Raw genomic sequence first — 47,027 nt, 5'->3', positions numbered from 1 at the left:
AGTCCAGGACTATCGCCGGCGCGCCGGACTTCTTCTCAACCTTCTCGACTTCTTCCCTTTGAATGCCAGCCTCGTCCGCGAACAGCTCCTTGATGATCATCACCCCCATGACGGTGCGGTCGTTCAAGGGGACCTTGTAGAGCACGCCTCCGGTTCGCACGGCGAACTGTGGTCTGCCCATGATTTGGCCCAGCGCGCCGATGAGTTGACTGCGCGCCTTCTCCATCTGCTTGCGGCCCGTCGCGCGCTTCCGGTTGAGCGTGCGGTCCAGCGCGTCCTTGTTGTTGGGGCTGTCCTTCGCTTGCACCACTAGGATGCGGCTGGGGCCAATTACCAGTGCGTCCGCGAGTTCCTCATCGTAATCCCCACGGAAGGGGTTTAGGTGGACGTTCGCGGGGCCGAAGACCCGCTGGAGCGCCTCAGCGATGCCGGGCTCCTGGAAAGAGCCTGGATTGTTGTTCTGGACTAGGCTGTGGAACGGAACGTTGGGCGTGCCAAGATAGTCAGCTGTTCGATCTAGGTCGATGATCGCTATGTCCGGCGGGAACAGGGGCTCAGTGAAGACGACGCGCAGCGCCTCCCGGTCGGCTTCGGCGTCTCGCAACCCAAACCAGTCGGCCGTGGTTGCCAGCATGGTCAAAAACGCCTTGGGATCGGGCTTCGACCGGCGGAAGCTGCGAATTTTCTCGGCTTGGCCGGCAGGGTCGTCCACACGGGCTGTGAAGCCGGCGAGCTCGATCTCCTGCTCATCGAAGAAGTGTGCCGTCAGCCTTCCGGACGTAATTAACTCCACGAGGCTATCGGAGAGTGGGTCGTCGAACAGGAGCGTTCGAATGCAAAGCGGCTCGTCCGCGTCGTCGAAAAAGGCAGTGAGCAGCCCCATGCCCACTGTGTCGCCGACCTGCATGGGAACGGGATAGAAGGCAAACCCGCCGCGACCGATGGCGGTGAGGATGATTTCCTTCGTCGCTTTGACGATTAGCAGGGGTGGCTCGTCCGGGTCGGGCCGGGCAACCCAGAGGCCGGGCGGTAGGTCGCGTATGGCTTCTCGGATTCCGGGGTGCTCTATCGTCAGCATCATCGGCATGGGGGTGCGAGCAATTCCGATTCTGTTGTCCTAGTCTCATCAGCGCTATACCATGGCAGTCGATAAGTCGCGGATAACCGCCGCGAGTTTCCGCCCTTACGTGATCGTTATCCGATGCCTATGGTTGCCCTGAGTGATTGGGGGTAGCATGGCATCGGGAAGGCGTAAGAAACAGGCGGTTCCCCCTCGTGAAGCAACGGCTGTAAACGTCACCCCGTTCTGGAAACGTCCATGGCCATGGCTTCTTGGCATGATCGCAGGGCTCGCCCTATTGCTGACCAATGTCACCTCAATCCTGTCGAACGCTCGTGCATTGCCCGGCGAAGTTCGCAAGACGTCGGATCAGTTTTCTGGCTGGTACGGCGACTACCAAGGCTGGAAAGGCCGCTGGACGAATGATCCGGAAGGTATGGTAGACGCAGCCGGACTTAGCCTATCATCGCAGCCTTTCAGGATCGACATCGATGATACTGTTTCCGGTGATATCGTTGGTACGCTTGAGACCAAGGGAATCTGCGACAAGCTCCCTCTCTTCGAAAATCTTCTAGTGGATGGGAGTATCTCAAGTTCGAAGTACGCCACGATTCACGTGTTTGACTTCATTGGCGGCTATCGCCGTGAGTTCGCGGTGTTGCGTCTCGAGCGAGAAGGTCAGGTGATGCGGGTTACGCCGCTGGCCGACCACGCTAGAGTGTTCGCGCGCGAGAGTCGTATCGCGCGCGATCCAGAAGGGATTGGGGGGCCGGACAATCGCGAGGCGATCTGCCCCGGAAAGCGCGCAAAGTTCATCGAACGCGCATTAGAGAAGGCGAGCAAGAGCTCGGCGCAGCCCTAACATGAACAGATGTCTAGTCTCGGGAGCTCAGAAGCGCGGCTGAATGTCTGAAAATGGGTCAGAGTGCAAATCAACGAAAACTGCGTTGAATCGCGGCAACCACCGCACGTCCTTCACTCAGTGTCGCTTCGATCATTGACTGAAGATGGTGCGTAGTTGCGCCGCGCGTGCCGACATAACCTGATCGAACCAATTCGACGAATGCTTCGCTGCGCAGATAATGACCATCGAGTTCGGCATGGTCGATGCGAAGGCCGCCCCGGCTTCCGCGCAGGCCGCCGTGGCCAAGCATATGGTCGAAATGTCCGAGGCTGATCACGATGCCCGCCGCACTCGCTGCCGAGTGGCGTTTCATCTTGTTCACAAAGAAGGCGCCGGGATGGAGGCGGTATGGCCCCTCCGGATCAAGATCGAGATCGAATTGCCGCATCCGGTCAAGCTCATCCTCGAATTGCGGAGGCGCTGCGGCATCGCACTGCATTGGGTCAACTGATCGAGCGGGTCGCTGCCGGAAGGGCAGGGGACGACGAGATCATCCGCCTGCGTGACCTGTTCGGCCCGATCTCCTTGCTGCCGACTGGCGAACGTGGCGCATGTCGGCTGTTCAAGGTCGGTAAGCCTGGCAGCACCTGATCGACGGGCCATCTACCGCCCCGGCATCGCTTTCCCGACTTGCCAGTGGTTACCTGTAACCGCGCCCTTCAAGTCAAACAACGAGCTGATTTTCCGTTAAACGCACGTCCATCGTAGAGCCAGAACGTCCCAGCGCATCTACAGCAGAATGGGGGTACTGGCACCAAATCCCGAACCAAAATACAATGGATACAATATCATAGCTATAGCCGGAAGATCCCTGTGGGTACTGTCCCCGCAACCATTCCAGATTTTCCAAAGCGTCCCGGTAGCCTGCGCTCCCGGGGCGCTTTCGCGTGCTTGTTGCCAATCAGTTATGTGGAATCAGCGTGTTTCGCGAGGTGCCGGCGCGTGCACCGGCAACCCGCCACGTCGATTTGCCTCCGGGGTATTGTGGGGGTGCGAAGGAAGCGGTACCGCCAATGGGGCTTGAGGAACTCGACGTAAAGTACGCGACCAGGCGGGATCGCGATTAGAAGCTCACCAATGGCGGCGGACTATATGTTCGTGTCCGTTCCAACGGCTCGAAGCTGTGGCGGATGAAGTTCCGGTTCGACGGAAAGGAGAAGATGCTGTCGTTTGGCAGCTATCCCAATCTCACCCTTCTTCTCCGCCGTCACCCTCGCTGCCACCGTTATCTGCTGGCAGTGATCAACTAAACATTGGTGTCCGCCTTGCCGGCGTGACCAGTGACGGACGGGGTAGGGCGACGGCCAGGTTGACGCCGAGGAGGACGCAGCAGATTGTCGTGTCAGCTTCCGTCCGGGCGGGTCGAGTCTCGGGTGACGCTGGCAGCGAGATGGAAAGTGGCAGGGTCGGGCGGTTGTGCGGGGTTGAACGGCGGTAGATTGGATCGCAGATGGTGCGCGAGCGGCAGCCGTGCGTCGGCAATGCCTTTCGCGACACTGCGCGCAAGCACCCAGGCGCCATAATTGTCGTGGTGGGTTGCGTCCCGCCCGCCGTCGTTAAAGGCGAGAGGCGCCCGCTCGGGACCGAGCGCCTCGTAGAAAGCGATGCTGGCGGCGTTGAGGTCGATGACAGGTACGCGTAGCTCGGCGCCGACCGCCTTGGCCGCGGCGACATAGTCGGCCAAGGTCGAGCGAATCCTCCGACCCGCCCAGTTGCGCCGGTCGGGCGAGGTAATCAGCACAGGCGTCACGCCGCGCCGCCGGAATTCGGCGATCCACGTCCGCAGGTAATCGCGATAGGTGCTGTCGGCTGCGGCATAGGTCTGTGGCCAGTTCGCTTTCTGGTCGTTGTGACCGAACTGGATCAGCGCCCAGTCGCCGGGCTTTGCCGTCTCCAGAACTTTGGCGAGTCGAAGCTCGGTAAGGAACGACTTCAGCGTCTCACCGGACTCGGCGTGATTGGCGATCGCAACGTCGGGACGAAAGAAGACCGGCAGCATCTGACCCCAACTCGCCGCCGGCTCCGCCTGCTGATCGGTGACCGTTGAATCACCCAGCAGAAAGATAGTCGGAACGGAGACGGGCTCTACCGTGATCGCAGCGACGCCCGGGTGCTCACCAAGAATTTCGAGTGTCAGCCGGTCGTCCCAGCTGAATGAACGCCGCTCGCGTGGCTTGAGCAGAACGGATGAACTGCCCGGCGCCTGCGCAGGCGGAGGCACGAGCGCGGCGTCGCGCACATTCACGATGAAGGTACACGTAATCCGACGGCCGGCGGGTACGCGAACCGCATCGAGCATAAGCCGGCGCGTCTCTGCCTTGATCGTCGTTTCCGTTGCGTGGTCCGATCGCCCGAGGGTGACAGTTACGCGGTAATTGCCCGGCGGGGCAGCAACCGAGAATAGTCGCGCCGATGAAGGCTCATAGCCGTAGCCGTCCGAATAGGTGCGGTTCGCTGCCACTGAGGTCGCGCCTGTTCCATCGAACGTAAAATGACGCTTTTGTGCCGGTAACGGTGCGGCTGCGGCCAGCGTAACAGCAAGCGCCGCAGTCAGTCGCATGTCGGCCCACCGGCAGGCGTCGCGCGGGTGAGCGCCGGAACATGTGGAGTGACATAGCGGGAGACGGGTAGCCTCATCCGCTTCAGGTCGACTGCGACCAGATCAGCAACGTGCCGCGCGCCCAGTTCGCTGAAATGCGTATCGTCGTGCACGCCCTGCGGGTAACCCGGCGCGCCGGCATCACCTTCGTAATGAAGGTAATATCGCTTGGCGGCTTCCTCACCCAGTGCCTGCACCATCGCCTCGGAGCGCTTGCCGAGGTCGATCAGCGGCGTGCGCGTTGCACGCGCTACCTGTCGCGCAGCATCTGCATAGGCGGGATAGGTAGGCTGCTCGACACCGTTCCGGAAGTCGCGACGCGCCACCGGGGTGAGGATCACCGCCCGTGCGCCAGCCTGTCGCGCTACGGCGAGGAAGCGGTGGAGGTTGGCGGTATATTGCGCCACCGTGGTATAGCGTTCGGGCTTGTCGATGCTCTGGTCGTTATGTCCGAATTGGATCAGCAGCGTGTCGCCACGACGCAAATCGGCGGCGATCCGGTCGAGCCGCCCCTCGCGAATAAAGCTATTGGTGCTGCGCCCGCCGATGGCGCGGTTCTCCACCGTGACGTTGGGCGCCAATGCACAGCGCAGCATCGTGCCCCAGCCGGATTGTGGATAGCGGTCTGCCCGGTAATCCTGCGCGGTGGAGTCGCTGGCGATGAAGATGCGCAACGGTGGCGGCGCGGCGGCCCCGACAGCGAGTGACAACAGCGCTAATCCGACAGCCCTTGCTTTCAACGGTGCTCTCCTTCTCGCCCTGATCCGACACGGAGCAACGGTCACAAATTCAACGATAATTCCATTATGTGCAATCAAATCTAAATATTGGGACTTGGCTTGGCAAGCGTAATGCGTCAATCCTGTGCCGAGGGCTGAACTATCGAGGCCGAGGATGATGGGGTTGATCGCTGCCGCCCTGATAGCACCGCCGCCCCCAGCGGAAAGCAAGTTGCTGCGCGATTGGCGGATCGAGGCGGAGGACCCAGATGCGCGCGTGACCGAGCAGGCCGGGGTTATCGACATCGACACGCGCAAGGGGCTAACCTTGTGGTCGATGACGCCGGTCGCCAGTCCCGTCACGATCCGGTTTGAGGCGATGGCGGTGGCGGAAGGCGGTGCCAATGACACGGCCAGCGACCTCAATGCCTTCTGGATGGCGACGGAGACAGGCAGGGGCGGTGGGCCGCTACGCCCGCGCCACGGTGCGTTCGGCGCCTACGACGATTTGCGCACATATTATGTGGGGATCGGTGGCAACCGGAACACGACGACGCGCTTCCGCCGCTATGTCGGCATACCCGGCAACCGACCGATCCTGCCCGAGCATGACAGGCGGGCGCCCGCCGACCTGCTTGTCGCCAATCGCTGGACGCGGATCGCGCTGATCGCGAACGGCCATACCGTAGCGGTGGAGCGCGACGGCGTGCGGCTGTTCACGCTGCACGATCCACAACCCTATTCGCGCGGCTATTGGGGGCTGCGTACGACCTGGAGCCACCTGCGCATCCGGCGGGTGCGCGTATCCGCTCGTTGAAGGAGAAATCCGTGGAATGGAATCGTCGCGATGCGTTGACGTTTGCGCTGCTGGGCAGCGGGGCCGCAATGGTGCCGGGCGCGCGCGTGGCGGCCGCTGCGGCACCATTCAGGCCAGCACCGATACGCTGGATCGACGGCTCGGCCCCTGCGCTACACGTCGGGCAAACATTTGGCGTCGCGTGGCCTCGCAGCGCAGTGAAGCTTGGCACGGCCCTTACGGTCACCGATCGCAACGGTGACGCCGTGCCGTCTCAGACATGGATCACCGCACATTGGCCGGATGGTTCGATCAAGTGGAGCGCGCATGCTGTTCCGGCCGACGTTGTGGCGGACAGCCTGATCGTGTCGCGTGGTCGGCCGACGGTACCGCGTGGTGCGGTGCGGGTGACGGAGGATGCCGATACGGTAACGATCACCGTCGGTGACCTGCGGTGGGAAATCGGGCGATCGGGGCCAGCGCTGGTGCGACAGGCGAGCATGGCAGGCCGTCAGGTGCTAGGTCCCGTCACATTGGCGGGTGCCGCGCGCACCGAGCCGCTTCACGGTGCCGACCAGCCATTTGAGGGTCGGATCGAGACAGTGACCGTGGAGCAGCGCGGGCCGGTGCGCGCGGTGGTAAAGATCGAGGGCAGGCATGTCTCCGGCGATCGCCGCTGGCTGCCGTTCGTGGTGCGCCTCTACGCCTATGCGGGCTCGACGGGGCTGCGCATGGTGCACAGCGTCGTGTTCGACGGGCGCGCGTCACAAGACTTCATCTCCGCGCTTGGCGTGCGGGCGCATGTGCCGATGCGCGCCGAGTTGTACGATCGGCACGTCCGCTTTGCGACCGATGCGCAGATGTTCGCGGAAGCGGTGCGTCCGCTGACCGGCCTACGTCGTGATCCCGGCACGGCGTTTCGGGCAGCGCAGGTTGCCGGACGCGCGGTGCCGCCGATCGAGGAAATGGCAAAGACGGTGCGCTCAACGCTGAACCGTATTCCGGCATGGGGCGACTTCCGGCTGGAGCAGCCAAGCGCCAACGGCTGGACGATCGCCAAGCGCACGGCGCCGGGCCAGGGCTGGATCGACGCCGATCAGGGGCATCGCGCTCCGGGGCTGGCCTATGTCGGATCACCGCAGGGGGGAGCGGCGATCGGCGTGCGGTACTTCTGGCAACGGCATCCCGCCGCGCTGCACGTCGATGGTGCGACTGGCGACGACGCGGTGTTGACTGCATGGCTCTGGTCGCCCGGCGCTGCGGCGATGGACCTGCGTCCCTATCACGACACGATGGGGATGGAGAGCTTCGATGCACAGAATGAAGGACTGTCGGTTAACTACGAGGATTACGAACCCGGATGGGATGACGCTTCCGGGATCGCGCGCACCAGCGAACTGATGCTATGGGCGTTCGCCGAAACGCCCGGCAGCGACATACTGCGTCGGCTCGCCACGACGCAGGCCGAGCCGCCACAGCTGATGGCGGAACCTGCGCACCTTCACGCCGCCGGAGTATTCGGCGATTGGGGACTGTGCGATCGGTCGACACCCAACCGCGCTGCGATCGAAGATCAACTCGCCAACCTCGTCGATTTCTATGCCGGAGAGGTCGACCGGCGCGCGTGGTACGGGTTCTGGAACCATGGCGACGTCATGCACAGCTACGACTCCGACCGGCATCGCTGGCGATACGATATCGGCGGCTTCGCATGGGATAACAGCGAACTCTCGCCCGACCTGTGGCTTTGGTACCAGGTGCTGCGGACCGGTGATGCCAGAACGTGGCGGCTGGCCGAGGCGATGACCCGGCATACCGGCGAGGTCGACGTGTACCACACCGGGCGCTTCAAGGGCCTGGGGACTCGTCACGGCGTGCAGCATTGGAGTGACAGCTCGAAACAACCGCGCGTCAGCAACGCCGCGTATCGACGTCCGTTCTACTATCTGACCGCGGATGAGCGCGTGGGCGATCTGCTGCGCGATCTGCTCACCTCCGACCAAACGCTGACTACGGTCGAGATTGGGCGCAAAGTCCCGGGCAAGGCGAAAACGCCCCTACCTGCGGGAACGATCGAGATGACCTTCGGCACCACCTGGTGCCCGCTGGCGGCGGCGTGGCTCACCGAATGGGAACGCAGCGGCGACACGCACTGGTGCGACCGGCTGATCGCAGGGCTGGATAGTATCGGGCGACTGCCCAAGGGATGGATGACCGGTAGCGCGCCGTTTGATCTGACATCCGGGCGGTTTGTCGACCAAGGGCGGGGCGTGTCGATCAGCCACCTGAACGCGGTGTTCGGAGCTGTAGAGGTGAGCTCGGAGTTGATCGGGTTGCTGGACGTACCCCGCTATCGCACGGCGTGGCTGACGTATTGCCGGTGGTATAACGCGTCGGAGGCTGACTATGTCGCGCGCTTTGGCGCGCCGTTCGGAGCGCGCAACCTGCGCGAGGGGCATTCGCGTCTGACCGCTTATGCTGCGTTCCACGAGAAGGATGACGCGCTTGCCACGCGCGCGGCGGTGGAATTCCTGTCGGGTGACGCCGGTCTGGGCACATGGCCGCGCGATCCGCGGCACGTGGTCGATGGAGTGCTGGAATGGCCCGGCGTGTCGACCAACGCCGCGGCACAATGGGGCTTGGCTGCCATCGAGAATCTGGCGCTGGTGCCTGGCGCATTGGATCGTGAAACCATTGTCGCCCCAAGTGCATCCAGACGGCCGCGCCTGCGCGATGCCGGCCGTGATTAAGCGGTGCGGCATTGTCGCCGCGGGGGAAGGGGCTCTTGGATGCGGGTTGCACGATCCCGTTATGCTGGAAGGTGCCTTGCGCCTGATGACGATGGGCATGCCACCGAGCTCACTGCAGTTGGGAAGGGCGATGCGGCGATGCGATGGTGACGCTTGGCTGCTTTCGACATCCCGGCGACAACCATCAGCTTCGGAAAATTGCGGCCGTTCAGGTGACGCGCCGTCAAGAGACAAGGCGACGTTCGTGTAATGGTGACGATAGCAGCCACGGCAACCGCGTGATTGCGCGGACTGTAGCAGTCTGCCTGAAATCGCCAAGCGGAATAGGGTCAATCCGCAAAACAGGCTTGTCGACGTACTCGACCTGATCGAGCGGAGCCACCTGATCGAACGACTGGACGAGCTGCCGATTGGGTCTGAAAGATTTCGGCGCAGATGGCCCGTAGCCGCCCTAATCTGCTTGCTGGCTCCTGGCGTCGGACGCATAATCTTTACTCAACGCAAAGGTACTGATTGTACTACGTCCGCTTCTTGCGCTGGCTTTGCTCGGTGTTGGAGCTTCTCGCCCTTCCGCCCCGCCCCAATATTGGCCAGTCCAGCGCTATGTTGAATGGCAGCCGGAATGGGAAAGCCAAATTATCAACGCGGCAGGGTTGTCTGCACGAATCGAAGTCGAACGATGTGGAAAAGATCGTCCGGCGTCAGAAGAATGTTTCGAAGGTGGTCGGTATCTGGTGGCGACAGTCCGGGCACCGGGGATGAAGCCGGTCACGATGCGGGGTGAGCCCGGCGTTACCGCTTTTGTTGGTATCGGGAAGCTTACTCCGGATGCGACGCAGCCTTCGCTGATCTTGATTTCAGAAAATGGGGGGAGTGCCGGCTGCGTTGAGATCGATTTGGCCGTGCCGCAGATGACCGGATATGAACGCGTGAGGCTCAGCGCCGGCGAAGATGACGATGGTACTCAGTGTCGGGTTGATCCGTCCCGTCTGGCATGGCCCCGGGATATGACCGGGCATGGTCGCCCTGAGTTCCAGTTGCTCGATACGAGATTCCAGTGCCGGTTTACCAGTTGCGCCGGTAGCTGGTATCCTCCTCGGATAGTTGCCCTCGACGGACGAAAGGGCGTCGACGTTTCCTCAGATCCGGCTCTTAGGCCCCTTTATCTCATAGACATGGTCAAAGCACGGCATGCCTGCAAAAATGCCAAGGAGGAGGCGCAGGGTGCGTGTGCAGGATATGCGGCGGATGCTGCTCGCGTGGGGCAACTGCCGCAAGCCTGGCGTGTCATTCACGCCCAAGTGCAGCGCGGGTGCCGAGTGCCATTCTCCGATGTCTGCCCAGACACCAATCGCATCCCGACGAGTTTTCCGGCAGAGCTAGCACCTCTGCTGCCGGCAGCCGGATAGTACCTTCATCGCTGCTGACAATGACTGGGAGCGAACCGCGACCCGGTGTCTGGCTACGTCGCCCGCTGTCGGGCTCCCACCCCAGCACCGTCATCGTGTCCCTGCCGCTACGATGGTGCGTGAAACTTGCGGCGCTGCTGTGGCGTGAACGTACCTACGAACCGGGCAATCCAACGGCCTGACGAGATCTGCCAATGCAATCCGCATCGCCTGGATCATGTCTTCAGGAGGTGGGCGACCGATGGTTTGAGGGTCCACCAGCGTTCTAGAGGCCCATGCTGTAGGCTTGGCCAGCGTGATCCAGCGCGCGACCGGTCAGGGCGGGGGAGGCGATCTGCTTTCGATAGACCCAAAGTTTTTGGGCCACTCTTCACCGCCCAAGCGGCCAGATCCGCTGTCATGCCCGACAGCGATCCGGCCGCTCATCAACGCAAATCTGTGCCTTACCTAGGCGATCATCACCGTCCGGGCCGGCCGAAGGCGATGCGGCCACCGGTCAGCAGTCGCCAGCCGCCGTAGGACAAGGCGGTCACGCGCGGCCTTCCGTCCGCAAAAGTCTCATATTTGCCGAACGAATTGCTCTGCGTCTGTTTGGTAAGGTTGCGTCCCTCGACATACACCTGCACCTGCTGCGTTATGTTGTAGCTCGCTTTGAAGTCCAGAAATTGCGTCTCGTCCTTGAACAACGGCGCGCCGGGATTGTAGCCCGGTCCGACCAGACGGACATTGGTGTAGTTGAGGCCTGGATAGTTGATATCGGTTGAATTTCCGCCGCACGGCGTGATGCAGTTGAATACCTCCGTACGACGCTGGTACGCGAGGCGCAGACTCAGTCGACCGTCGTCATACCATAGCGAGCTGTTGAGATAATAGCGCGACTGTCCTGGGGGCGCCATGACGTCGCCAGTCGATGGATCGAGGGTGCCAACCGACGCCTTGGACATGAGGAACGAGATATTGGCATCCATCCCAGTGTATCTCAGATACCATGGCAGGAAGGTGAAGGCGGTCTTGCCGGAGAATTCCCAGATGTTCCGTTTGTAGCCTGGAGCGTTGTCAAAGGTCGGATAGTTAAAGGTCAATTCGGAAAGCGTCTTTCCAGTGACCGGATCAACCGTTTCGCTGCCCGCGAACGGTTGACCCGTACGGGTAACGTTCATCGCCCCGCCCAGCTTTACGTCCAGCTTGCCGAAGGTGGCCGACAGTACCGTGTCGCGGTTCGGGTACCATTCCAGCGCGAGATTGTAGTTCCACGCCGTATAGGGGCGCAGGGCGGGATTGCCAACGCGACCCGGGCAGCTGAACGGATCTTCACCGTCTCCGGCAAGATCGAGCGTCACGCGCTCGTCGACGACGCAGGAGCCGGCAGCCAGCAGGTTGCCGGGAGCGGGCCTTGCCACCGTCTTGCCGGCATAAGCACGAAGGACCAGCGACCGATTGAATCCCCACAGATTGAAGTTGAACGTCGGAAGCCAATCCCACGAAGTCGCCTCGGCCGTCGTGTTCTGCTGAAAGGTTTGCGACACCGTTCCGCCAACGGCGTTCGGGTTGAGCGGATCGAAGGCGGCCGTGGTCTTGATCGTGGTCAAAGACAGCAGCCCCGAGCCCTTCACGCGCGCATAGATGCCGCGCAAGCCGATATTGCCGTCCGTCACGATACCGAACGGCAGGTCCTGCGAATAATCGAACATGCCGTACAGGTTGATGATTGTCTCGTCCGTACGCGTTACCGGCTGGTCGTACATCTTGCCGTCGCTGCCCATGCACTGTTTCAGACAGTCGAAATTCATGAATTGCGAGGCGCCCAGCCCGGAGAACAGCTCATCGGTACGGATGCCTGGCCATGCCGGCGGCAGGTTGCCGCGATTGGGAACGCCGTTGAAATAAACGGAATCAGGCTGTTCCAGCGTTTTGGCGAACAGGTCGCGCAACTGGTCCGGAGTGAGTGTGTCGACCCCTGACCGTATCGCCGCCGGGTTCCGGGAGGGAACGAAGCCATAATTGCAAGACAGTCCGCCGGCCGCAGCCGAACCTGCCGTCGGCTGGCAGGCGCGAAGCGTTCCCCTGACGTTGGCCGTCGGCACGATGACTGCGGGAACATAGCCCGGCTGGCCGTAGGTCCCGATTGCAGCAACCGGCGTGTAGCCACCGCCGCCCCAGAAGTTGATCTTGTTGTTGCGATACATCGCACCGTATTTGACGCGCGTGATGAACGCCATGAAATCTTCGGTGCGATAGGTCAGGTCGAGCTTGGCAATGCGCTCAGACGATTCGGACGTGGTCGGACTGAAGGACACGCCGAAGCTCGGTGTGGTCTGCGGCAGCTGGCCAACCGTATAGGCGGGCGACGCGACCGTGGTAGGAGATGCCGCAACTGCGGCCTGCCCAAGGCAGGTCGGCGCAGTGCCGGTGCCGATACAGGGTGGCGAGGACAGCTGCACGAAATTGTTGGGGTTGCTCTCGTCATATCCAGCTGGCAGCTGGATATCCCATAGGCCGTTGGGTTGCAGCGCGAGCGTTGCGTTGCCGTAGGAATAGGACCGCGACGTACGCTTGTCGACGCGGCTGCTGGTCGCCGTAGTCATGCCGGCCATGAAGTCGATATCGACCTGCTCACCTCGGAACTCGGTGCCGCCTTGAAAATAGTTCGTTTTTACATCGATCGTGTTCTCGATCTGGTCGACGTTGACCGAATTGTTGGTCAGCGTCATCTTGGTGACGTTATGTTGATCGTCAACGACGATGCTGCCGGGCACGACGTTGAGGACGTTGCCATAGGTCGCGTTGCCGCCGACCGCGTTCAGACCATATTGCGGATCGTACAGATAGTAGCCGGTCGGCGCGGTCGGCGAGACGGTGCGGTACCGCTGCGCCCCGGTGGTCGTGTCGACATAGGTTCCCAGTGCGTTCTGCGTCAGCAGCGACACCGGGTTATGGGTGCGGAACTGGTCGTGGACCTTGCGGTTGGCGATCGACGCTTTCCCGAAAACGATCAATCGGTCGTTGACCTTGAAATCGAGCCGCCCGTCGAAAGAATAGCGTTTATCTCGCTGCGTCTGCATCAGATTACGGATCAGCGATGGCGTGTAGTCGTTCCACTGGTTCAAGCAGCTCTGTTGCTCTAGGACGCGCTGGGATCGCTGCGCCGTCGTGCCGGCGGTGAGAACGGGAAAGGTGGAAAGGCACTGCGCCTTGTTCTGCGCCGCCGCAGCCTTGGTCAACAGCGTGCGGGGCGTTTCCACGCTATTGGCAAAGGGGGTGTCCGCAGTATCGCCCGATAGCGTGTCGAGATTGTAGGAGAAGGTCTTGTCGGGCGACTGATCGAAATCGTACAGGCGCGAATAGTTACGGTTGCCGCTCGTCGTCGTCTGATAAGTGTGGCCATTATTCTGGATATCAGCGTAGTTGCCGCTAAGGATAACGCCCACCCGGTCGTTGAAGAACTTGTGCGATGCGACGCTGTTGAAATCCGGAGTCCAAACGCGTCCTAGGGAGTTACGCTGCACACCGCTGCGCAGTGAGAAATACGGCTTTTGGAAATCAAGGCCGGAACGCGTCTTGATCTGTACCGAACCGCCCAGCGATCCTTCGGTCATGTCGGCCGTGGCGCCTTTCACGACATCGACGCTCTTGATGAGTTCGGCGGAAAGCTCGCGCATGTCCGCGCCGCGCGACGCGCCTAAGCCGCTCGTGTTCTGCACGCCGATGCCGTCCAGCTCGACGCGGGTCAGGTCTGCACCGTTGCCGCGGATGGCGATGCTGTCGCCTTCGCCGAACTCGTTGCGGTTCAGTGCCACGCCCGGCAAGCGCGAGATCGCTTCGTTGACGTTGCGGTCCGGAAAGGAGCCGATGTCGTCGGCTACCAGAGAGTCGGTGGCTGTCTTTGCGTTCTTCTTGCGCCGATTGGCGGATTCCTGCGCTGCGCGGGAGCCGGTGACGACGATTTCCTTGTCGAGCGTGTCGGTCTTGTCGTTCTCGGAACCCGGCCCGTCCTGACTGGATTTGGTGGCTGAAGTCTGCGCATCGACCTCGCATGGCACCGTGGTGCCCAGCGCAAGTGCGAGCGCGAACAACGACGCCCCGCCAAGCGGGTGCCTATAAGTCCCTTGGATCACGTAAATCCTCCCCCTTTTGGAAATTCACAGCGAATGCAAATGGCTATGTTGTTGATATGCGCCGTTATTTACCCCGACCTTTAAGGGCGTGAGCACTTGTTATTGCGTCTCGTCACCTCGTCGCCGAACCGCTGATCCCATATTGTCGATCAATGTTCCGCATTATATATATGCAACACAAGCAAGTCCAGTGACGTTCCTGTTTGTTAGACAAGACCATTATTCTTCATGGTTTGGCCTTAAGCACATGATAAATCGACTATTTTGGAGTCTTCTTTGGACTTGTGTCGATTATGCAGTGTGGAAATTTCATCATCCCGCGATAGTCAATTCCGTTTTACTGTTGTTTTTACAACACTTGGCTTGCCTTGGAGAAACGGATTCCTTTAACCTACCTAAAGGCTGTTACGGAGTTGCGAGAGTGGGGGATCCGTCCGTTGCTGGATGCGCATTTACGGCAAGCATGGTGGTGCTGAGAGAGATGGTTACGAGCGCATGATCCTCGTTGCCTCCCCCGGAGCGCCTGCGCTGTAGAGATCACGGCGGCTGACGGGCCCAAGTATTGATATCGTGAGGGGGCACTAGGATCGATCTGGCGCATCGACGCTGTTTGATGTCCGCGCGGCCCCGAGGTCGCCGTCACGCGGATCACGTCCAGCACCCTGCTGCACCAGCGCAAGCCCTTGCATGCCCTAGCGCATGTAGGTGCGGCCTATCGCGATCCGCACCCGCGTGCCCGAAGGGGGCATCGCATAGCCTTCAGCGCTGCAGCCGCCAACGCCGGTGACGTCAATGTGGAAATCTCCGCCGTCCGCCATCGACCAGATCGAAGAGGAAAGGGGGGACTCGGGCATTTCTGCAGGCGGCTCATCTAATAGCAACGCCGGCATGAACGCCGATTCTGCCTGTTGCCGCGCCGCACGCCGCAAGCGGTAAATAAGGCTGCGCACGACGTCATGGCCAACCGCTACGTCGCAGACCTCGGCATCCGAGACGTTCCGGCCCCGCCACTATAATCATCTGCACCATGGTCGGTGCGGACGTCCTTTCGTGCGGCTGTAAGGATCTTCTCCATCCTCGCGCCGCCCGCAGCAATGCGGAACCGGGATATGTTAACCGCTTGACTTCGCCCGTATACAGCTTCCGCGCCGTCTTCGTTGTCGTAATCCCTCACATCGGGAAAGCTTAGCTGCTTGTCCAGCAGATCAGCACCACCTCACAGTCGCTTGCAGCAGCTTCTATCAAGAGCAGCCGTCATCTAAATAGAAAGCTGGGCGGGATCCGTTATCGTTACCTGTGCGACGGATGGCTGATCTTATCGCTTGTCTCCTCCCGCAATCCGCTGTCGGCATCCGTGCCGGCCCATGTCACACGCGTTTAATGGAATACACCTAGCAGCATTGCCAGCTCTGGGGCGGGGTAAACGGGTGGTATCGATGGGCATCGTGACGTTGGAACCGGCCGCACGGCAAGACGGCATGAATGAGAAGATGCTGTACGCGTTGCTGCACCGCTTCGCGCTCCACCGTTTGCGTTGTCCTTGCGATAGCGACGATCTGGTGCAGGAAACCTTCACCCGCCTTTATGCCTATCGCAGCCGGCGGACGGTCGAGGACGTCACTGCCTTTTGCCTCAAAGTTGCGGCAAATCTCATCCGCGACCGGTTCCGGCAGATGAGCAGAAGGCCGACAACAACCGAATTGACCGATACGATCGTCTGCCGGCAGCCACTGGTCGACGAGGTGCTGCTGTACCGGCAGCGCGTCGCGATCCTTTCCGCCGCCATCGAGGCGATGCCGCCGCTGCGTCGTGAGGTCTTCCTGCGCCGGCGGCTCGATGGCGATGCCGTCGCCACGATTGCGGGCGATCTCGACCTGTCGTCCGTCGCGATCGAGAAGCATGTTACGCGCGCGCTGGGCGACCTGCGTCGTGCGCTCGACCGGCACGGTCTGTGGTGAACGCACGTCACGACGACATGTCGCTCGTCGAACAGGACTTCGCACCCGAGCTGACGGACGCTTTGTCCGGTTGGCGTGAGCGTGGGCGGCTGTCGAACGAGGCGGTACGGGCGCTGCGGACACGTCGACGCCGCGCTGCCGCCGCGGGCGTGTCCAGCGGTGCCGCAGCCCTGCTGCTGGCGATTGGGCTGCCGCATCTTCGGTTGCCGCCGCCATCCGACCAGACTGCCTCGCTACGCACCGGGCGGGGCGAAACGCGGGCGGTTCGGCTGCCCGACGGGACGACGCTACGGCTCGACGGGGGAACGCAGCTTACCGTGCGCTACACCGCGACGGCGCGCGAGGCGACACTGGCGGGGGGCGCGGCATTCTTCGACGTGATGCATGATGCCGGGCGTCCTTTCACCGTTCGGGCCGGCGACGGCGCGGTCCGCGTGCTCGGCACGGCGTTCTATGTCGACCGTACCGCAGGCCGGATGGACCTTGCGGTCTATCGCGGTGCGGTGCGGCTCGCCGGGCGCGGCGATGCGCGGGGGAGGTGGGTGCCGGCGGGTTGGCGCGGGCATGTCGTGCATGGCCACGCCAGCCCTGCGGCCCGCTTCGAAGCCCGTGCCGACGACCTTCGCCAGGGTTGGCTGGATGTCGACACGCTGCGGCTTGGCGATCTGGTGACGATCCTCAACCGTAGAGCAGGGCCGGCGATCGAGCCGCCGCCCGCACCGCTCGCGGATCTGCCAATCAGTGGCCGTTTCCGAACCGACGATGCGCAGTCCCTGCTGGTTTCTCTAGGCATGTCCTATGACTTTAGCGTGACTGACGAAGGTGGCGTCCTTGTCTTGTCGCAAAAGTGACACGAGTTGTTCTAGGTAATGTCATAAAATATTGTGTGTCCGTACTAGATAATATCGTCGTCTTCCTATCGTGAGGGCTGCTTCGCAGTCGAAGAGGGGGATGGACATGCGACGTTCGACAATGATGGGTTCGGGTATTTTCAGTCTGGCAACGGCGATCGCCTTGCCGCAGGCGGCAATGGCGCGGATGCCTGCGTCCGTTCCCGGCCAGTTCGCGATACCCGCCGGCGACCTCAGGCAGTGCATCTCGCTCTATTCGCGTGCGACGGGCATTCAGGTCGTGGTCGCGCCGGGCGATGTGGCGGGGCGGCGCGGCGCGGCGGTATATGGCCGGGTGACGCCGCGGGCTGCGCTGATTGCAATGCTGCGTGGCACCGGCCTGGTGCCGGTGATGCGGGGCAATCTGGTCGTGCTACGGCGCCAGGCACCAGCTGCTCGCGCGATTCCGGTCGCCGCGGCTGCGCTAGCTGCATCCGCGCCGGTGCAGGAGGCCGCAGTGGAAGGATCCGGGCAGGCCGCAGGCGAGGATATCGTCGTCACCGGCCTGCGGAGGAGCCTGGAAAGCGCCATCGCCGCCCGCCGCGATGCGACCGGGCTGACCGACAGCATCTTCGCCAAGGATATCGCGGCCTTTCCCGACACGAACGTCGCCGAAAGCATCCAGCGCATTCCCGGCGTCCAGATCACGCGCGATGCCGGCGAGGGCCGGCAAATCGCGGTGCGTGGCCTCAACGCCGACTTCACCCGCGTCCGGCTGAACGGCATGGAGGCGCTGGCGACGACGGGCACCACCGACCAGCGGGGTGCGGTGAATCGGTCGCGATCGTTCGATTTCAATATCTTCGCCTCCGAACTGTTCAGCCGGATCGATGTCGCGAAGGCGCGGTCGCCCTCGCTCGACGAAGGCGGTATCGCCGCGACGGTCGACCTGCACACGCTGCGACCGTTCGACAACCCGGGCTTCCATATCGTCGCGTCCGCGCAGGCGTTCTGGGCGACGCGCACCGACAAGGTCGGCCCGCGCGCCGCACTGGTCGTATCGAAGACCAGCGACGACGGTGTGTGGGGTGCATTGCTTTCCGCCGCCTATTCCAGGCGACAGGTCATCGAGGACGGCCATCAGACACTGCGCTGGGCCAGCGGTGGCTGGACCCCCGCCAATGTATCGACGGCGATCGATCCGGCGATCCGGGCGCGGCTGAACGGCACCGGGCCGGACCGGCTCTTCTATCCGCGCACGCCGCGCTATTTCATCTTCGATCACGATCAGCGCCGCCTCGGCCTGACAGGCGCGTTCCAGTTCCGACCGAGCGATGCGCTGCATGTCGATCTCGACGTGCTGTACGCCCGGCTGAAATCGACCCGACTGGAATATTTCCTCGACGCGCAGTCGTTCAGTCGCACCGATGCGACCGGCATCCGGGAAACGACGATCCGCAGCCTCGTGACGCAGGGCAACGACATCGTGGCGGCGGAGTTTGGCAACGTCGACAATCGCGCCGACAACCGCCGCGACCGGAACGACACGCGGTTCCATCAGATCGCGCTGACGACGACGTGGAAGCCGACCGACCGGCTGACCATCGACGTGCTCGCCGGTGTCGAGGGGTCGGACTATACGGTCGACACGCGGACGTTGCAGGCGCTGACGACCAACCGCGATTTCGCCTATGATTATCGCCCGAACGATCGCGTGCCGGTGATGACCTACGGTTTCCCGCTCACCGATCCATCGGCGTTGCGGCTCGACCTGTACCGGCCGCGCATCAACGTCGTCGGCAACGACTACCGGATCGGCAAGCTCAACCTAGCCTATCGCGCGAACGACGCGGTGACGGTCAAGGGGGGCGCGACCTATACGCGCTATGTCTTCGACACCGCCGATTTCGGACAGGACGTGACCGCCGTGCGCGGTCGGACCGTGGCGGACCTCGTCCATGCCAAATCGCCCTACATGTTCGGCAAGGCGCTCGATCTGCCCGCCGGCGCACCGCGGGAGTGGCTGTACGTCGATTTCGACAAGGCGTTGCCGCTGGTGGATCCCGGCCGCGCCACGCTGACGCGGAACCGCGAGAACGACCGGCGCGTGAAGGAGGAGGTGCTGGCGGGCTATGCCCAGCTCGACCTGCGCGGCGAACTGGCCGGAATGGTCGTGCGCGGCGACGCGGGCGTCCGCGTCGCACGGACGCAGACGACCGCCACCGGTGCCGTCGTGGTGGGCGGGGTCGCGCAGCCCGTGACGTTCGAGCGCCAATACACCGACTGGCTTCCGTCGGCGAACCTGGTCTTCGAACTGACCCCTCGGCTGCAACTGCGCGCCAGCGCGAACCGCAACATCACGCGCCCGACCCTGACGTCGCTGACGCCGGGCGGGCAGGTGCAGGTCAACACCCGCACGGTCGGCGTCGGCAACCCCGACCTCGAACCGTTTCGCGCGGATTCGCTCGATATCGCCTTGGAATTCTACCCCTCGCGCGACGGCTTCTTCGCGGTCGGCCCGTTCTACAAGCGGATCGACAGCTTCATCACCAATCGCACCACCGAACAGACCTATGCCGCGTCGGGCTATCCGATCGCCTTCCTGGGCAACCAGCAGGTGGCGCGGCCGGAGGACACCTTCTTCTTCACCCAGCCCGTCAACGGTGCGGGCACCAGCCTGAAGGGGGTGGAGGTGATCGCGCAGCAGGCGTTCACCTTCCTGCCCGGCGCGCTTCGCCATCTGGGCGGGATCGTCAACTACACCTTCACCAGCTCCGACACGGATTACGCGCTGACCGCCACCACCAGCGTGCGCAGGCCGTTGATCGGCCTGTCGCGCCATTCGGCCAATGCGACGCTCTATTACGAAACGCCGGTCTATGGCGGGCGTGTGTCGGCCAACTACCGCGACCGCTATCTGACCGCGGTGCCGGGCGCCAACGGCAACGATATCGCCGGCGTCAATGCCGCCACCTATGTCGATGCCTCGCTGTTCTGGAACGTGACGCCGCGCCTTACCGTCACGCTGGAGGGCGTGAACCTGACCAATCAGGCGGAAGACCAGTTCGTCGACAGTTCCGACCGGGTAAGCAGCTACGCCCGTAGTGGAAGGCAATTGCTCGCCGGCATACGGTGGCGGATGTGATCCGCGCGGTCAGCGCCGCGCTGCTCGCGCTCGCGGCGCCGGCCGTGGCGCAGCAGCCGGTGCTCCGGCTCAACGACATCGTCGCGGTCGGCACGCACAACAGCTACAAGCAGGCGATCCCGCCTGCCGAAATGGCGCGGCTGATCGCGGCCGATCCACGCGCGATGGCGCTGGATTATGCGCACCGGCCGCTGCGCGAGCAACTCGATGCAGGGATGCGTCAGATCGAGCTGGACGTGTACCGCGACGACGTCGGCGGCCGCTATGCGCGTGCCGGCGACGATCCCGCGATGACGGCGCCGGGACTGAAGGTCATGCACATGCCCGGCATCGACCGGAGATCTTCTTGCCCTACGCTTGCGGCCTGCCTGCGTGACGTCCGCGAATGGTCCGATGCCCATCCCGATCACACGCCGATCCTGATCCTGGTCAACGCCAAGGACGAAGCGAGTCCGCAGGCGCCTGTGCCCGAACGCTTCGATGCGGCGGGGTTCGCCGCGCTCGATGCCGAATTGCGTGCCGGCCTGCCCGGCCGGCGGCTCATCACCCCGGACGAGGTGCGCGGGACCAGGGCGACGCTGCGCGAGGCGGTGCTGGCAGGCGGTTGGCCGACGCTGGCGCAGGCACGCGGGCGTTTCGTGGTCGCGCTGGACGAGGGGCCGGCGAAGGTCGCCGTCTATCGCGGCACGCGGCGCTCGCTCGACGGACGGGCGATGTTCGTCAACACCGACGAATCCGCGCCGGATGCGGCCTATTTGACGCTCAACGATCCGGTCGGCCAAGGGCCGCGCATCGCCGCGGCGGTGCGTGCGGGCTTTCTGGTGCGGACCCGTGCCGACGACGGCACGCGCGAGGCGCGAGATGGCGACACCCGCCGTCGCGAGGCGGCACTGGCGAGCGGGGCGCAATATGTCTCGACCGACTATCCGTGGCCGGATCGCCGGTTCGGTAGCTATCGCGTCATGCTGCCGGGTGCGGCGGCTGCGAGCTGCAATCCGCTGCGTGCACCGGCGCGCTGCACCACCGGGCCGGTCGAGCGGTTGGGCGGCTATCTCGACGCGGCGGATCGTCCCGATCTGTCGCGTATCCTGCCCGGCCCGCCCGCGCCGGGATCGCCCGGCGCGCAGGCTGACGCGCGCCTCTTCGTCGAGACGCGCGCGCTGTTCGGCTCGCCGCGGTGGCGACAGGCGCAGGCCGATGTGTCCGACGACCTGCCCGTCCGCTTTCGCGAGGCGATCGGCTTTGCGATCGACCTCCGTCGCATGCCGGTGCTGGCGCGACTGCTCGCCCGGTTCGGGGCCGATCGTTCCGCCGCTATCGGCGCAGCCAAACGGCACTGGCACAGCGCGCGGCCGTTCGTCGGCAACGACCTGCCGATCTGCGAACCGCGAACCCCTGCACTTGTCGCCAACGGCGATTACCCCTCCGGACATAGCGCCAACGGCATGGCGTTCGCCCTGCTGATGGCGGAATTGCTGCCCGATCGGGCCACCGCACTGCTCGCGCGGGGCCGCGATTATGCCGACAGCCGCCGCATCTGCGGATCGCATTCGGCCAGCGCGGTGGAGGGCGGGCTGCTCGCCGCGGCCGCCGTCATCGCCGCGGCGCATGGTTCCGACGAGTTCCGCGACGACCTGCGTGAGGCACGCGCCGAACTCGCGGCGCTCCGCTCCCCCCTTTCACCCCTGAGGAGACGATCGATGACCCTATGCCTGTCGAAGACCCCGTTGCGCTGCGGAATCCTTGCTCTTGTCGGCGTGTCGGTGGCAGCCGGTGCCGCCGTGATCCCGCATAACCAGGTTCGTGGTTTCCCGGACAGCACGTCGGGCTATTTCAAGACTTTCCAGCCATATCTAAAGGTATTTTCCGGCTGCGTGCCGTTCCCTGCCGTCGATGCCGCTGGCAACGTCAGTGGTGGGCTGGAAGCTTCGGGTGCGATGAATGGTCACTGCTCCAGCAGTCCCGGGCAGGTCTATGTCAACATGGGTCAGTATCGCGGCGAATGCGCCGTGATGTATTCCTGGTACTTTCCAAAGGACCAGAATGTCGATGGACCCGGTAATCGTGGCCATCGGCATGATTGGGAGAATGTCGTCGTGTGGCTGTCCAGCTGCGCCAGCAACGCACGGGTCAACGCCGTCAGCTATTCCGATCATGCGACCTATATCAAGACCACCCACCCGCAGATGGACGGCACCCATCCGTTGGTCGCCTATCAGCAGAATCCATTTCCACTGGACCATTCGCTGGTAGGTACTCCGACCCGCGGTGGAATGCAGCCTGCGGTCAGCTGGGGCGGCATGACCGATGCCGCGCGCAACACGCTGAATAGCTACAGCTTTGGTAGGGCCAACGTGCCGTTCAACGGCAGCAACTTCTTCAACAACCTTGCCAAGGCCTATTATCGCTGACCAACCGCGCCGGTGCTGAAAAGCGCCGGCGCTCCCTTGCAGCGGGACGCATTGTCGATGAAGTGGCTTGTAGGCATGACTCTGGTGATCGCCATCTTAGGGCTGAGTTGGCTGGCCTTCGAGCGTGGGATGACACAGCCGCATACCGAACACGGCAGCATCCGGGTCGTCGCCGGTGTCGATCGGTCGATGCCGATTGTTGCCCGCCCTATGGGCATTTCTTCCCCTGCGACCGTGCCGCCGCCCGCGCCTGAGGAAACAACGATCGCAACACCGGATATGGTGGCCATCGCGGCCTTGTTCGAGGCGCAGGTACGCGACCCGTCATGGGCGTATGATGCGGAAGCGGATGTCCGGTCGCACATATCTGGCGGAGATGTGCGATGTGCTGAGTTTATGTGCCGCATTGCGATGCCACTGCCGGATCGATCCATGTCGAAATCGGCGGATCAGCAGGCTGAGACGGTTGCTGGTCGTTGGTGGCCCAATTTGCCCTATAATCACCTTACCGCGACGATTGCCCGCGATCGGCAGACGCCGACGCTGATCTTTTACGTTACCAAGACATCCAATGATAAACAGGCCTCGTAAGGGCCGCGCTGTCCGCTGACGGTCCCTTCTGAGTGGTCCATCGACTACATCAGTCTGGGCCAAGGATGAGTCTCGCCCGTCTTTGCTCTGGTCATTATGAGAAACCCGGCTCTCTTTTCGACAGGGCAGGCATGCCTGCCCTGTCGAAAGCGCGATCCCAGAGCGGCTTCGCGGCCTGCACCGGTTGATCCTACAAACCCAGGTGATTTGGCAGGTCGAGCCGAAGCGCCACTTCATTCCTAAAGCAAGCGGCGCTGATGGTCTTCTACCGGAACCCAGCCATTCTAAAATGCGGTCCGAAATGATACGGCACCGCCCGTCTCAATAGCCTTCGTCAGTTGAGAAGAGCCGCCAAGCTATCCCAAAGCAACATGTTCTACGACGGCGATAGAAACGGATCGCTGATGCTGTCGCGACCCGGTTCATCGCACCGCCCCGCCAGCCGGCATCGGTACGGACCGGCGCGATCAGCGATCGAGACATCGTACCAGCCGAAGGCGTCACGTGTGGACCAATGATGATCGCCCGGCGCGAGCGGGTGCGTCGCCGAGCCGCCGCCAGGCAGCAGGCGCGTCACGGCCAGAGTTCCCGCGGCGGGCGTAGCGGGGACATGGAGCGAGACGCTGGACGCGTCGATAGTCCACGACAGTTCGATCGGCGCATCGTCGCGACGACCGACGAAATGACGATGGAAGCCATTCGGCCCTAGGACCCAAAGATCATATCCGCTTTGTCGGTCGAAATCCCACCTGCCGGTCAAGCGATCACCCGCGGCGACCGTATAGCGGCGCGGCGCGGCGTCTAGCGCGTGCCGGTCATAGACGTGGAAGACCGCGCCCTGACCCTCGGCCGCGAAGGTCAGCGCCATCCCGGCCGGGGTGTGATGCCCGGTGACATCGAGCCGGTACGGTAATGGACGAGAGCGCCGCACCCCCGCTTCCTGCCAAGGGGGCCCCGGCGCGGCCAGGGGCGCGGCGGGCGAGACCTGGTGCTGCAAGGAGGCGGCGCGCCGCGCCTCCGCTCGCGGGTCGGGCGGCGTTACGGGAACGGCATTGGCGGCTGTGAAATCAAAGGCGGAGGTCAGGTCGCCGCAGACCGCCCGTCGCCATGTCGAGATGCCCGGAGCGTGGAAGCCGAAGCGTTTCTCCAGAAACTGGATGACCGAGGTATGGTCGAATACCTGCGAGTTGACCCATCCGCCGCGGCTCCACGGCGAGACGACGTACATCGGCACACGCGGTCCCAGCCCGTATGCACGGCCGCGATAGGCGGGCAAGTCCACCTCGCGATCCCCGGCGCTGGGGACAAGATGATAGGCCCCCGACAGGTCGACGCTGGAGCCGCCCGCCAGCGTCCCGTCGGGTGCGCGGGAGGGCGGCGCCGGCGGGGGGACATGGTCGAAGAAGCCGTCATTCTCATCGAAGTTGACCAGTAATACCGTCCGCGCCCACGTCGTCGGGTTGGTGGTGAGCGCGTCCAGTACCTGTGCCGTATAGGCGGCACCTTGTGCCGGGCTCGACGGATTGGGATGTTCCGACCCGGCTGCGGTGGCGATGACGTACGACACTTGCGGCAGCCGCCCGGCGACGGCGTCCGCGCGCAGCCGATCGAGCCCATAGGTGGTCAGCGCACGCTCCCTGAGGGCAGGGTCGCCCGATCCGCGATGCGCGTCGCGGAAAGTTTCGAAGCCGACCAGCGGGTTGTCGGTGAAATTGTCGTCCATGTCCTGGTAGATGCGCCAGTCGATACCGGCGGCCTGCATCGCCTCGACCACCGTCGGCCAGCGATAGGGGTCGGCGGCGCCGCCCTGTTCGACCAGACTGTCGTGCGAGTTGGCGATCGCGGGGCCGCCATGACGCCCATCGGGGTCGTTGGTTCCGCTCCAGAGGAACAGGCGGTTCGTGTTGGTGCCGGTCTGCACAGAGCAGTGGTAGGCGTCGCAGAGCGTGAATGCCTCCGCCAGCGCGAACTGGAACGGCAGGTCGGCACGCCGGTAATGCCCCATCGCGCGCTGGTGCTTCGCCTCCGGCCAGTGCGCCATCCGGCCATCGTCCCATGCCGCCTGCGCGTCCGGCCAAGCGTGCGGGGTGCCCTCCATCCGCATCAGGTCGAAGTCGGCGCGCGTGTCGAGGTGGAAGGGCGAAACCAGCCGTGCGCCGCCCGGTGCGGTACGGTCGTATTGCTGCCAGACGGTGCGCGGCGGCGCGCCCGGCGTCAACGGTGCGAGTGGAATGGGCAGGCGATCGGCAAAGCCGCGCACGCCGCGCAATGTGCCGAAATAATGATCAAAGCCTCGATTCTCCTGCATCAGGATCACGACATGGTCGACGTCCCGCAGCGTGCCGGTGCGGATATCCGGTGCGATCGCCGCAGCGCGCGCGATCGCACCGGGGATCAGCCCCGCGCCGCCGATCGCGATACCGGCCGAGAGAAGCGAGCGGCGGGAGAGGTCGACCATTGAAATGTCCGTGCCACGAGTAGGGTGAGGGAAGACGAGCCGCCCCCGTCCAAAAATCAGAAGTCCACCGTCAATGCCGCCGTAACGGTCCGCGGCGCGCCTAGGAAGGCCGAGCCACCGTCCGCACCCGCCAAGTACCGACGATCGGCGAGGTTGTTAGCCTGGACGGTCAGCGACATGCCCTTCAACAGGTCGTTCACCTGCCCCAGATCGACCCCGGCATAGGCATCGACGGTCACGAAGCTGGCCGCGACTGCGGTTCCGGCGGTGTCGATGAAGCGATCGCCGACGAACTTCGCCGCGCCGCCCAGCTTGAAGATCGAGCGCGCGTAATCCGCTGCCAGCACCCACATGTGGCGCGGCGAGTTGATGACCTGCCGCCCCGGGGTGACACCGACGTCCTCGTCCTGCGCGGCATTGCCGGTGCCGATATAGGTGGCGTGATTAAGTGTGTAGCTGCCGCTCAGGGTCAGCGCGGGCAGCACGCGGTACGCCAGCGCCGCCTCGATCCCGCGACTTTTGATGCCGCCGACATTCAGGTAAACACTCGACTGTTCCTCCAGATAGTCGATGCCGGTGACGAGGTTGGCGGAGATCGACTGGATGTGATTGTCGAACTTGATGTCATAGGCGGTGACCGACGCCTGTACGCGACCGGTGGCGTAGCGGGCACCGATCTCTATATTCTTGGCGGTCTCGGGCTTGATCCGCGCAATCACCTCGCGCGGCTCGCCCAGCGGGCCGTTGCCGATCGCGGCGAAGTTCTGCGAATAGCCTGCGAACGCCTCCAGCCCGGTCAGCGGCGTGTGATAGACGATGCCGGTTGAGATCAGCGGATCGCTGTGCGAGGTCAGCTTCGTGCTGTCGCGGTCGTTGAGCAACTCGGCGCGGGTCTGGTCGAGGAAGAACTGCTTTACACCGAACCGCGCCGTCACCGGCCCCAGCGTCAGCGCATCCTCGGCATAATACATCAGCTCGTTCAGGCCGTAGTCGGTGCTGAACTGCACATAATAGGGCTTGCCCTCGAAGGCCGGGCCGATGAGCGCGTTGGTGATCTTATGCCAGTCACGCAGTTGGTTGGCGCGGCCACGCTCCCACCAGATACCGCCGCGCAGCGTGTTCTGGATGCCGCCGAAATCATGAGTCCAGGCGGCGTCCGCGGTCATGCCGCCGCGATCGTTCTTATAGTGCGTATGCCGGTACGACATGACGGGCAGTGACCCAGCCGGATAGCAACCGGGTGCCGATTCCGCTGGGATTACCGCCGTGCCGGCACAACCGGCGATGAAGGTCGCAGCCGCCCCGGCCGGATTGACGAAATAGATCTTCCCGAGTGCCGAACCGCCGACGTGCGTCGGCAGCGCGCCGATGAACTCGCTTTCGGGATTGCCGATGCCGTCGTTGCGGACGTCGACCAGATACGGTGGCGCGAAATCGCCGCGGCCACGCATGCGGTGGTAATAGCCGTTGACCGACAGCTTCACCTCACCCAGCTCGGTTTCCGCACGCAGGTAGCCGAACAGGTTGCGGCGTAACGCGCGCGAGGTGGAGCGGTACGCCTGGTCGATATAGGGAATGCCGGTCCACCGGTCGGTATAAGCGTCATGGTCAGGATCGCTGGCGAACATCGCCGGGCTGACCGAGCCATATTCGGCCTCGTCCGCATCATCGTAGCTGACCCAGCCGGTCAGCTTCACCGCGTCGATCTGGCTGACGAGCTTTGCGTCGACATGGTCGCGGCGCGTCTCGCCCGAGCCACCGATCCAGTCCTTCACGCGTGAGGTCGAGGCGCTGACGAAGGCGGTGGTGTTCGGCGCTATCTCACCGGTATCAAAGCGACCGTAGATCTTGCGCGCCCCGAAATCCCCGCCCGCGAGCGTGAAGCGAACGCGCGGATCGAGCGCCGGATCGACGGTGACATAGTTGAGCGTGCCACCCAGCGCCTCGTTCGAGCGCGAAGAGATGTCGGCGGTGCCCTGCGACACGACGACGGTCTTTAGATCGAGCACGTCGAGATAGCGGTTTGCGCGTGACCCACCGCCGTAGCCCGAGCCGCCGTTGGGCAGACCGTCGATCGTCGAGCCGATCTGCTGCCCGCCCCCGCCGCCGGAACTGAAGCCACGGATGCTGATCGAGGTCGCCCAGTCGGACGAGCCGAACGAATCGCCTTCGGCGATGAAGACGCCGGGCAGTTCCTTGATGACGTCGTTAACGCTGGTCAGCGCCGACTGGCGCTCGATCATCGGCGCGGTCACCTGCGCGCTGGCGAACGCCTGTGCACGGCCCGTTACGACGATATCGTCTGCACCGGTCGCCCTGGTCCCTCCAATCGCCGCAGCCGGCTCGGCACCGGCCGGTGCTGTCTGCGCCCAGGCATGACCCGTCCCCGCCGCGATCGCGAGGATCGCAGCGCCCGTCTTCCACTTCATCAATGATCTCCCCACGCCCCGAGCGGCTTTCCCGCTCCCCCGGCTTGCGGGTGCCATTTGCACAAGCCAGTGACGAATATGTGACGTCGTGTGACCTTGGATGAAGCCTTGATCTGGCGATTTGGAACGTTGCGGCAGCACACATCCTACAGGAGTTCACATGCGGTACGGCCGTGCTATGCACAAGCGATGGTGCAGGCCGTTCGCATCGATCGCCTCCCGTCGCTGCTGCAAGACCAAACGGCCTGTTTCATCGCGGCTCTGGCGCAGGATCTGAGCGTCTCCGACGGGCCTGTCGGGCGCAATGTCTGAGGAAGGCCGCGTCAGCAGGGTACACGGCGGCGTGCGGATCGCGGGCAACCACTTGGGAACATCGTATCGCGTCCGGATGTGCGAGGCGCCGGCCGCCAAGCAGGCGATTGGCATCGCCGCCGCGCGGATCGTGCAATCTGGCACGACGATCCTGTCGATCGGCGGGATCGAAGCGCGCCACGGCTTCCTCGAATTTGAACCGGACAAAGCAACTTTCCAACGGGCGTTGTTCGACCGGGCGGCGCAGCGTCGTGGTCGCGGACCGATCGTAGTGTGATCGGAACGGGACGCGGCACGTCGCCGATTCCAGCGTGATCGCCGATCGCGTGACCGATGCCACACCCGCCGGTCACGGCGCTTTGTGACGCCGGGGTGCGCGTCACGGTCGTCAGGGACGAATGCGACGGGTGAACCAGGCGACGGCCACGATCATCGTCCTGAACAGCACGATGCCGATCGCAAACGCGGCATAGCGCAAGAACACCAGCCAGAGCGCCCCCGGACTGGCCACTCCGTGCAGCAGCAGTCCGATGCTGCCGGTATAACCGAACGCATCGGCCGGATAGATTGGGAAATCGGCGTCTCCCAGCCGATCGTACAGCGCTATGATATGTTTAAATGGCATGGCGCCGAACGGGACATAGGTCAGGTAGAAGCCGAGCCCACCGCGATCCTTCACCGCAAGGGCGGCAGGGGGCGGGCCACAGACCTCATTGAGCGACGTTTTGAGGAGCTGTCCGGCTTTCCGGTCGACCATCGCGATCGGGATGGCTGAAGGCAGATCACTTCGCGCGAAGCCCGTCGCCACGTGCGCGTGTGCCAGGCGCCAGGCTGTTATCATCCGGTCCCGTCGGCTCACTGCATGCTCGGCTAACCACATGATGTGCGCTTCCGCATCAGGTGGGCAAGAGGAGAAAAATTCCCGTCTTTCCAGGCAACCTATTTGCGCAAGCAGGGTTGCGTCTTTCTTGGTTTCGATGCCTTCGGCCACAATGCGGAGGTTGAGCTTGTGAGCCAGAGGTTAGCGACCACATCGGCGCGGCAGCGCTGCTGGATGACATGCCAAAAGCACGGTCGTTGTTCGATGACCGCGGCGATGTTGCCCGCTGCTTCAGAGACGCCATGCAGGCTAACGGTATCCAGCTCAGTATCTCGATTGAAAAATTTCGCGACAAGTCACTTAGATACGGCAAGCGCCGCTACCGACGCCGCAGCCGCATTGTAATGATGTCCGGCTGCCTGAAAGACTGGCGTCGTGTGGCGAGCCGCTAAGACCGCTACCCAACTGCCCTTTTTTCCACCGTATCCCTGCCTGCCACCGTCATCTTCTGGATGCAAACAACGAATCCTCGAACCTTAACAAGTACAGCGGGTTAACAAATCAAAGTGGCGGCACGTCCCCGCAGCCATCCTTGACAAGCGCCCCGAAAGCCCACGCTCCCGGGGCGCGCTTGCTTCCACATCCCATCAAACCTGCGCCAGTCCCCCGTCGACAAATACCTCTTCCACCGTCATGAAACTGCTTTCACCCGACGCCAGAAATGCCGCAGCCGATGCCGTCTCCGCCGGATTTGATGGGCGGATTAGAAGATCGAGAGGATGATATGGCGCACAAAATCCTGCTGGTTGAAGATGACGACACTACCGCCGGCTACATTATGAAAGGGCTGAGCGAAGAAGGCTTCGTGGTCAACCGCGCGACGGACGGTCGTGACGGCCTGTTTCATGCCACGGACGGCAGTTATGACTGTATCGTGCTGGATCGCATGTTGCCGGGGATGGATGGTATGGCGGTGGTGGCTGCGTTGCGGGGGGCGGGGGTGACGACGTCGGTGATCATCCTGTCGGCGTTGGGAGCGGCTGAGGACAGGGTGAGGGGCTTGATCGGGGGAGCGGACGATTATCTGGTCAAACCCTTTGCTTTTGCGGAACTTTTGGCGCGTATCCGATTGCAGGTCAGGCGCGGTGCCGCAGCACCCCCCGTGGAAACCGTTTTGCGGTGCGGCGATCTGGAAATGGACCTTTTGTCGCGCCGGGTGACCCGCGGCGGCGCCACCGTGACCCTGCAGCCGCGCGAGTTCCGCCTGCTGGAATATCTGCTCCGCCACGCCGGACAGGTCGTGACGCGCACCATGCTGCTGGAAGGGGTGTGGGACTATCATTTCGACCCGGGCACCAATGTCATCGACGTGCATCTGAGCCGGTTGCGCAAGAAAGTGGACGAGGGTTTCGCCTACCCGTTGCTGCACACGGTGCGCGGCGTGGGGTACCGGCTGGGCACGGACGCCTGACATGCACTGGCGATCGACGACGATGCGGTTCGCCGCCCTGGTCTTCCTGCTTCAGATCGGCGCGGCAGCGGCGCTGCTGCTGTGTGTCCATGTCATCGTGCGGGGACAGGTTCACGGCGGCACGCCCCCTGCGCGGATGGGCGGCGCCGTGGGGGACGGGGCCGACATGATCCGCCTGCTCGAATTCGCCATGCCGGTCGCCTTTTCGCTGGCGATCGCCTTCGCCGCGCTCGCGGCATGGCTGGCGGCGCGGATGATCGTGATCCGGCTCGACCGGGCGGTGGCGACGCTGGGCGCGGTGCGTGACGGCGACCTGACCCGCCGCACCCCGGTGGAGTATGACGGCGACGCCTTTGCGATGCTGGCGGTGGCGATCAACGGCGCGCTGGACCGCATCCAGCAGCTCGTGGAGGAACTGACGCTGGCCACCGATACGCTGGCGCACGACCTGAAATCACCGCTCACGCGGCTGCGCTCCGCGCTGGAGCGGGCGGCGATGGCGGCGGATACACCGGCAGCGCAGGATGCGGTCGAGCGTGCCCAGGCGGAGGGCGACCGCCTGTTGCAGACCGTGGAAACGGCGCTGCGCATCACCCGCGCGGAGGCAGGGATAGGCCGCGACGCCTTTACTGCGGTCGATCCCGCCGGTGCGCTGGTGGAAATCGCCGAAATCTACGGCCCCTTGATCGAGGATGCAGGTCGGACCATCGGGGTGGCCGCAACCACCGCGCCGGTGCTGTCGCTACACCGCGAGTTGATCGCGCAGGCGTTGGGCAATCTCGTCGACAATGCGCTGAAATATGGCGCGGGCACGATCACCCTGGCCCTGACCGCCGATCCGCGATGGGTGACGATTTCGGTAAGCGACGAGGGGCCGGGTATTCCGCACGCCAGCCGGGCCACGGCGCTGCGGCGGTTCGGCCGGATCGATGAAGCGCGCAGCGGATCGGGGGCCGGGCTGGGCCTTTCGCTGGTCGCCGCGGTTGCGCGATTGCATGGTGGCGAGGTCATGTTGAGCGATGCCGCCGGTGGGGGACTTTGCGTGGCCATCCGCCTGCCGGTCCGTGCGGAATAGGGGTGCCGAAGCGCAGTTCCGGGTGCGTCCCGTCGCGCTGCGGTGAGGCGCAACCGGAACGAGCGGTTCGGACGGGAGCGTGCGGGAGGGATGTCGGCGCGCTTGTCGCCCACGGCAACGCCGTCTAGCGGCGGCACCGGCCCAGATGCCAGGTGAGAAGCCGGATGAACGGTTCCGGATCATCGAGACGGAACGCCACGCGCATGAACGGCCCCCGACCTTTCAGACCCGCGCGCCGATGCAGCGGACGATCCAGTCGAAGCATGATGTTGGGCCAGGCAAGCAGCGCCGCATTGAAGGTGGCGGGGTCGCGTACCTCTTCGCCGGTCACTTCACTTTCGACGGCGACGATCGCATCGAGCGGGATGTATTGATCGATCAGGAAGCCCGCTCTGACGCGCACGCCGTCCGGCGTCAGCAACACGGGCCTGAACCGGAACGATTTGATGAGGCCGACAAGGTAGACGAACCCCAGATCGCTCAAGATGAACAAGACGATCGTCGCGGTGCGGCTCCAATGCCCGATCAGCAGATGATAGACCGCGATCTCGATCGAAGACAGGATCAGCAGCGTCGCACAGATCGGCGTCAGGTGTTTGTGATAGCTGAAGGGGCGGGCGTTCCCGACCAGATCCGGCGGCCCGCCCCAGCGGAAGATCGCCATGTGGATCACGGTTATCTCCACGACGGCCAGCCGCACCAATGCCGGCGGAAGGATTTCCGACGCGGCCGATACCCACCGCTCCTTGCGCGCGGTGCCCTGCCGGTTCACCATTTTGCCCGCCCGGACCGTCGCCCAGGACAGGTGGCCCAGAACGACACTTGCCATCGCCACCGCCAGTATCGGCGTTTCCATCAGCACATCACGCATCAGGGGCGGCAGACTCAGCCAGACCGTGACCGCGGCGCCTGCCAGTACGCCCAGAACCGCGCTCCACTTCGGCCTGTCCGTCGTCCGGGCGATCATGGACAGCATCAGCGTGTCCGCGACGATCCAGAGGAACAGGAGCAGTGAAGCGAGCGGGTAGGCGGCCGCCAGCGGCGTGTGCACTGCCATTCCGGCCAGGGCGATAACGATAAAGGGCGCGATGTTCGCAGCAAGCCGCCGATGGTCGACACGCTTGTCGGCTTGGTCTGTCAAAGCCCCCCCTTTCGTCTGCACGAACGACCGGGCGCCGGTCTTGCGCAGCGTCAGCCCTGTTTATACGCCGACAAGACGGAAAGTCTCTCCTGCAAAACGACCACGCATCCGGTCCCACCGAACATACGCCGCAGAGCCCGGCGGCACCGGTTACGCCGCATAAGCGCGCATGAACACGCCTACGGCGTCGGCGGCATGGGCTTGCAGCATCTCGGGGGTCGGCGTGTCCATCACGCCCCACAGACGCAGGCTCTGAGCGACCTGGGTCAACTGGATCAGGTTGCGCGCAGCGTGTTGCGGATCGTCCGCGCGAAGGTCGCCCGCTTCCATCCGTTCGCGAAGGTAGTTGGACAGCCGTTCGACCACCTGCTTCGGGCCGCGTTCGTAGAAGATGCGGCCGATTTCGGGGAAACGCCCGCCTTCACCGACGATCAGCCGGTGCATGCCCAGAATATGGGGATCGACAATCTTGTGGAGGAAGCGCTCCGCAAAGTCGGACAAGGTGGTCCGGCAGTCGCGACCGGGGCGCAACGCATCCTCCAGATTGTCCCGGAAGTTGACGGTAAGGTCGTCAAGCACCGCGGCGAACAGATCCTCCTTCGAGGGGAAATACGCCCAGAGCGTCCCTTTCGAGCCGCCCAATCTGCCGGCGATGGTCGACATCGACGTTGCGGCATAGCCCTGTTGGAGAAACGCATCGCGCGCGAGCCGGACAATCGTTGCACGACGCGCTTCGCGGTTTTCCTCTCGTCTGCCCTTCTGTCGTGTCATTGCCGTACTATACGGTACGAAATTGCGTTGACAAGGTTATGGGGCAGGACCATCAGCGCGCCGTACCGAGGAGTACGGTAACCCAATGCAACTGATTCGACTCTCCTGCGGCCTGGCTATCGTCGCAGGGCTGGCGGGATGCGCGGTGCCCGATCTGGGCGACAGGCCGACGCTGGCGAAACCGGCCGATTATGCCTCCGCTGCCAGCCTGACGTCCTTTGGTGGGACGGCATGGCCGACGGCGCAGTGGTGGCACGGCTATGGCGATCCGCAACTCGACCGGCTGATCGGCGAAGCGCTGGCCGGATCGCCCGACATCGCGATCGCCGCTGCGCGCGTGCGCGTCGCGCAAGGCGCGGTGCAGCAGGCAGGCGCGGCAAACCTGCCGGTGCTGGACGCCGAAGGTGCCGCGGGTCTTACCAAGCAGAGCTACAACAACGGCATTCCCGCACAGTTCGTGCCCAAAGGGTGGAACGACACCGGGCGTGTCGCGCTGAACGCAGGGCTGGACCTGGATCTTTTCGGGCGCAACCGGGCGAGCCTTGCCGCGGCGACATCCGAGGCAGAGGCGGCGCGGCTGGACGGCGAGCAGGCGCGGCTGGTGCTGGCGACCGGTATCGCGGCCAGCTACGCCGATCTGGCGCGGCTCTATGCCGAGCAGGACGTGCTGCAGCGGGCGTCCGAGGTGCGGGCCGCGACCGAGCGGCTGGTGGCCGACCGGGTCGCCATCGGGCTGGATACGCAGGCCGAGTTGAAGCAGGCGCGCTCCGCCGTGCCCGCGTCGCGCGTCGATCTGGCGGCCAATGCCGAACAGATCCAGTTGACCAAGAATGCGATCGCCGCGCTGGTCGGGGCGGGGCCGGATCGGGCGTTGTCGATCGCGCGGCCGGCGGTGCCGGTGCTGGCGGTGGACCTGCCGGCGGATGCGGGGATCGCGCTGGTCGGACGGCGTCCGGACATCGCGGCGGCAAGGGCGCGGGCCGAAGCGGCGGGCAGCCGGATCAAGGTGGCGCGCGCCGATTTTTATCCGAACATCAATCTGGCCGGGCTGATCGGGCTGCAATCGCTGGGGCTGGACAATCTGTTTCGGGGCACGTCGAGCATCGGCAATGTCGGTCCGGCGATCAGCCTGCCGATCTTCGACGGAGGCGCTCGCGCCGGTCAGTATCGCCGGGCGCGGGGTGGTTACGACGAGGCGGTGGCGACGTATAACCGGACGCTGATCGGGGCGCTGCGCGAAGTGGCGGATGCGGTGACGAGCCGCCGTCAGGTCGCGGTACAGATCGCGGATGCGCGGGCGTCGCTGACCGATGCGGAGGGCGCGTATCAGGTCGCGCAGCTTCGCTACAAGGGCGGGCTGTCGACGTTCCTGAACGTGCTGAGCGCCGAACAGACGGTGCTGACCGCGCGGCGGTCGCTGGCCGCCATCGAGGCGCGGCGGTTTGCGCTGGACGTGCAACTGGTCCGGGCGCTGGGCGGCGGCTTCGGACCCCATGATCTTCAGACGAGCGAGACACGATGATGGATACGCCATCCAACGACGGCGAGCAGGCCTCCGACGCCAAGGCCGCATCCCATGCCAATCCGGCAAAGCGCAAGCGCCTGCTGTTGATCTTTGCGGGGGTCCTGATCGTGCTGGCGATCGGTTATTTCCTGTATGACACGCTGATCGCGTCGAAGCGGGTGACGACGGACAATGCGTATGTCGCCGCGGAGGTGGCGCAGGTGACGCCGCTGGTGAGCGGGCAGGTGACCGACGTGGCGGTCAGCAACACGCAAGGCGTGAAGCGCGGGCAGGTGCTGATGCGGCTGGACGATGCCGATGCGGCGATCGCGGTGGCGCAGGCGGAGGCCGAGCTGGCGACGGCGGAGCGCCGGTACGGGCAGACCGCGGCGACCGGCGATGCGCTGGAAGCGCAGGCCAATGCGCGGACTGCCGATATCGGCGCGGCGCGCGCGCAACTGGCGCTGGCCGAGGGCAATCTGGAACGCGCACAGATCGATTTCCAGCGGCGTCAGGCGCTGATCGCGGCAGGGGCGGTATCGGGTGAGGAAGTGACCGCGGCGACCAACGCGCTGCGCACCGCACGCGCCAATGTCGCGGTCGCGCGCGCCGGCATCGCGCAGGCCGCCGCGACGCGTGCATCGGCCCTGCAGGACCGTGCCGCCAACACCGCGCTGACCCGTGGCACGACGCAGGCGACGGCCCCCGAAGTGCTCGCCGCCCGCGCCCGGCTGCGTCAGGCGCGGTTGAACCTGGCGCGTACCGTGATCCGCGCACCGATCGATGGCGTCGTGGCGCAGCGGACCGTGCAGGTCGGCCAGCGACTGGCGCCCGGTGCCGTTGCGATGACGATCGTGCCGGTCGACAGGCTGTATGTCGATGCGAACTACAAGGAAGGGCAGTTGAGCCGTGTCCGCATCGGGCAACGCGCCACGCTGACCTCCGACCTGTATGGCGGCGATGTCGAATATCACGGCAGGGTCGTGGGGCTTGCCGGCGGCACCGGATCGGCCTTTGCGCTGATCCCCGCGCAGAATGCGACGGGCAACTGGATCAAGGTCGTCCAGCGCCTGCCGGTGCGCATCGCGCTGGACAAGGCGGAGCTTCGTGCGCACCCGTTGCGCGTCGGCCTGTCCATGGATGCCGAGATCGATATCTCGGGCGATCGCTGAGGTCGCGGAAACGATGGCCTCCGCCGCTGCCGCAGTGCAGGAAGACAAGCCGCTGACCGGTGGCCGGCTGTTGCTGGCCGGGTTTGTCCTGGCGCTCACCAACTTCATGGTGGTGCTGGACACGACCATCGCCAACGTTTCGGTCCCGCACATATCGGGCGGGCTGGGCGTGTCGGCGACACAAGGGACGTGGGTCGTCACCTCCTATTCGGTGGCGGAGGCGATCTGCGTGCCGCTGACCGGCTGGCTGGTTCGCCGGTTCGGCACGGTGCGGGTATTCATGGCCGCGATGATCGGCTTTGCGGCTTTCTCCGCGCTGTGCGGGCTGGCGCCGACGCTCGGGCTGATGGTGGCGTTTCGCATCGGGCAGGGGTTTTGCGGCGGGCCGCTGATGCCACTGACCCAGACGCTGTTGCTGCGGATCTTTCCGCCGGAGCGGCGGGCCGCGGCGATGGGTGCGTGGGCGATGACCACGGTGACCGCGCCGATCCTGGGGCCGATCCTGGGCGGGACGATCAGCGACAACTGGTCATGGCCGTGGATCTTCTACATCAACCTGCCCATCGCGGTCTTCTGCATCGTCGGCGTCTTCACGCTGCTGCGCTCCAAGGAGACCGAGACGATGGTGGTGCCGATCGACCGGGTCGGCCTGATCCTGATGGTGATCTGGATCGCGGCGTTGCAGGTGATGCTGGACCTGGGGCGCGAGCATGACTGGTTCGGATCGAGCTTCATCGTCGGCTGCGCGGTGGTGGCCGCCATCGGCTTTGTGACGTTCATCATCTGGGAGATGACGGAGGGCAATCCGATCGTCGACCTGCGCGTGTTCCGGCACCGGGGGTTCACCGTGTCGGTGGCGGCGCTGTCGTTCAGTTTCGGCACCTTCTTCGCCTCGGTCGTGATCATTCCGCAATGGCTGCAAACGTCGCTGGGCTATACCGCGACCGATGCCGGATATGTCACCGCGTTCAACGGCGTGCTGGCGGTGATCTTCTCGCCGATCGTGGCGAAGCTGACCAACAAGTACGACCCCCGTGCGCTGGTGTGCTTCGGCATCTTCTGGCTGGGGGTGACATCGACCCTGCGCACCTTCTGGTTCAGCGGGGCGGATTTCTGGATCCTCGCGGCGCCGCAGTTCGTGCAAGGGCTGGGCATGCCGTTCTTCTTCGTGCCGCTGACGATCATCGCGCTGGGCGCGGTCGATCCGGAGGAGACCGCATCGGCGGCAGGGCTGATGAGCTTCCTGCGCACGCTGGCCGCCGCGATCGGCACATCGATCGGTGCGACGTTGTGGCAGAACGACGCGCAGGCCAGCCGGGCGGAACTGGCCGGCATATTGAACGGACCCGATCAGGTGATCGCCAGGGCGGCGCAGTCGGGTCTTTCCGCCGAGCAGGGGCGCGGGATGATCGAGCGGCTGGTGGATCAGGAGAGCTTTGCGCTCGCCACCAACCACCTGTTCGCGGTGGCGGCGGTGATCTTCTTCCTGTCGGCGACGATCATCTGGCTGGCGCCGCGGCCGCCCAAGGCAGTGGACACGTCCGCGGCGCATTGAGCCCTCATTTGCAGGCGTCGTCCTTCCCATCGGTCACGCCGAAGTGGAGGGTCGTCGTCTGCCGATAGGGGCGGGCGGGGGTGAGCAGGGTGGACGGAAAGGCCGGATGGTTCGGCGAGTCCGAGATATGCTGCATCTCCAGCGCGATGCCGTCGCCGGGTTGATAGACGTGACCGCTGGGGCCGGCGTCCTGCCCGTCGATATAGCCGCCGGTATAGGCCTGCACCGAGGGCTCGGTGGTAGCGACCGTCATCGTCCGGCCGGAGACGGGATCGGAAAGGCGGGCGACAGGCGCGAGCTTGCCCGCCGGCTTGTCGAACAGCCAGGCATGATTGTAGCCGCGACCGTTCATCGGCGGGGTCGTGCTGTCCAGATCGTCGCCGATGGCGCGGGCGCAGCGGAAATCCAGCGGAGTACCCGCCACGGGCGGCAGCGCGCCGGTCGGGATGCCGGCCGCGTCCGCCGCGACATAGCGCGTGGCGTTCAGGCGTAGCCGCTGGCCGCGCACCGATCCGCTACCTTCACCGGCCAGATTGTAATAGCTGTGGTTGGTAAGGTTGATGACCGTGGGCCTGGTGGTGCGCGCGGTATAATCCATGCGCAGCGTGTTATCCGCCAGGACGTGATAGGTGAGGGTGACCGTGACCTGCCCCGGAAACCCCTGAAAGCCATCGGGGCTGACCAGCGTGAAGGTGGCGCGGTCCTGTTTGCCGGCCGCGCGCGTCACCGTCCAGTCAACGGTATCGAAGCCCTGGTCGCCGCCGCCGTGGAGGGCGTTCACGCCGTCGTTCGCCGTCAGCTGTATCGTGCGGCCATCCAGCGGAAAGCGTGCGTTGGCGATGCGCCCGGCATAGCGGCCGATGGTCGCGCCGAAGCCGTTCTTGCGCACCTTGGTCCGATAGTCGGCCGGGGTCGGATAGCCGAGCACGACGTTTGCCATGCGACCGTTGCGGTCGGGTACCTCGATCGCGGTGATGATCGCACCTTGCGGGATCACGCGGACGACCATGCCGCGCGCGTTGCGCAGCGTGACGGTGGGATCGGCGGCGGACGTTTGCGCGGCGGCGGCAAGCAGGATGGCAATGGTCATGACCGCGAGCGTATCGCGGGGTGCGCCGGCCGGCGAGGTGTTTTTCCGGCGCCGGGCGGGTCATTCCAGCTTTTCGATCGGGCGCGTCCGTGCGGTGACGACATCCGACAACCACAGTCCGGCCGCACGCGGCGCACCATGGAGGCGCGCCTGATGGCGGCGATAGAGCAGCGCGTGACCGGCCTGGGCGAGGCGACCGCGGAAGAAGCCGTTCTTGATACCGCCCTTGAAGAAGCCGAAATCGCCGAGCGCGCCGTAAGCGTCATAGTCGGCCAGCGACACCAGTGCACCGGCATCGCGGTAGCGGAAGTCGGGAACGGAGCGGCCGGCGATCATCGCGGGCAGATGCCGGCCGAGATAGACCGCCTGACGAAAGGCGACCTGTGCGGTTGGCGGCAGCGGCGTGTCGGCCTCGTCTGGGGTGAGTGCGGCGCAGTCGCCCAGCGCGAATATTTCCGGTCGGCTGGTGCGGCAGTGGGCGTCGATGACGATGCGGCTGGCGGGGCCGCGCTCCAATCCGTCGAGCGACGCGGCGAGCGGCGAGGCGCGGACGCCGGCCGCCCACACGATGAAGTCGGCCGCGATCGCCTCGCCATTTTTCAGGATCAGCGCATCTGCCTCCGCACGGGCGACATCGACATTCAGGCGAACGGTGACGCCGAGTTGTTCCAGACGTTCGCGCGCCGCGGCGGAAACGGGGGGCGGGAAGGCGGCCAGCAACCTGTCTCCCTTGTCCAGCAAGGTCACCTGCATGGCGGCGCGGGCACCGTCGATGCCGAAATCATCCACCGTGTCCGCGATCTGGAGCAGTTCGGCGGCAAACTGAACACCCGTCGCGCCGCCGCCCACGATCGCGACACGATGCGGTCGGCCTGCCTGCGCCGCTTGCACCAGCCGGGGGGCCGTGGCGTCGCGATAGGCCACCGCTTCGTGCAGCGTATCGATGTGGCGGGCATGATCGGCGACCCCGGGAACACCGAAGTCGTTCGCCTCGCTGCCGACCGCCAGCACCAGCGTGTCATAGGGAAGATGACGCTCGGGCAACAGGGTAAGGCCGTCGCGGTCGAAGGCGTCGACGGTGACGCAGCGCGCATCCAGATCGACCGCGGTGGCGCGGCCGGGATGATAAAGGAAGCCGTGCTGGCGCGCCTGCGCCAGATAGGGCACGCCGACACGGGCGACGTCATGCGTGCCGGCCGCGACGCTGTGCAGCATCGGTTTCCAGACATGGGCCGTGGCGAGGTCGATCAGCGCGACGTCCAGTTCCTTGTGCCCGGCCAGCGTGCCGGCGAGGTCCAATCCGGCGACGCCACCGCCTACGATCAGGACGCGGTGTGCGTCGCCCTGCCCGGAAGGGCCAAGACCGGCCTTGGCGTTCGTGTCGTTCATCGTCCTGGACCTCCAACATTTTTGTCGATGCCCGGTGCGTCACGCACCCTGGTCCGGTATCGGCGGCGCGGAATATCCGGGCATCGTTTCCGTGCAAACGGTGACCGGGTAGCGATGGGTTCCCGTCTTGGCGACGGTACGCCAGTATTTCATCGATCAAATTGCCGAATTGTTGTTGTTTGTCAGCTTTGTAGCAGCTTGATTCAACAGATTTGGTGGAAGATGACGGGCACGACGATCATTGCCGTTTCATTGCCTGCATGTTTCCCGACCGTTTCCGGTCCACGACATCATCAGAACGTAGATCATCGTGAAAGATCCTGCACCGCCGGCTTCAGCCATCCATTTGAAAACAGGGTGGAACGGGATGCGTCGTTTATCGCCATCACGGCACGCAACCAAAACGACTTTCGTGCGTAGCCAAGGGAACGAACAGGGGGCGTCGTGCTGAATGGAAGCTATTGCGGGCCGTCACCCTTGCCCGGGACGTTGCTGGCGCATTGGAATTTTGATCCTGTTCTGATCGCGGGGCTGATCGGGTTGATGCTGCTCGGTCGCAACATGCCGCTGGTGGAGCGACGTTATTTGCTGGGCGCCGTGGCGGCACTGGTCGTTGCGTTCGTTTCGCCCTTATGCGCCCTGTCGGTGGCGTTGTTCTCGGCGAGAGCCGTGCATCACCTCCTGCTGGTCGGTGTGGCGGCGCCGCTGCTGGCGGCAGCGGCCGGACGGCGCGTGCGTGTCGGCATGGCGACCGGGCTGGCGGCGGGAACGGCGTCGCTTTGGTTGTGGCACGTACCTGCGCTGTATGATGCGGCGTTGGCCGACAAGGCCCTATACTGGGCGATGCAGGTGACCTTGCTGGCCGGGGCTTGGGCGTTCTGGTGCGCGCTTTTCGTCGCCGCCCCTGCCGTCGCGGCGGCCGGTATCGCAGGCGGCGCGGCGCAGATGGGCATGCTGGGCGCGATCCTGAGTTTCGCGCCGAGGCCGCTTTACGCGAGCCACCTGGCCACGACCGTGCCCTATGGCATGGGGCCACTGGGCGACCAGCAACTGGCCGGGCTGTTGATGTGGGTGGTCGGGCTGCTGCCCTATGCGGTCGCAGCCGGCTGGCTGGGGCGGCGTGGCTGGCGGCGGCTTTCGCCGGGGCTGCCGGCGTGACGGGGTTCGCCGGCCTGGCGGTCAGCTTCGTCAAGTTCGTGCATATCGCGGCGCTGGTGATCTGGTGCGCCGGCCTGTTCGCGCTGCCGCTGATGCTGGGCAAGCATGAGGCGGGGGAGGCGCAGTCCGATTATGCACGGCTGCGCCTGCTGACGCATGACAGCTATGCCTTTATCGTGACGCCCGCGGCGGTGATCGCAATCGCGGCGGGAACGGCGCTGATCTATCTGCGCGGCGTGTTCGTGCCGTGGATGTTCGCCAAGCTGGTCGCGGTCGGCCTGCTCGTCGCCCTGCACTGCTGGACCGGGCATGTCGTGATGCTGATGAGCGAGCGGCGGGGCAGCTATACGCCGCCATCGCCGGTGCCGCTGCTCGCCGGCAGCTTTGCCACGATGATCGCCGTGCTGCTCCTGGTGCTTGGCAAGCCCGTCGTGCCGGATCTCGTGCCCGACTGGCTGACCAAGCCGCAAAACCGTCAACTTCCGGTCGACGAGACACCGATTTGATATTCGAACACCAGCTTGCCACCGTGCCATCCGGTGAAGCCCGTAAAGCCGACCGCGAACAGCGAAAGGAGCAGGCCATAGGGCAGCACGGCCTGTTCATAGCCGGTCAGGCGATAGCCCCAGTTGGCGCCGATGATCGACAGCAGCATGACCGCGATCACGAAATGCGTCCAACTGGCCGAACGACTGCGGATGCCGCGGACGAGGAGCAGCTCGGCGGTGCCCGAAAGGCCGGCGAGCAGGCCGAACAGGAAGCCGGCGCCCGCCGCCCACAATCCCGCACGCGCCCAGAACGCATCGCCCGTCCACCAATAAAGGACGTCGGCACCCAGCGTGCAGCTCGTCAACGCGATCGGAAAGGCGACCAGCATCGCATGGATGGGATGTCCGGCGACCGCGATCTTGGAATCCGTGCGGTTGAAATGCGGCTTCTCGGTAATCGGGTCGACCAAGCCCCCGTGCAGCGTGTCATCGTTCATGCCGTGTCCCAAAAGCGCCGCGGCGAAATCACGGCCATGGCCGTGACAACGCCGTTGATGCTGATGGGTTGCACGGTGGCGCCGCTGTCGACGCTGGACTCGGCGGGGCCGCATGCCGGCAGCATCGCGCGGCTATGGTGGGTGATGCTGGCGGGGGCGGGCATTCTTTCCGCGCTGGTCTTCGTGTTGCTGGCGCTGTCCTTCCGGCGGCGGGCGACGCCCGGCAGAGCGAAAGAGGGCGTGTGGATCGGCGCACTGGGGCTGGCGATGCCGGTGGCCGTGTTGGGCGCGCTGCTGGTCTACGCCCTGTTGGCGGGGGTGGCGACGTTGCCGACCCCGGCTGCCGATACGGTGCGGATCGCCGCGGAGTCCCGCCGCTATAGTTGGCGCTTCACGACCACTTCCGGACGCGCGAGCGAAGGGGTGTTGCATATGCCTGCCGGACGACCGGTCGATCTGGCGATCACCTCCGTCGACGTTATCCACAGCCTGTGGATACCGCGTCTGGCAGGCAAGATGGATGCGATACCGGGGCACACCAACGTGTTGCGGGTGCGCGCCGACCGGCCCGGCACCTATCGGGGCGAATGTGCCGAATATTGCGGGATCGGGCACAAGGATCACGGCTTCACCGTCATCGCCCATGATGCGGCCGGCTGGGCGGCGTGGGTCGGCGGCGGCACGGCGGGGAACATGGGAGGCGAACGGTGAGGGCGCTGCGGCTGCACAGGACGCTTGACGCCATCTGGCGGACCGAGCCGGGGTGGCGGGGCTGGCTGCGTTCGGTGAACCATTCCGATATCGGCAAGCGTTTCATCATCGCCGCCTTCACCTTCTTCGCGATCGGCGGCGTTCTGGCGATGCTGATCCGCGCGCAACTGGCGACGCCGAACAGCGCGTTCGTGGGGCCGGCCGTCTACAATCAGATCTTCACGATGCACGGCAGCATCATGATGTTCCTGTTCGCCATCCCGATGTTCGAGGGGCTGGCGATGTACATCCTGCCCAAGATGCTCGGCGCGCGCGATCTGGCGTTCCCTCGTCTGTCGTCGCTGGGCTGGTGGTGCTATCTGTTCGGCGGCACCATCATCGTCGGATCGATGCTGGCGGGTGTGGCGCCCGATGCGGGCTGGTTCCTGTACCCGCCCTTGTCGGGCAAGCAGTGGACACCGGGGATCAATTCCGACGTCTGGTTGCTCGGCATCACCTTTGTCGAGGTGTCGGCGATGTGCGCGGCCATCGAGATCGCGGTGTCGATCCTGAAGCTTCGCGCCGGCGACATGCGGCTGGACCGGATGCCGATCCTTGCCTGGTATCTGCTGGCGACGGCGGGGATGATGATCTTCGGCTTTCCGCCGCTGATCCTGGGATCGATCCTGCTGGAGGTGGAGCGTGCGTTCGGCTGGCCCTTCTACACCGCTGCGCTGGGCGGCGATCCGCTGTTGTGGCAGCACCTGTTCTGGCTGTTCGGCCATCCGGAAGTCTATATCATCTTCCTGCCGGCGGCGGGTGCGGTGTCGACGATATTGCCGGTGATGGCGCGGACCCGGCTGCTCGGATACGGGGCGATCGTCGCTGCGGTACTGGCGCTGGCCTTTCTCAGCTTCGGACTGTGGGTGCACCACATGTTCACCACCGGCATCCCGCACATGGCGCTGGGCTTCTTTTCGGCCGCCTCGACGCTGGTCGCGATCCCGACGGCGGTTCAGATCTTTGCGTGGCTCGGCACGTTGTGGAACGGGCGGCCCGAGATGAAGCTGCCGATGCTGTACCTGATCGGCTTCTTCATCGTCTTCGTGCTGGGCGGCCTCACCGGCGTGATGCTGGCGGTGGTGCCGTTCGATACACAGGCCCATGATACCGCCTTCGTCACCGCGCATCTGCATTATGTGCTGGTCGGCGGGTTCGTGTTTCCGATGCTGGCGGCAGCCTATTACTGGCTGCCGCACTTTACCGGACGAGGCCGCGTGATGCGGATTGGCGAGGCGGCGTTCTGGCTGATCTTCGTCGGGTTCAACCTGACCTTTTTCGGAATGCACTTGACCGGGTTGCTGGGCATGCCGCGGCGGATCGACACCTATTCGGAAGAGATGGGCTGGACGGCGCTCAACCTGATCTCCTCGGTCGGCGGTTTCGTGCAGGCGTTCGGCTTCGCGCTGTTCCTGATCGATGTCGTGCTGAAAACACGGCTGGGGCAGCGCGTCCGGCGGGATCCGTGGAATGCGGACACGCTGGAATGGGCGATGCCGATCCCGGCGCCTTCCTACAACTTTGCCAGTCTGGCGCGGGTCTCAAGCCGCGAGCCGCTCGACGACGTGCCCGACCTAGCGGTACGGCTGGCGCGCGGCGACGGGCTGCTGGCAAGCGCCGAGAGCGGCCGGCGCGAGACGCTGGCGGTGGACATGACGACGGGCGCCCCGGAGCATGTCGTGATCCTGCCGGGCAACAGCTGGCTGCCGATTGCGACGGCGGCGACGCTGGGCGGGTTTTTCCTGCTGATGCTCGCGGGATTATATCCGTTCGCCCCGCTCTTCCTGATCGGGACGGCATGGCTGGTCTGGCGCTGGGCATGGAGCAATGGCTCGCGCGCGGACATCGGGGCGATCGATGCGGGTGACGGCCTGCGCCTGCCGACCAGTTTCGAAGCACCGGGCACGACGGGGTGGTGGGGCAGCATCTTTGCGCTGTCGGCCAGTGCGACGCTCTTCGCCTCGTTGCTGTTCGGCTACGCGTTTCTATGGACGGTCGCGCCCAACTGGCCGCCGCCGCAATTGACCCAGGCGGCGGTGATCGAACCCGTTATGGCGATATTGGGTGCAGCTCTGGCGACCTGGGCGGTGCGCGTGCGGCGGGCAACGCTGGCCGCAGCGGGGCAGGGGGCGATCCTGCTTGCCTTGGCGGCCCTGATCGCGCTGCGCATGCCGTCGCCGGCGTCGCATGCCTATGCCGCGACGAGCACTGCGGTGGCGGCATACGGGATCTTCCACGCCGGCGTCGCCATGCTGATGTGGCTGTTCATCCGGGCCAGGAGCCGGGCAGGCTTCCACTCGCCGGCGCGCGATGCCGAGCCTAAAATCGCGATGCTGTGGAGCGACCATGCCGCCGGCGCGGGTGCGTTTGCCGCCGTGTTGCTGGTGATCCCGGGATGGCTGGCATGATCGCGCTGCTGCGCATGAGTGCGGGGTTGATCGGATGGGCGATCGCGTTCTGCCTGTTGTATGCGCTGCACGGCATCGGCTGTGCGTCAGGCTGGGCGAGCATGCCGGTGATGGGCGCCAGCCTGCACCGCGTGGTTCTGCTGGCGGCGTGGATCGGCAGCGTGGCGGCGACGCTGGCATTGGCGCTTCGGTGGCGCGAACCCGGCCCGGCGCTGACCGACCGGGCGGCGGCGGTGCTGGCGTGGGTGGGATGCGCCGCGACGGTGGTCGGGGGCCTGCCGATCCTGCTGGTACCCGATTGTTTGTGATGAGGACGAGACCCCATATGATGCATCGCATTGCCCTGGGTGCCGCGGCGCTGCTGTTTACGGCACCGGCAGAGGCACAGATGTTCGTCGATCTGTTCGCCGGGCGGTCCCTGCCCGATGCGCAGCCGGCGACGATCACCGCGAACGAGGCGCGGGTGAACGACACCGTCGTGCCGGCGCAGTTGCGGGTCGACGTACGACGCCTGAACCCCAGCAACTCCACGATCTTCGGTGCGCGCGTCGGCTTCTGGTCCGGCGCGGTCGGGGTGGCGGTGGATGCCTCCACGCTCGACCCCGACATCCGGCGGCAGACGGTGCGCGCGACGGCCAATCTACGCTTTGACGAGACGGTGTTTGGCGAACGGGTGGTGATCGACCCCGGTCGCGATGTCACGGTGGACGTGCCGCATCTCGGGGTGCCGACGACGGCAACCTTTGCGCTGCTTGCCATGGCGCGCCTGCCGCGGGACAGAGGGGTGCAGCCCTATGCGTTTGCCGGGCCCTCCTATCTGATCACCGACAGCGACCTTTCCGGCGATTGGGGGCTGCGGGCCGGTGGCGGTCTGCGGTTACCTCTGTCGGGTCGTTTCTCGCTGTTCGGCGAGTATCGCTATACGCAGGTCGATGCGTCTGCGGTGGCGGGTCGGATCAGCGGCAGCGTGCAGGGCGTGACCGCCGACAGCGGCGCCATCACCGTATCCACCCGGTTGCGCAACCATGCCGGCGTCGGCGGGCTGAGCATCCGGTTGTGACCCAATTTCGTTTCCAGGAAGCCGCAGCATGACCGACAAGGCCGCTTCGAAACCGCGCGTCGCCCTCGCTTTGCAGGGTGGCGGCGCACACGGTGCCTATACCCGTGGCGTGATCGAGCGGCTGCTGGAAGCCGATATCGAGATTGTTTCGGTCAGCGGTGCCAGCGCCGGTGCGCTGAACGGGGCGGCCTT

40 protein-coding genes and 2 pseudogenes (1 of these 42 only partly in view) are annotated in these 47,027 nt (G+C 64.6%); 27 read left to right on the top strand and 15 right to left on the bottom strand.

What is annotated here, in order from left to right:
* A partial coding sequence (locus tag OXR08_RS05975) for a hypothetical protein (protein ID WP_267348571.1) occupies positions 1 to 1,087 on the bottom strand: 1,087 nt, incomplete at its 3' end.
* Between the two features lie 250 nt (positions 1,088 to 1,337).
* Here OXR08_RS05975 and OXR08_RS05970 point away from each other — a divergent pair.
* Positions 1,338 to 1,922 (top strand): hypothetical protein, encoded by a 585-nt coding sequence (locus OXR08_RS05970; RefSeq protein ID WP_267348569.1) that lies wholly within the window; start codon positions 1,338 to 1,340, stop codon positions 1,920 to 1,922.
* 70 nt (positions 1,923 to 1,992) lie between these two features.
* On the opposite strand, the gene OXR08_RS05965 is transcribed toward OXR08_RS05970, so the two are convergent.
* Positions 1,993 to 2,403 (bottom strand): hypothetical protein, encoded by a 411-nt coding sequence (locus tag OXR08_RS05965; protein WP_267348567.1) that lies wholly within the window; start codon positions 2,401 to 2,403, stop codon positions 1,993 to 1,995.
* Here OXR08_RS05965 and OXR08_RS05960 point away from each other — a divergent pair.
* A complete protein-coding gene (locus tag OXR08_RS05960) occupies positions 2,403 to 2,555 on the top strand; it encodes a hypothetical protein (protein WP_267348566.1) in 153 nt (50 codons plus the stop codon). The genes OXR08_RS05965 and OXR08_RS05960 overlap by 1 nt on opposite strands.
* A 488-nt stretch (positions 2,556 to 3,043) precedes the next feature.
* Positions 3,044 to 3,214: pseudogene (locus OXR08_RS05955) on the top strand (Arm DNA-binding domain-containing protein); the annotation flags it as partial.
* Positions 3,215 to 3,306: 92 nt separating this feature from the next.
* On the opposite strand, the gene OXR08_RS05950 reads toward OXR08_RS05955, so the two are convergent.
* Both OXR08_RS05950 and OXR08_RS05945 read right to left on the bottom strand, forming a co-directional pair.
* A complete protein-coding gene (locus OXR08_RS05950) occupies positions 3,307 to 4,524 on the bottom strand; it encodes a rhamnogalacturonan acetylesterase (protein WP_267348565.1) in 1,218 nt (405 codons plus the stop codon).
* Positions 4,515 to 5,273, bottom strand: a complete 759-nt coding sequence (locus OXR08_RS05945) for a rhamnogalacturonan acetylesterase (RefSeq protein WP_267348563.1) — start codon at positions 5,271 to 5,273, stop codon at positions 4,515 to 4,517. The genes OXR08_RS05950 and OXR08_RS05945 overlap by 10 nt, the downstream gene beginning before the upstream one ends.
* Before the next feature lie 184 nt (positions 5,274 to 5,457).
* Here OXR08_RS05945 and OXR08_RS05940 point away from each other — a divergent pair, with 184 nt between their 5' ends.
* The 3 genes from OXR08_RS05940 (at position 5,458) to OXR08_RS05930 (ending at position 10,237) form a co-directional block, all read left to right on the top strand.
* On the top strand, positions 5,458 to 6,099 hold the full coding sequence (locus OXR08_RS05940) for a DUF6250 domain-containing protein (protein ID WP_267348561.1): 642 nt from the start codon (positions 5,458 to 5,460) through the stop codon (positions 6,097 to 6,099).
* A gap of 68 nt (positions 6,100 to 6,167) precedes the next feature.
* Positions 6,168 to 8,828: a Tat pathway signal sequence domain protein gene (locus OXR08_RS05935; protein WP_267348573.1), complete on the top strand. Its 2,661-nt coding sequence runs from the start codon at positions 6,168 to 6,170 to the stop codon at positions 8,826 to 8,828.
* 758 nt (positions 8,829 to 9,586) lie between these two features.
* On the top strand, positions 9,587 to 10,237 hold the full coding sequence (locus OXR08_RS05930; RefSeq protein ID WP_267348559.1) for a hypothetical protein: 651 nt from the start codon (positions 9,587 to 9,589) through the stop codon (positions 10,235 to 10,237).
* A 458-nt stretch (positions 10,238 to 10,695) separates the two neighbouring features.
* Here OXR08_RS05930 and OXR08_RS05925 read toward each other — a convergent pair whose 3' ends face one another.
* Positions 10,696 to 14,310 (bottom strand): TonB-dependent receptor, encoded by a 3,615-nt coding sequence (locus OXR08_RS05925; protein WP_267348557.1) that lies wholly within the window; start codon positions 14,308 to 14,310, stop codon positions 10,696 to 10,698.
* Positions 14,311 to 15,044: 734 nt separating this feature from the next.
* Entirely contained in the window at positions 15,045 to 15,302 is a 258-nt protein-coding gene (locus OXR08_RS05920) for a hypothetical protein (RefSeq protein ID WP_267348555.1), read from the bottom strand.
* 528 nt (positions 15,303 to 15,830) lie between these two features.
* On the opposite strand from OXR08_RS05920, the gene OXR08_RS05915 reads away from it, so the two are divergent.
* From OXR08_RS05915 to OXR08_RS05895, 5 genes are all read left to right on the top strand, one after another.
* Positions 15,831 to 16,310, top strand: a complete 480-nt coding sequence (locus tag OXR08_RS05915) for a sigma-70 family RNA polymerase sigma factor (RefSeq protein ID WP_267348553.1) — start codon at positions 15,831 to 15,833, stop codon at positions 16,308 to 16,310.
* Complete coding sequence (locus tag OXR08_RS05910) at positions 16,307 to 17,161, top strand: FecR domain-containing protein (protein ID WP_267348551.1); 855 nt, start codon at positions 16,307 to 16,309, stop codon at positions 17,159 to 17,161. The genes OXR08_RS05915 and OXR08_RS05910 overlap by 4 nt, the downstream gene beginning before the upstream one ends.
* A gap of 106 nt (positions 17,162 to 17,267) precedes the next feature.
* Entirely contained in the window at positions 17,268 to 20,285 is a 3,018-nt protein-coding gene (locus OXR08_RS05905; RefSeq protein ID WP_267348549.1) for a TonB-dependent receptor, read from the top strand.
* Positions 20,273 to 22,696 carry a Ca2+-dependent phosphoinositide-specific phospholipase C gene (locus OXR08_RS05900; protein ID WP_267348547.1) on the top strand — a complete coding sequence of 808 codons (2,424 nt, stop codon included), beginning with the start codon at positions 20,273 to 20,275 and terminating at the stop codon, positions 22,694 to 22,696. The genes OXR08_RS05905 and OXR08_RS05900 overlap by 13 nt, the downstream gene beginning before the upstream one ends.
* A 75-nt stretch (positions 22,697 to 22,771) precedes the next feature.
* On the top strand, positions 22,772 to 23,287 hold the full coding sequence (locus OXR08_RS05895) for a hypothetical protein (protein WP_267348545.1): 516 nt from the start codon (positions 22,772 to 22,774) through the stop codon (positions 23,285 to 23,287).
* 376 nt (positions 23,288 to 23,663) lie between these two features.
* Here the strand turns inward: OXR08_RS05895 and OXR08_RS05890 are convergent, their stop codons facing one another.
* Positions 23,664 to 25,745, bottom strand: coding sequence for a phospholipase C, phosphocholine-specific (locus tag OXR08_RS05890; protein WP_267348543.1), 2,082 nt, complete (start codon positions 25,743 to 25,745; stop codon positions 23,664 to 23,666).
* A gap of 56 nt (positions 25,746 to 25,801) precedes the next feature.
* Positions 25,802 to 28,174 (bottom strand): TonB-dependent receptor, encoded by a 2,373-nt coding sequence (locus OXR08_RS05885; protein ID WP_267348541.1) that lies wholly within the window; start codon positions 28,172 to 28,174, stop codon positions 25,802 to 25,804.
* A gap of 189 nt (positions 28,175 to 28,363) precedes the next feature.
* On the opposite strand from OXR08_RS05885, the gene OXR08_RS05880 reads away from it, so the two are divergent.
* Together OXR08_RS05880 and OXR08_RS05875 are read left to right on the top strand one after the other, a co-directional pair.
* Positions 28,364 to 28,486, top strand: coding sequence for a hypothetical protein (locus OXR08_RS05880; RefSeq protein WP_267348539.1), 123 nt, complete (start codon positions 28,364 to 28,366; stop codon positions 28,484 to 28,486).
* A gap of 31 nt (positions 28,487 to 28,517) precedes the next feature.
* Entirely contained in the window at positions 28,518 to 28,763 is a 246-nt protein-coding gene (locus OXR08_RS05875; RefSeq protein ID WP_267348537.1) for a hypothetical protein, read from the top strand.
* A 111-nt stretch (positions 28,764 to 28,874) separates the two neighbouring features.
* Here the strand turns inward: OXR08_RS05875 and OXR08_RS18675 are convergent, their stop codons facing one another.
* Positions 28,875 to 29,477 carry a DUF5690 family protein gene (locus OXR08_RS18675; protein WP_267348535.1) on the bottom strand — a complete coding sequence of 201 codons (603 nt, stop codon included), beginning with the start codon at positions 29,475 to 29,477 and terminating at the stop codon, positions 28,875 to 28,877.
* A gap of 86 nt (positions 29,478 to 29,563) precedes the next feature.
* On the opposite strand from OXR08_RS18675, the gene OXR08_RS05865 reads away from it, so the two are divergent.
* Positions 29,564 to 29,758, top strand: coding sequence for a hypothetical protein (locus OXR08_RS05865; RefSeq protein ID WP_267348533.1), 195 nt, complete (start codon positions 29,564 to 29,566; stop codon positions 29,756 to 29,758).
* Between the two features lie 195 nt (positions 29,759 to 29,953).
* Here the strand turns inward: OXR08_RS05865 and OXR08_RS05860 are convergent.
* Positions 29,954 to 30,055, bottom strand: a pseudogene (locus OXR08_RS05860) (SDR family oxidoreductase); the annotation flags it as partial.
* A gap of 35 nt (positions 30,056 to 30,090) precedes the next feature.
* On the opposite strand from OXR08_RS05860, the gene OXR08_RS05855 reads away from it, so the two are divergent.
* Positions 30,091 to 30,777 carry a response regulator transcription factor gene (locus OXR08_RS05855; RefSeq protein ID WP_267348531.1) on the top strand — a complete coding sequence of 229 codons (687 nt, stop codon included), beginning with the start codon at positions 30,091 to 30,093 and terminating at the stop codon, positions 30,775 to 30,777.
* Between the two features lies 1 nt (position 30,778).
* A complete protein-coding gene (locus OXR08_RS05850) occupies positions 30,779 to 31,852 on the top strand; it encodes a HAMP domain-containing sensor histidine kinase (RefSeq protein ID WP_267348529.1) in 1,074 nt (357 codons plus the stop codon).
* 124 nt (positions 31,853 to 31,976) lie between these two features.
* On the opposite strand, the gene OXR08_RS05845 is transcribed toward OXR08_RS05850, so the two are convergent.
* Positions 31,977 to 32,993 (bottom strand): hypothetical protein, encoded by a 1,017-nt coding sequence (locus OXR08_RS05845; protein WP_267348527.1) that lies wholly within the window; start codon positions 32,991 to 32,993, stop codon positions 31,977 to 31,979.
* Positions 32,994 to 33,143: 150 nt separating this feature from the next.
* Positions 33,144 to 33,764 (bottom strand): TetR/AcrR family transcriptional regulator, encoded by a 621-nt coding sequence (locus OXR08_RS05840; protein WP_112384128.1) that lies wholly within the window; start codon positions 33,762 to 33,764, stop codon positions 33,144 to 33,146.
* Positions 33,765 to 33,849: 85 nt separating this feature from the next.
* On the opposite strand from OXR08_RS05840, the gene OXR08_RS05835 reads away from it, so the two are divergent.
* The 3 genes from OXR08_RS05835 to OXR08_RS05825 are packed head-to-tail and all read left to right on the top strand — an operon-like array spanning position 33,850 to position 37,995.
* Positions 33,850 to 35,286, top strand: a complete 1,437-nt coding sequence (locus OXR08_RS05835) for an efflux transporter outer membrane subunit (protein ID WP_267348524.1) — start codon at positions 33,850 to 33,852, stop codon at positions 35,284 to 35,286.
* Entirely contained in the window at positions 35,283 to 36,440 is a 1,158-nt protein-coding gene (locus tag OXR08_RS05830) for an HlyD family efflux transporter periplasmic adaptor subunit (RefSeq protein ID WP_267348522.1), read from the top strand. The genes OXR08_RS05835 and OXR08_RS05830 overlap by 4 nt, the downstream gene beginning before the upstream one ends.
* Positions 36,441 to 36,453: 13 nt before the next feature.
* Positions 36,454 to 37,995, top strand: a complete 1,542-nt coding sequence (locus OXR08_RS05825; protein WP_267348520.1) for a DHA2 family efflux MFS transporter permease subunit — start codon at positions 36,454 to 36,456, stop codon at positions 37,993 to 37,995.
* Between the two features lie 4 nt (positions 37,996 to 37,999).
* Here OXR08_RS05825 and OXR08_RS05820 read toward each other — a convergent pair whose 3' ends face one another.
* Positions 38,000 to 39,085, bottom strand: coding sequence for an aldose epimerase family protein (locus tag OXR08_RS05820; protein ID WP_267348518.1), 1,086 nt, complete (start codon positions 39,083 to 39,085; stop codon positions 38,000 to 38,002).
* A gap of 60 nt (positions 39,086 to 39,145) precedes the next feature.
* On the bottom strand, positions 39,146 to 40,474 hold the full coding sequence (locus OXR08_RS05815; RefSeq protein ID WP_267348516.1) for an NAD(P)/FAD-dependent oxidoreductase: 1,329 nt from the start codon (positions 40,472 to 40,474) through the stop codon (positions 39,146 to 39,148).
* 114 nt (positions 40,475 to 40,588) lie between these two features.
* Between OXR08_RS05815 and OXR08_RS05810 the strand changes: the two genes are divergently transcribed.
* Genes OXR08_RS05810 through OXR08_RS05800 form a run of 3 tightly spaced genes read left to right on the top strand, consistent with a single transcriptional unit; the run spans position 40,589 to position 42,138 of the window.
* Positions 40,589 to 40,894 carry a hypothetical protein gene (locus OXR08_RS05810; RefSeq protein ID WP_267348514.1) on the top strand — a complete coding sequence of 102 codons (306 nt, stop codon included), beginning with the start codon at positions 40,589 to 40,591 and terminating at the stop codon, positions 40,892 to 40,894.
* A gap of 24 nt (positions 40,895 to 40,918) precedes the next feature.
* On the top strand, positions 40,919 to 41,632 hold the full coding sequence (locus OXR08_RS05805) for a cytochrome c oxidase assembly protein (protein WP_267348512.1): 714 nt from the start codon (positions 40,919 to 40,921) through the stop codon (positions 41,630 to 41,632).
* The gene (locus tag OXR08_RS05800; protein ID WP_112384122.1) at positions 41,629 to 42,138 is read left to right on the top strand and encodes a CopD family protein; all 510 of its coding nucleotides are present in this window, start codon (positions 41,629 to 41,631) and stop codon (positions 42,136 to 42,138) included. Before OXR08_RS05805 ends, OXR08_RS05800 begins: the two co-directional genes overlap by 4 nt.
* On the opposite strand, the gene OXR08_RS05795 is transcribed toward OXR08_RS05800, so the two are convergent.
* Positions 42,108 to 42,617 carry a DUF2231 domain-containing protein gene (locus tag OXR08_RS05795; protein WP_149682864.1) on the bottom strand — a complete coding sequence of 170 codons (510 nt, stop codon included), beginning with the start codon at positions 42,615 to 42,617 and terminating at the stop codon, positions 42,108 to 42,110. The genes OXR08_RS05800 and OXR08_RS05795 overlap by 31 nt on opposite strands.
* Before the next feature lie 36 nt (positions 42,618 to 42,653).
* Between OXR08_RS05795 and OXR08_RS05790 the strand changes: the two genes are divergently transcribed.
* The 5 genes in view from OXR08_RS05790 to OXR08_RS05770 are tightly spaced (at most 28 nt apart) and all read left to right on the top strand, a layout consistent with a single transcriptional unit that may run on beyond the window.
* Positions 42,654 to 43,328: a cytochrome B gene (locus OXR08_RS05790; RefSeq protein WP_267348509.1), complete on the top strand. Its 675-nt coding sequence runs from the start codon at positions 42,654 to 42,656 to the stop codon at positions 43,326 to 43,328.
* Positions 43,325 to 45,775, top strand: a complete 2,451-nt coding sequence (ctaD, locus tag OXR08_RS05785; RefSeq protein WP_267348507.1) for a cytochrome c oxidase subunit I — start codon at positions 43,325 to 43,327, stop codon at positions 45,773 to 45,775. Before OXR08_RS05790 ends, ctaD begins: the two co-directional genes overlap by 4 nt.
* The gene (locus OXR08_RS05780; RefSeq protein ID WP_267348505.1) at positions 45,772 to 46,083 is read left to right on the top strand and encodes a hypothetical protein; all 312 of its coding nucleotides are present in this window, start codon (positions 45,772 to 45,774) and stop codon (positions 46,081 to 46,083) included. The genes ctaD and OXR08_RS05780 overlap by 4 nt, the downstream gene beginning before the upstream one ends.
* 17 nt (positions 46,084 to 46,100) lie before the next feature.
* A complete protein-coding gene (locus OXR08_RS05775) occupies positions 46,101 to 46,835 on the top strand; it encodes an outer membrane beta-barrel protein (protein WP_267348503.1) in 735 nt (244 codons plus the stop codon).
* A 28-nt stretch (positions 46,836 to 46,863) separates the two neighbouring features.
* On the top strand, positions 46,864 to 47,027 hold the start of the coding sequence (locus tag OXR08_RS05770; RefSeq protein ID WP_267348501.1) for a patatin-like phospholipase family protein. The gene runs 865 nt beyond the window's last position; 164 of the gene's 1,029 nt are visible here — the first part of the coding sequence; it begins with the start codon at positions 46,864 to 46,866; its stop codon lies off the right edge, out of view.

It is taken from the genome of Sphingomonas sp. GM_Shp_2, assembly GCF_026540875.1.
GTDB lineage: Bacteria > Pseudomonadota > Alphaproteobacteria > Sphingomonadales > Sphingomonadaceae > Sphingomonas > Sphingomonas carotinifaciens.
The sequence above is the reverse complement of the archived record's forward strand: the minus strand, read 5'-3'. Positions and strand labels throughout refer to the sequence as shown.

Bases quoted from the DNA above. Each gene is read 5' to 3' on its own strand.
- OXR08_RS05970 (WP_267348569.1), top strand. From the start codon at position 1,338: ATGATCGCAGGGCTCGCCCTATTGCTGACCAATGTCACCTCAATCCTG.
- OXR08_RS05965 (WP_267348567.1), bottom strand. From the start codon at position 2,403: ATGCAGTGCGATGCCGCAGCGCCTCCGCAATTCGAGGATGAGCTTGAC.
- OXR08_RS05950 (WP_267348565.1), bottom strand. From the start codon at position 4,524: ATGCGACTGACTGCGGCGCTTGCTGTTACGCTGGCCGCAGCCGCACCG.
- OXR08_RS05940 (WP_267348561.1), top strand. From the start codon at position 5,458: ATGATGGGGTTGATCGCTGCCGCCCTGATAGCACCGCCGCCCCCAGCG.
- OXR08_RS05935 (WP_267348573.1), top strand. From the start codon at position 6,168: ATGGTGCCGGGCGCGCGCGTGGCGGCCGCTGCGGCACCATTCAGGCCA.
- OXR08_RS05930 (WP_267348559.1), top strand. From the start codon at position 9,587: ATGAAGCCGGTCACGATGCGGGGTGAGCCCGGCGTTACCGCTTTTGTT.
- OXR08_RS05915 (WP_267348553.1), top strand. From the start codon at position 15,831: ATGAATGAGAAGATGCTGTACGCGTTGCTGCACCGCTTCGCGCTCCAC.
- OXR08_RS05905 (WP_267348549.1), top strand. From the start codon at position 17,268: ATGCGACGTTCGACAATGATGGGTTCGGGTATTTTCAGTCTGGCAACG.
- OXR08_RS05895 (WP_267348545.1), top strand. From the start codon at position 22,772: ATGACTCTGGTGATCGCCATCTTAGGGCTGAGTTGGCTGGCCTTCGAG.
- OXR08_RS05890 (WP_267348543.1), bottom strand. From the start codon at position 25,745: ATGGTCGACCTCTCCCGCCGCTCGCTTCTCTCGGCCGGTATCGCGATC.
- OXR08_RS05885 (WP_267348541.1), bottom strand. From the start codon at position 28,174: ATGAAGTGGAAGACGGGCGCTGCGATCCTCGCGATCGCGGCGGGGACG.
- OXR08_RS05880 (WP_267348539.1), top strand. From the start codon at position 28,364: ATGGTGCAGGCCGTTCGCATCGATCGCCTCCCGTCGCTGCTGCAAGAC.
- OXR08_RS05855 (WP_267348531.1), top strand. From the start codon at position 30,091: ATGGCGCACAAAATCCTGCTGGTTGAAGATGACGACACTACCGCCGGC.
- OXR08_RS05850 (WP_267348529.1), top strand. From the start codon at position 30,779: ATGCACTGGCGATCGACGACGATGCGGTTCGCCGCCCTGGTCTTCCTG.
- OXR08_RS05840 (WP_112384128.1), bottom strand. From the start codon at position 33,764: ATGACACGACAGAAGGGCAGACGAGAGGAAAACCGCGAAGCGCGTCGT.
- OXR08_RS05835 (WP_267348524.1), top strand. From the start codon at position 33,850: ATGCAACTGATTCGACTCTCCTGCGGCCTGGCTATCGTCGCAGGGCTG.
- OXR08_RS05830 (WP_267348522.1), top strand. From the start codon at position 35,283: ATGATGGATACGCCATCCAACGACGGCGAGCAGGCCTCCGACGCCAAG.
- OXR08_RS05825 (WP_267348520.1), top strand. From the start codon at position 36,454: ATGGCCTCCGCCGCTGCCGCAGTGCAGGAAGACAAGCCGCTGACCGGT.
- OXR08_RS05820 (WP_267348518.1), bottom strand. From the start codon at position 39,085: ATGACCATTGCCATCCTGCTTGCCGCCGCCGCGCAAACGTCCGCCGCC.
- OXR08_RS05815 (WP_267348516.1), bottom strand. From the start codon at position 40,474: ATGAACGACACGAACGCCAAGGCCGGTCTTGGCCCTTCCGGGCAGGGC.
- OXR08_RS05810 (WP_267348514.1), top strand. From the start codon at position 40,589: ATGGGTTCCCGTCTTGGCGACGGTACGCCAGTATTTCATCGATCAAAT.
- OXR08_RS05795 (WP_149682864.1), bottom strand. From the start codon at position 42,617: ATGAACGATGACACGCTGCACGGGGGCTTGGTCGACCCGATTACCGAG.
- OXR08_RS05790 (WP_267348509.1), top strand. From the start codon at position 42,654: ATGGCCGTGACAACGCCGTTGATGCTGATGGGTTGCACGGTGGCGCCG.
- OXR08_RS05780 (WP_267348505.1), top strand. From the start codon at position 45,772: ATGATCGCGCTGCTGCGCATGAGTGCGGGGTTGATCGGATGGGCGATC.
- OXR08_RS05775 (WP_267348503.1), top strand. From the start codon at position 46,101: ATGATGCATCGCATTGCCCTGGGTGCCGCGGCGCTGCTGTTTACGGCA.